At 50.6% G+C, this 57,671-nt stretch carries 48 protein-coding genes and 1 riboswitch (2 of these 49 only partly in view); of the genes, 39 read left to right on the top strand and 9 right to left on the bottom strand.

Going from position 1 to position 57,671, the window contains the following annotated elements; translation table 11 throughout:
- Nucleotides 1-98 carry the 5' end (the start) of a zinc dependent phospholipase C family protein gene (locus MYS68_RS11455; protein WP_248925968.1) on the bottom strand. Its footprint begins 1,717 nt before the window's first position, so 98 of the gene's 1,815 nt are visible here — the first part of the coding sequence; its start codon is at nt 96-98; the stop codon falls past the left edge of the window.
- A 290-nt stretch (nt 99-388) separates the two neighbouring features.
- Here MYS68_RS11455 and MYS68_RS11450 point away from each other — a divergent pair, with 290 nt between their 5' ends.
- The 11 genes from MYS68_RS11450 to ppsA all read left to right on the top strand — a co-directional run bounded on the left by MYS68_RS11450 (nt 389) and on the right by ppsA (nt 17,216).
- A complete protein-coding gene (locus MYS68_RS11450; protein ID WP_248925967.1) occupies nt 389-769 on the top strand; it encodes a hypothetical protein in 381 nt (126 codons plus the stop codon).
- A gap of 281 nt (nt 770-1,050) precedes the next feature.
- Nucleotides 1,051-2,658 carry an extracellular solute-binding protein gene (locus tag MYS68_RS11445; protein WP_248925966.1) on the top strand — a complete coding sequence of 536 codons (1,608 nt, stop codon included), beginning with the start codon at nt 1,051-1,053 and terminating at the stop codon, nt 2,656-2,658.
- A gap of 141 nt (nt 2,659-2,799) precedes the next feature.
- A complete protein-coding gene (locus tag MYS68_RS11440; RefSeq protein ID WP_275983459.1) occupies nt 2,800-3,642 on the top strand; it encodes an ABC transporter permease in 843 nt (280 codons plus the stop codon).
- A 24-nt stretch (nt 3,643-3,666) separates the two neighbouring features.
- On the top strand, nt 3,667-4,551 hold the full coding sequence (locus MYS68_RS11435) for a carbohydrate ABC transporter permease (protein WP_420852213.1): 885 nt from the start codon (nt 3,667-3,669) through the stop codon (nt 4,549-4,551).
- A gap of 25 nt (nt 4,552-4,576) precedes the next feature.
- Nucleotides 4,577-5,998: a sulfatase family protein gene (locus tag MYS68_RS11430; RefSeq protein ID WP_248925963.1), complete on the top strand. Its 1,422-nt coding sequence runs from the start codon at nt 4,577-4,579 to the stop codon at nt 5,996-5,998.
- Between the two features lie 40 nt (nt 5,999-6,038).
- Nucleotides 6,039-8,054, top strand: coding sequence for an alpha-L-arabinofuranosidase C-terminal domain-containing protein (locus tag MYS68_RS11425; protein ID WP_248925962.1), 2,016 nt, complete (start codon nt 6,039-6,041; stop codon nt 8,052-8,054).
- 76 nt (nt 8,055-8,130) lie between these two features.
- Nucleotides 8,131-9,567, top strand: a complete 1,437-nt coding sequence (locus MYS68_RS11420; RefSeq protein ID WP_248925961.1) for a family 43 glycosylhydrolase — start codon at nt 8,131-8,133, stop codon at nt 9,565-9,567.
- Nucleotides 9,568-9,697: 130 nt separating this feature from the next.
- Nucleotides 9,698-10,450, top strand: a complete 753-nt coding sequence (locus tag MYS68_RS11415; protein ID WP_248925960.1) for an SDR family NAD(P)-dependent oxidoreductase — start codon at nt 9,698-9,700, stop codon at nt 10,448-10,450.
- Between the two features lie 131 nt (nt 10,451-10,581).
- Entirely contained in the window at nt 10,582-12,303 is a 1,722-nt protein-coding gene (locus tag MYS68_RS11410) for a cache domain-containing sensor histidine kinase (protein WP_248925959.1), read from the top strand.
- Nucleotides 12,257-13,873 carry a response regulator transcription factor gene (locus MYS68_RS11405; protein ID WP_248925958.1) on the top strand — a complete coding sequence of 539 codons (1,617 nt, stop codon included), beginning with the start codon at nt 12,257-12,259 and terminating at the stop codon, nt 13,871-13,873. Before MYS68_RS11410 ends, MYS68_RS11405 begins: the two co-directional genes overlap by 47 nt.
- Before the next feature lie 727 nt (nt 13,874-14,600).
- Entirely contained in the window at nt 14,601-17,216 is a 2,616-nt protein-coding gene (gene ppsA, locus MYS68_RS11400; protein WP_248925957.1) for a phosphoenolpyruvate synthase, read from the top strand.
- A gap of 59 nt (nt 17,217-17,275) precedes the next feature.
- On the opposite strand, the gene MYS68_RS11395 is transcribed toward ppsA, so the two are convergent.
- Nucleotides 17,276-18,163 (bottom strand): LysR family transcriptional regulator, encoded by an 888-nt coding sequence (locus MYS68_RS11395; protein ID WP_248925956.1) that lies wholly within the window; start codon nt 18,161-18,163, stop codon nt 17,276-17,278.
- Between the two features lie 158 nt (nt 18,164-18,321).
- Here MYS68_RS11395 and MYS68_RS11390 point away from each other — a divergent pair, with 158 nt between their 5' ends.
- From MYS68_RS11390 to MYS68_RS11335, 12 genes are all read left to right on the top strand, one after another.
- Entirely contained in the window at nt 18,322-18,975 is a 654-nt protein-coding gene (locus tag MYS68_RS11390; RefSeq protein ID WP_248925955.1) for a pyridoxine/pyridoxamine 5'-phosphate oxidase, read from the top strand.
- A gap of 98 nt (nt 18,976-19,073) precedes the next feature.
- Nucleotides 19,074-20,846, top strand: a complete 1,773-nt coding sequence (locus tag MYS68_RS11385) for a serine/threonine-protein kinase (RefSeq protein WP_248925954.1) — start codon at nt 19,074-19,076, stop codon at nt 20,844-20,846.
- A gap of 203 nt (nt 20,847-21,049) precedes the next feature.
- On the top strand, nt 21,050-23,899 hold the full coding sequence (locus tag MYS68_RS11380; RefSeq protein WP_248925953.1) for a cyclic nucleotide-binding domain-containing protein: 2,850 nt from the start codon (nt 21,050-21,052) through the stop codon (nt 23,897-23,899).
- Nucleotides 23,896-24,762, top strand: a complete 867-nt coding sequence (locus MYS68_RS11375) for an HlyD family efflux transporter periplasmic adaptor subunit (RefSeq protein ID WP_248925952.1) — start codon at nt 23,896-23,898, stop codon at nt 24,760-24,762. Before MYS68_RS11380 ends, MYS68_RS11375 begins: the two co-directional genes overlap by 4 nt.
- 65 nt (nt 24,763-24,827) lie before the next feature.
- On the top strand, nt 24,828-27,038 hold the full coding sequence (locus MYS68_RS11370; RefSeq protein ID WP_248925951.1) for an NHLP family bacteriocin export ABC transporter peptidase/permease/ATPase subunit: 2,211 nt from the start codon (nt 24,828-24,830) through the stop codon (nt 27,036-27,038).
- The gene (locus MYS68_RS11365) at nt 27,035-29,932 is read left to right on the top strand and encodes an NHLP bacteriocin export ABC transporter permease/ATPase subunit (RefSeq protein ID WP_248925950.1); all 2,898 of its coding nucleotides are present in this window, start codon (nt 27,035-27,037) and stop codon (nt 29,930-29,932) included. Before MYS68_RS11370 ends, MYS68_RS11365 begins: the two co-directional genes overlap by 4 nt.
- Before the next feature lie 93 nt (nt 29,933-30,025).
- Nucleotides 30,026-30,355 (top strand): hypothetical protein, encoded by a 330-nt coding sequence (locus MYS68_RS11360; protein WP_248925949.1) that lies wholly within the window; start codon nt 30,026-30,028, stop codon nt 30,353-30,355.
- Nucleotides 30,356-30,401: 46 nt separating this feature from the next.
- Nucleotides 30,402-30,734: a hypothetical protein gene (locus MYS68_RS11355; RefSeq protein WP_248925948.1), complete on the top strand. Its 333-nt coding sequence runs from the start codon at nt 30,402-30,404 to the stop codon at nt 30,732-30,734.
- Nucleotides 30,735-30,799: 65 nt separating this feature from the next.
- Entirely contained in the window at nt 30,800-31,681 is an 882-nt protein-coding gene (locus tag MYS68_RS11350; protein ID WP_248925947.1) for a GNAT family N-acetyltransferase, read from the top strand.
- A 92-nt stretch (nt 31,682-31,773) separates the two neighbouring features.
- Nucleotides 31,774-32,124 (top strand): hypothetical protein, encoded by a 351-nt coding sequence (locus MYS68_RS11345; RefSeq protein WP_248925946.1) that lies wholly within the window; start codon nt 31,774-31,776, stop codon nt 32,122-32,124.
- Nucleotides 32,125-32,952: 828 nt separating this feature from the next.
- On the top strand, nt 32,953-33,144 hold the full coding sequence (locus tag MYS68_RS11340; protein ID WP_275983457.1) for a Mur ligase family protein: 192 nt from the start codon (nt 32,953-32,955) through the stop codon (nt 33,142-33,144).
- Nucleotides 33,145-33,462: 318 nt separating this feature from the next.
- A complete protein-coding gene (locus MYS68_RS11335) occupies nt 33,463-33,630 on the top strand; it encodes a hypothetical protein (RefSeq protein ID WP_248925945.1) in 168 nt (55 codons plus the stop codon).
- Nucleotides 33,631-34,137: 507 nt separating this feature from the next.
- On the opposite strand, the gene MYS68_RS11330 is transcribed toward MYS68_RS11335, so the two are convergent.
- Nucleotides 34,138-35,388, bottom strand: a complete 1,251-nt coding sequence (locus tag MYS68_RS11330) for an IS110 family RNA-guided transposase (protein ID WP_248925944.1) — start codon at nt 35,386-35,388, stop codon at nt 34,138-34,140.
- Between the two features lie 620 nt (nt 35,389-36,008).
- Between MYS68_RS11330 and MYS68_RS11325 the strand changes: the two genes are divergently transcribed.
- The 5 genes from MYS68_RS11325 (at nt 36,009) to MYS68_RS11305 (ending at nt 42,051) form a co-directional block, all read left to right on the top strand.
- Nucleotides 36,009-36,932 (top strand): ArsR/SmtB family transcription factor, encoded by a 924-nt coding sequence (locus MYS68_RS11325; protein ID WP_248925943.1) that lies wholly within the window; start codon nt 36,009-36,011, stop codon nt 36,930-36,932.
- Between the two features lie 266 nt (nt 36,933-37,198).
- Complete coding sequence (locus MYS68_RS11320) at nt 37,199-38,491, top strand: ABC transporter substrate-binding protein (protein WP_248925942.1); 1,293 nt, start codon at nt 37,199-37,201, stop codon at nt 38,489-38,491.
- 78 nt (nt 38,492-38,569) lie between these two features.
- Nucleotides 38,570-39,445, top strand: coding sequence for a carbohydrate ABC transporter permease (locus MYS68_RS11315; RefSeq protein ID WP_248925941.1), 876 nt, complete (start codon nt 38,570-38,572; stop codon nt 39,443-39,445).
- Nucleotides 39,446-40,270, top strand: a complete 825-nt coding sequence (locus MYS68_RS11310) for a carbohydrate ABC transporter permease (RefSeq protein ID WP_248925940.1) — start codon at nt 39,446-39,448, stop codon at nt 40,268-40,270. It abuts the gene before it with no gap.
- Nucleotides 40,271-40,287: 17 nt separating this feature from the next.
- The gene (locus MYS68_RS11305) at nt 40,288-42,051 is read left to right on the top strand and encodes a glycoside hydrolase family 2 protein (RefSeq protein ID WP_248925939.1); all 1,764 of its coding nucleotides are present in this window, start codon (nt 40,288-40,290) and stop codon (nt 42,049-42,051) included.
- 157 nt (nt 42,052-42,208) lie between these two features.
- Here MYS68_RS11305 and MYS68_RS11300 read toward each other — a convergent pair whose 3' ends face one another.
- From MYS68_RS11300 to MYS68_RS11280, 5 genes are all read right to left on the bottom strand, one after another.
- On the bottom strand, nt 42,209-42,826 hold the full coding sequence (locus tag MYS68_RS11300; RefSeq protein ID WP_248925938.1) for a TVP38/TMEM64 family protein: 618 nt from the start codon (nt 42,824-42,826) through the stop codon (nt 42,209-42,211).
- Between the two features lie 339 nt (nt 42,827-43,165).
- Nucleotides 43,166-43,999: an energy-coupling factor ABC transporter ATP-binding protein gene (locus MYS68_RS11295; protein WP_248925937.1), complete on the bottom strand. Its 834-nt coding sequence runs from the start codon at nt 43,997-43,999 to the stop codon at nt 43,166-43,168.
- The gene (gene cbiQ, locus MYS68_RS11290; RefSeq protein ID WP_248925936.1) at nt 43,996-44,799 is read right to left on the bottom strand and encodes a cobalt ECF transporter T component CbiQ; all 804 of its coding nucleotides are present in this window, start codon (nt 44,797-44,799) and stop codon (nt 43,996-43,998) included. The genes MYS68_RS11295 and cbiQ overlap by 4 nt, the downstream gene beginning before the upstream one ends.
- On the bottom strand, nt 44,796-45,071 hold the full coding sequence (locus tag MYS68_RS11285) for an energy-coupling factor ABC transporter substrate-binding protein (protein ID WP_248925935.1): 276 nt from the start codon (nt 45,069-45,071) through the stop codon (nt 44,796-44,798). Before MYS68_RS11285 ends, cbiQ begins: the two co-directional genes overlap by 4 nt.
- The gene (locus MYS68_RS11280) at nt 45,068-45,835 is read right to left on the bottom strand and encodes an energy-coupling factor ABC transporter permease (RefSeq protein ID WP_248925934.1); all 768 of its coding nucleotides are present in this window, start codon (nt 45,833-45,835) and stop codon (nt 45,068-45,070) included. Before MYS68_RS11280 ends, MYS68_RS11285 begins: the two co-directional genes overlap by 4 nt.
- A 146-nt stretch (nt 45,836-45,981) precedes the next feature.
- Nucleotides 45,982-46,170, bottom strand: a riboswitch (cobalamin riboswitch).
- Nucleotides 46,171-46,422: 252 nt separating this feature from the next.
- On the opposite strand from MYS68_RS11280, the gene cyoA reads away from it, so the two are divergent.
- From cyoA to cyoD, 4 genes are read left to right on the top strand one after another with little or no spacing between them, the layout of a single operon-like run.
- Nucleotides 46,423-47,457: a ubiquinol oxidase subunit II gene (gene cyoA, locus MYS68_RS11275; protein ID WP_248925933.1), complete on the top strand. Its 1,035-nt coding sequence runs from the start codon at nt 46,423-46,425 to the stop codon at nt 47,455-47,457.
- A 13-nt stretch (nt 47,458-47,470) separates the two neighbouring features.
- Nucleotides 47,471-49,441 (top strand): cbb3-type cytochrome c oxidase subunit I, encoded by a 1,971-nt coding sequence (locus tag MYS68_RS11270; protein WP_248925932.1) that lies wholly within the window; start codon nt 47,471-47,473, stop codon nt 49,439-49,441.
- Nucleotides 49,441-50,061 (top strand): cytochrome o ubiquinol oxidase subunit III, encoded by a 621-nt coding sequence (gene cyoC, locus MYS68_RS11265; RefSeq protein WP_248930880.1) that lies wholly within the window; start codon nt 49,441-49,443, stop codon nt 50,059-50,061. The genes MYS68_RS11270 and cyoC overlap by 1 nt, the downstream gene beginning before the upstream one ends.
- Nucleotide 50,062: 1 nt before the next feature.
- Entirely contained in the window at nt 50,063-50,386 is a 324-nt protein-coding gene (cyoD, locus tag MYS68_RS11260) for a cytochrome o ubiquinol oxidase subunit IV (protein WP_248925931.1), read from the top strand.
- Between the two features lie 66 nt (nt 50,387-50,452).
- Here the strand turns inward: cyoD and MYS68_RS11255 are convergent, their stop codons facing one another.
- Nucleotides 50,453-51,652 (bottom strand): methyl-accepting chemotaxis protein, encoded by a 1,200-nt coding sequence (locus MYS68_RS11255; RefSeq protein ID WP_248925930.1) that lies wholly within the window; start codon nt 51,650-51,652, stop codon nt 50,453-50,455.
- Nucleotides 51,653-52,144: 492 nt separating this feature from the next.
- On the opposite strand from MYS68_RS11255, the gene MYS68_RS11250 reads away from it, so the two are divergent.
- The 7 genes from MYS68_RS11250 to MYS68_RS11220 all read left to right on the top strand — a co-directional run.
- Nucleotides 52,145-52,684 carry a hemerythrin domain-containing protein gene (locus MYS68_RS11250; RefSeq protein WP_248925929.1) on the top strand — a complete coding sequence of 180 codons (540 nt, stop codon included), beginning with the start codon at nt 52,145-52,147 and terminating at the stop codon, nt 52,682-52,684.
- Nucleotides 52,685-52,917: 233 nt separating this feature from the next.
- Nucleotides 52,918-55,191, top strand: coding sequence for a formate C-acetyltransferase (pflB, locus tag MYS68_RS11245; RefSeq protein WP_248925928.1), 2,274 nt, complete (start codon nt 52,918-52,920; stop codon nt 55,189-55,191).
- Between the two features lie 39 nt (nt 55,192-55,230).
- Nucleotides 55,231-55,998: a pyruvate formate-lyase-activating protein gene (gene pflA, locus MYS68_RS11240; RefSeq protein WP_248925927.1), complete on the top strand. Its 768-nt coding sequence runs from the start codon at nt 55,231-55,233 to the stop codon at nt 55,996-55,998.
- Nucleotides 55,999-56,082: 84 nt separating this feature from the next.
- Nucleotides 56,083-56,358 (top strand): hypothetical protein, encoded by a 276-nt coding sequence (locus MYS68_RS11235; protein WP_248925926.1) that lies wholly within the window; start codon nt 56,083-56,085, stop codon nt 56,356-56,358.
- A gap of 80 nt (nt 56,359-56,438) precedes the next feature.
- Complete coding sequence (locus MYS68_RS11230; protein ID WP_248925925.1) at nt 56,439-56,816, top strand: DUF2249 domain-containing protein; 378 nt, start codon at nt 56,439-56,441, stop codon at nt 56,814-56,816.
- Nucleotides 56,792-57,076, top strand: a complete 285-nt coding sequence (locus MYS68_RS11225; RefSeq protein WP_248925924.1) for a hypothetical protein — start codon at nt 56,792-56,794, stop codon at nt 57,074-57,076. Before MYS68_RS11230 ends, MYS68_RS11225 begins: the two co-directional genes overlap by 25 nt.
- A gap of 492 nt (nt 57,077-57,568) precedes the next feature.
- On the top strand, nt 57,569-57,671 hold the start of the coding sequence (locus MYS68_RS11220; protein WP_248925923.1) for a sensor histidine kinase. 1,691 nt of this gene lie beyond the right edge of the window; only the first 103 of its 1,794 coding nucleotides appear in the window; it begins with the start codon at nt 57,569-57,571; its stop codon lies beyond the right edge, outside the window.

Genomic DNA, 57,671 nt, shown 5'->3' with positions numbered 1-57,671 from the left:
TCGTTACCCAACAACTTTGAGAACACCGTATCCCCTTGAGAGACCAGTGTCTGTTTTAAACGCTGTTGAACGATCAAATGAACGATGGATCCTGGCATTGTAACCCTCCTAGTCGCATTTGCCGCAAAGAAATTACTTTTCTTTACAGCCAAAATTGAATATATGAACCAAAGTGCATTTTATGACCAGTACTGGTTGAAAAAGGGAATTAATAAGTTTTAATGGAGCTAATTACAGGAAGTAACTAATAAAAGCAAAAAGGCGCAAATAACCTATATTTTGACATATTCAAATGTGATACCATAAAATTGCGTTTATATGATCGGGGAAAGGAGCAGAAACATTCGAGATTTTTTCAAAAAAATATAAATTTAAGAAGGGATGATGTATGATGAAAAAGCGCTGGCTTACTTCCTTGACAATTGCGGCTTCCATTTTTATGGCCGCATTGCCCGTTCATGCGAAAGGCTTCGATATCATTTTTATGGATCATAATAACGATTCACAACCCGTTTATTCGCAGCTGATTCCCGGCGACGAAGTTCGTGAGCTTTACGTGGAGGGCTATTCTTCGGCAGATACGATCAACTGGTACATATTGGATGAAAACGGAAACACGCTTGATTTCGGTTATGTGGGCGGTACATTTAATCCCAATAAATACGATTATTTGGAATATAAATATTTTTCAGGAGTTCAAGCCATTCAAGTCATGCTGGAGTGCAGCGGTGGCTCTTGTGAAGGCAGTGCATCTATTACGGTTCGATAATCCCGAGCTTTTTTACGTAAAATAATGTACCCATGAGTAATGAGAAATATTTTTACAGATTAATAGACCGGAATTCCTTGATATGCAAGGAGTCCCGGTCTTTTACTTTTTAATACGGAGCAGAAACAATCGTTTCGACGCAGAAAGCTTAAAAATATGTGTTAATTCCCCTTATGAAAGCGATAACAAAAACATGGAGTCTTTTAAAAAATATTGGAGTCCGTGATATTCCAGGCGAATGTTACAATAAAAGCACTTACAAAAAAAGGGAGGTTCACGAAATGAGCTTTCGAAAATTTGGTTCCGTATCGATAGGCACTATGCTGGCAATGGGCGTATTGACCGCTTGCAGCGGCGGGAACGAGGATGCTGCGGTTCCAGCGCCTTCGCCGAAGGGAGGGACGCCGGCCTCGGACCAAAACCAGCCAAGCACCGCTGTTTCCTTCCCGCTGAAGGATCCCATTACGATCAAGATGTTTGCCCAGCGTTCGGCGGCGAACGGTCCGTACAAGGATATGCTTGTGTTCAAGGAATACGAGAAAATGACCAATATTAAAATCGAATGGCAGGATGTCCCAAACGAGTCGTTCGCGGAAAAGAAAAATCTCGTGTTTGCTTCCAACGAGCTTCCGGATGCTTTTTACAAGGCGGGTATAGATCCGTCGGAATCGGTGAAATACGGCTCGAGCGGAATTCTGATTCCGCTTGAAGGGTTGATCGCCAAGCATGCCCCGAACATCAATAAATTGATGACGCAATACCCCGAGATCAAAAGCTCGATTACCGCTCCGGACGGACATATTTACTCGCTGCCGGCCATCATTACGCTGAAAGCGGCGTTAACGCAGAAAAACTGGATCAATCAAGCCTGGCTGAAAAAATTGAATCTGAAAGCACCGCAAACGACGGACGAATTGCTCACCGTCCTGCGGGTTTTTCGCGACAATGATCCGAACGGCAACGGGCAGAAGGACGAAATCCCGATGCTGGAAAGCGATTTGGCCGCATTGATCGGAAATTTTAGCGGATCGTTCGGTTTGGTCAGTCAAATGGGATATAACCTCAATATAGAGAATGGCAAAGTTCGTGCCTGGTTCACGGACCCCAAGTACAAAGAAGAATTGATGTTCCTGAATCAGATATATAAGGAAAAGCTGATCGATCCGAACACGTTGACTCAGACCTACGCGCAATTCCTCGGCAAGATCGCTTCGGGCAATGTCGGTTATTTCCATAACCAAGCGAATGATCCGTTTGCCAAATTCAAGGACGATTTTGTGGGAATTTCTCCATTAAAGGGGCCGCACGGCGATCAGCTCCAGAGTGCAAGCCCGATAGCGCGCGACTTCGGAGTGTTTGCGATCACATCGAAAAACAAGCATCCGGAAGAGACGATGAAGTGGATCGATTATTTTTATGGGGATAAGGGCTCGATCTTTTTCAGATACGGTATCGAAGGACAAACATTTGCTTATAAGCAGGACGGCAAACCGGAATATACGGACCAAATTCTCGGTGATCCGCGCGGCTCCGGCATTGCGATCGGACAGTTCACCGCATGGCCGGGCGGGGGCTCGCCCCAGTGGGTCAACGAGATCAATTCGTCCGCGATTAATCGGCCCGCCGTAGAAGAGGCGGAGAAGCAAATCGACCCTTATTTGCCGAAGCAAATTTACGGAGCGCCCCTTCTTGATGAAGCGACCTCCAAGAAGCTGGATACGCTGCGGCAGGATATCGATTCCTATGTGAACACGAATAGCGCCAAATTTATTACCGGAGCGTTAAGTTTCGACAAGTGGGATGAATTTGTCGCAACGCTGAAGAAGATGAACCTGGATCAAGTAGAGAAAATATATCAAGACGCGCTTGACCGAAACAATAAGAAGTAAGCGCGGGTCGGGTGCGGCTGAGGCACACCCGATCGTAAAATTCCAGGAAAGGGGCCGTAGAGCGTGGCTTCCGTCCCGCATAGGAAATATCTCAAGCGAATTGTCGTTCGTTATGACCTGTATCTGATGTTGTTGCTCCCTATGGCATGGTATATTCTTTTTCAATATGTTCCAATGTACGGAGTCCAAATCGCTTTTAAAGACTTTAATCCGGCCCGAGGTATTTTACACAGCCAGTGGATCGGCTTGGACAATTTCACTCGTTTCTTTTCTTCTTATTATTTTCTCGATTTATTATGGAACACGGCTTCTATCAGTTTGTTATCTTTGCTGGTTGCCTTTCCGGTTCCGATTATTTTGGCCATCCTGATCCATGAAATTCAAAGTGATCGCTTTAAAAAAATCGTGCAGAATGTGACGTATATCCCGCATTTCATCTCACTTGTGGTCATCGTCGGAATGCTCCAGCTGTTCCTGGACCCGAAAACCGGCATAATAAACATCTTCATTCAATCGGCAGGGGGAAAAGCGATCCCCTTTCTGACCGAGGGCGCCTGGTTCAAGCCTCTGTTGATCGGTTCGAATATATGGCAAAACATGGGTTTTCAATCCATCATCTACGTTGCCGCTCTAAGCGGCGTCAACCCGCAGCTGTATGAAGCGGCCAAGATGGACGGCGCCTCGCGTATGCGGCGAATTTTGCACGTATCGATCCCGGGCATCCTGCCAACCATCATCATCCTGATGATTCTGGATGTGGGGCACTTTATGAATGTCGGCTTCGAAAAAATACTGCTGATGCAGAACAGCTTGAACATGACGTCAAGCGATGTGATCTCAACCTTCGTCTACCGGAATGGCATACAAAAGGGGGATTACGGCTATAGTTCAGCCATAGGCCTGTTCAATTCGCTTATCAATTTTACGCTGCTGCTGCTGGTTAACCGGTATGCGCGAAAGAAGGCAGAGACCAGCCTATGGTAACGAGAGGAGCAAAACGGCGTGAAAATCGCTTCTGCTGGCAAAATTCGGGATGAGCGCGGGTTCGATATCGTCATCTACGCGGTATCGACATTGGTTGTACTGATCATTTTATATCCGTTGATCTTTATCGTAAGCGCCTCGTTCAGCGATCCTGCCCTGGTGATGAACGGTTCGATGTGGCTGTGGCCAAAGGGGTTTACGTTTCAGGCTTACCATGAGATATTGCAGTACAAAGATGTTTGGAGCGGCTATCGCAATACGATCTTGTATACGCTTCTCGGTACATGCATCAATATGCTGCTGACGTGTCTGGCCGCATATCCATTGTCGAGGAAAGATCTGCCCGGAAGAAATGTTTTCATGTTTATCATCACCTTCACTATGTTTTTTAATGGAGGGCTGATTCCAACTTATTTGCTCGTAAAAAGTTTGCACATGGTCCATACCGTATGGGCCTTGGTGATCCCGAACGCCATCGCGACGTATCATTTAATCGTCATGCGCACGTATTTTCAAACCGGCATTCCCTGGGAGCTGCAGGAGGCTGCCACCATCGACGGCTGTTCCAACTCCGGTATGCTCCTCCGCATCATTCTTCCATTATCGAAGCCGATGATCGCGGTGATAGTCCTGTTTTATACGGTCGGTCACTGGAACGCTTTCTTTAACGCACTGATCTATCTAGACAAACAAGAAATGTATCCTTTACAGCTCATCCTTCGGCAAATTCTTATCATGAACCAGACCGGCTTTATGGGCGATTCCTTCGGAATGACGGAGAAGCTGCTGCTTGCCGAGAGCATGAAGTATGCTTTGATTATCGTCGCCAGTGTCCCCGTTCTGCTGATTTACCCGTTTGTTCAACGCCATTTTGTCCAAGGCGTTATGATCGGCTCAATTAAAGGATAAGCGGATAAGGAGCTGAGCTAATCTTATGAACCGCCCCCATATTGTTCTCATTACGGCTGATGAATTGCGAAAGGACAGCTTGAGCTGCTACGGGAACGAAGCGATCCGCACGCCGAATCTCGATGAATTGGCAGGCGAGTCGCTGATGTTCGACAGAGCGTATACGAGCAGCCCATGGTGTCTGCCTTCCCGCTGCGCCATCGTTACCGGACGGCTGCCCCACAACAATGGAGCTTACAGCAATTTCCGCGAATGCCGGTTGGACGAGGGCGTCCCGACGTTGTTCTCGGAATTGAAGCGGGGAGGTTACCGCACGTCCGTCTTTGGAAAGTGCCACTTCATTCCCGTGAACTACGGAGAGACGAGAAAGGACCGAACATTGCCGTATGAGGAGCACCGCCGGTATTACCGGAGTCTCGGCATGGACGATTTATATTTGCAGGACGGAAAGCTTGTTTCCGCATGGCATTATGACGATTACAGCGTGGAGTTGGAAGATCAGGGACTGTTGGAGGCTTATAGGGCTGCCGCATGGGATAAAGCGACGCAAAAGGTTTATCCGTCTCCGCTGCCTAAAGAATGGCATCCCGACAGCTGGGTAGGACGGAAAGCGGAGGAATACATTTCCTCGTACGATAAAGAAGATCCGCTATTTGCATGGGTTTCGTTTAGCGGGCCGCATTATCCGTTTGACGCGCCGGCCGAGTACTATGGACATGTGAATATGGACCTCGCCCGAAAGCGGGAAGTGAAGCAAGGCGAATTTGACGATGCCTCCCGAATCCATCATACGAGCTATCACGGTCCGGGACGCATCGACGGGTCTGCCGCTGCTCCGGATCGGGCTTGCAAAAACTACACCGACGAATATTGGAGAAGGCTGACGCGGAATTATTACGCCAATATTGTGCAGATCGACGAATGGATAGGGCGCATTCTGGCCGCCGTCAAAAAAAAGCTTGGGGACAATACACTCCTTATTTTTACCGCGGATCACGGGGAAATGTTGGGTCATCACGGGATATGGGGGAAGTACAACTGCGCATATGAGGATGTTTGGAACGTACCTCTGCTGGCCCGATATCCCGGCGAGAGCGCAGGAGTCCGCGTAAACGAAAAGGTGATGCTCACCGACATTATGCCGACCTGCTTAAAAGCTGCGCAGCTTCCGCCAGTGCCTTCCGACGGGTTCGATTTGAAAGACATCGTCGCGCAAGGCGGGCATCCTTACGTGTTTTGCGAAGGGGAGGGCTTTGCGGCCATCAGCGACGGAGAGATGAAATACGTTCAGGTAAACAAGCCGGACGAGCGCTTCGCCGAGCTGCTCGATCTGCGGCAGGACCCACATGAGTTTGATAACGTCATTGACGATCCGGCTCATGCGGCTCATCTGTGCAGACTGCAGCGCGAATTGACGGAATTATTCATGCGGAAGTTATTAGCATAAATATACTGCTACTTTCGAGACATTAGGAGGCCTGTTAAATATGAATTCAAAAGCAACCGTTCAAATTGATGCCGCATCCATCCTTCCGGGCAGGATTAACCCTTATATCTTCGGCCATTTTGTGGAGGATATCCGCGACCATATGGATGCGATGCTGGCATTCGTGCTTAAGGACATGGATTTCGAGGATGAAGCGGTGAACGGCGTCTCCTCCGGCTGGTATCCGATTACAAACGGGAAAAACACCCAATTCGCCTTGGAGCCTGCGGCTCCCCGGCATTCCGGCCACAGCCAGAAGATCCGGCTGTTCAGCGCCGACCAGTGTATGGCGGGCATCGGTCAACGCATTTCCGTAAAGGGGAATGTCGAATACAAGGTGCGGATGGTGGCTCGGGCGGCACTTGAGATCCGCCGGCTTCGCTGCGAAATCGCCATTCCGCATACGGACAATATACTCTGTTATGCCGATGTGGAGCTCACGAGCCATAATTGGCGGGAGTATTCGTTTGCATTCACACCCGCCGCTTCGGCGGAGCAGGCGGAATTTCGGCTGAGTTTTTCCTCGGAAGGGGCTTCATGGAAAGATTCCACGGCTTCCGGCATCGTTTGGCTCGATCATGTTTCCATGCTTCCGACCGATAGCGTCGGTATCGTCAAGAAGGAAGTCGTGGACATGACTCGCGCGCTGAATCCGGGCATGATGCGGATTGCAGGTAACTATATCAGCGCCTATCATTTCGAGCATGCGATCGGTCCGGATTTGGAGCGGCCGAATATGATCAACGAAGCATGGGGAGGCTGGACGAACAAATATTTCGGAACCGATGAATTTTTGGCGTTCTGCCGCGCTACGTCCACGGAGCCGCTCATTTGCGTCAATGCAGGTTCCGGTACGCCGGAGGAAGCCGTGCAATGGTTGGAATACTGCAACGGCAATGAGCATACGGCATTCGGCGCTTTACGGATCAAGAACGGCTACGAGCTTCCTTACGGTGTAAAATATTGGGAGATCGGCAATGAAATTTACGGCCCATGGCAGGTTGGCCACTGCTCGGCGGAACAATATGCGCACCGCTATCTAAGCTTTGCTAAAGCGATGAAGGCGACCGATCCCAACATTATCCTGATGGCCTGCGGAGAAGTGAACAGCGAATGGATCAAGACAGTGCTGGATATTGCCGGAGAATATATGGACTATTTGACCCTCCATATTTATCACGGCTTCCCCACGGTCGGGATTGATCCGAATACGCCGAAGAAAGAACGGTATGAGGCGATGGTCTCCTTCCCTGAAATCACGCGGCACATCGTAAACGAAGCGTCCGAACTGATCCGCAGCCATGACAAGCACCGGCATGTGAAGCTGGCCATTACGGAATACAACACCATGTATTATCCGAACACGATCCGCAAAGGTCTCCCGATGGAGCATACGCTCGAATCGGCGGTAGCCAATGCAGCCAATCTCAACGAGTATATTCGTCAGGCATCGATGATTGAAATCGGCAGCTATTCCGATCTGGTCAACGGCTGGCTGGGCGGCTGCATCCGCGTAGGCGATCATTATGCCGATCAATACCGCGGAAAGCTGCCGGGCTGGAGCGGGAAAAGCCTGACCGTATACGGCACGCCGACGTATCACGTCATGAAGCTTTACGCGAACCGCGACATTGCCCGCACGGTAGCGAGCAATGTAATTTGCGGCACGTTCAGCGTTACGGCCAAGAACAATCCATTTGGCGCAAAACTTGACGAACTGCCCGTATTGGATGTCGTAACCTGCCTGAGCGAGTCGGGAGATACTTTGACGCTGTTTGCGGTCAACCGGGGGCTTGAGCCCGTTCAGGCGGAGATATCCGTCGATGCCTTTAACATGAGTCCCGATGTGACGATGTGGGAAATGAGCGGGGACGATTACGAAGCGATCAACTCGGTGTTCACGCCGGATCAAATGATCTGCCGCGAAACAAAGCTGAGGTCCGGGGAAGGCCGTATGTCCTGCCGCCTGAACGCGCATTCCGTTTATGTATTGGAAATGAAACGCCAGGGCCTGTAAGCGTATCTTCGCGATGAACGGGCGAAGCGCCATATTAGATGGCGGTAACCGATCTATATATATGGAGGTTCAACAAATGTTGAAAAGAGTATCGTTGGTACTTATCGCTTTGTTATGCCTTGCAAGTTTCGGGCCGGTTCAAGATCCGTCCCAGGTGCAAGCAAGCATTCAGCCCACATTTACGAACCCGATCAAATATCACAGATCCGCAGATCCCGATGTGTTTAGGGCAAGTGACGGCAATTATTATTTGATTCAGACCGAAGGAAGAAAGCAAATTGTCTTAAGAAGGGCCAAGTCCATGGTTAACATCATGTATGGCGATCAAAAAACCGTGTACCGTTTCCCCAGCAACGAACATGATATCTGGGCGCCTGAAATCAGGCAATTTGACGGAGTATGGTATATCTACTACTCCTCTTTGCTGGGAAGCAACGGATCGGGCACGAGAAGAAACTATGTTTTGAAGAATACTTCCCCGGACCCCTTTACGGGAACATGGACATATGTCGGAAAGGTCACGGATTCCACGGATGAGTTTGCGCTGGACAGCAATGTATTTCAGGTGAACGGGCAATATTACATTACATGGTCGGGGTGGAACGGCTCCAATCACGATCAGCATATTTATATTGCTTCCATGAGCAACCCGTATACGATCAACTCTGCCCGCACACTGATCGCTGCGCCAACCCAGTCATGGGAAAGAGCTACCGGTGTGGGGGTGTGTGAAGGTCCCAGCGCGCTCGTTAAGAACGGCAATGTTTATATCAGCTACTCGGGAAGTCAGAATTCAGCATACTCCATGGGGCTGCTTACAGCCAGCGCAAGCGGCAATTTGCTGGACGCCTCTTCATGGACAAAGACGGGACCTGTTTTCCAAGCGGCAAACGGCATAACGGCTCCCGGTCATAACGGTTGGTTCAAGTCAACCGATGGAACGGAAGATTGGTTTATATTCCATGGAAACAATTCCTCCGGTATTCGCAGCCTCCGAATACAAAAAGTCATCTGGAACGGCAATACTCCCAATTTTGGGGTTCCCGAAGGTCCAAATACGATTTTGGCCATTCCGTCCGGGGATAACCCGACTGATCGTTATCAAGCAGAGGATGCGACGGTTTCCGGGGCAGTGAAAACGACGTTTACTGCCGAAAGCGACTTTAATGGTTTTTCGGGTACCGGCTATGTGAAATTTGTTAACAATTCCGGAGACTCCATCCAGTTTACCGTCACCGCTGCAGCTGCAGGGACTTACAACCTGTTGTTCCGGTACACCAACGATACATCCACATCCACAACTTTGAAGCTTACCGTGAACGGAGTGGCGGTCAACAATGCCCTGGGTTTTATCTCGACAGGAAACGGAACGGATAACTGGGGAGACCATTATTGGAATTATACCCGCTCCACGCAGACTGTCACATTAAATGCCGGAACCAATACCATCAAGCTCGAGACAAACGGAAATGGCGGCCCCTGGATTGACAGCCTCATCATAGCAAAACCGTAATCTTGTATTGTGTAACCCCTGGGCAAGCGTTTACAATAATGGCAGGTGCCCATCGTGACGGCGGTGGGCTCTTCTTCAAAGAGGCTCGGATAGACAAGGGATATCCTTTGAAGGCTGGGAGGCGGGAGAAATGGGAGAAGAACTGAAGGGGAGGGCGGCCGTGATTACGGGAGCAGGGCGCGGCATTGGCCGGGCTATCGCTTTGGCTTACGCAGAAGCGGGGGCCTCCGTCTGCTGTGTTGCCCGCACCCGGTCGGAAATCGACGAAACGGCCGCGATGATTGCGGCACGCGGCGGGCAAGCTTTGGCGATCGCCGCCGATGTCTGCGAGCTTTCCGCGATGGAAAGCGTGTTTGCCGCCGCCACTGAAGCTTTCGGCGGGCTGGACATTGTCGTTGTCAACGCGGGAGCGAATTTGACCGGAGATCCGGTGGAAGAGAGCGACCCGGCCGCTTGGGAGCGGACGGTGCAGGTCAATTTGATCGGTTCCTATTATACCGTCAAATCCGCCATCCCTCATTTAAAAGCGCGGGGCGCCGGCAAAATCATTACGATCGGCTCCGGCTTGGGATACAGAGGCAACGTAGGGGATTCGGCCTACTCATGCTCGAAAGCGGGCCTTTGGATGCTGACCCGGGTGCTCGCCCAGGAGCTGAAGCCCTTTAACATCAGCGTCAACGAGCTGATACCCGGACCTGTCGTCACCGAGATGAGCGGTATCGTCAATCGTCCTGACGAAGGAACGCCCAAGGGAAGGTTTGCCGCCATCGGAGAATGGATCAAAGAGCCGCAGGATGTGGCGCCGCTGGCGTTGTTCCTCGCTTCGCAGCCGGATATCGGACCGACGGCACAAAGCTTCAGCCTGATGAGGCGAGACCGGTAACGTCAATGAACAAACAAAATCTATTGAATATGCTGTTCAGATGCTTCAATTTCAAGAGGAGCATACAAGCCAAAATCTTTCTTGCCTTCAACGGGGTTGTGCTGTTTTCACTGACTATGATCGGTACTTTGATGTATCAGAATTTTATCGATAATTTGAAGCAGAATACCAAGGGGTACGTTCTTGACAGCCTCAGACATGCGGATAAAAATTTAAACGTCTTTTTTGAAGATGTCGACCACATCGGTTCGGTTATCGTTACGAATAAACCGAATGTCATTGATGAGTTGTTAAGCCCGAATTATGAAGTGAGCTATGATTGGTTTTTGGAGAGAAAGCGGACGGAGGATTTTTTACAGTCCCTGATCGCCTACAAATCCTTCATTAAACGAATTGCTGTCGTAGGGGAAAACGGAAAAATCGTCTATACCGGCACTCCCTACATGGATAAATCGCTGTTAAACCGGCCGCTTATCGATAAAATCATCAATGCTGACGGCCAGAAGGTGCTGATCAAGCAAACAGCCGGCGAGACAGGTCAGGCGGATACCATCACTTTTGGAAGATCGATTCGTTACAATCGGCAGGTGATTGGGGTAGTAATGATCGATATCGATTATAACGTAATCGAACATGCCTATGATATTAAAACATCGCAAGGCGGCTTCGTTTATGTAATCGATTCGAACGGTCAATTCATCTATAACTCGTCTTCCAGTTTTCCATACGATAATGTAAATGGGACTTTTTTAGAATCTATTTATCAAAAAGCGCTTACGTCAAGTTATCTCGAAGAAAAAATACTGCAGAAGGAATTAAACTTGATTGTCAGCTACAACTCGATCACCACCGGCTGGACTACGATTGCGACGATTCCCGAACATAATTTGATACAAGGCGTGGCAAAGCTCCGTAATCAAATTATTGAAGGTGTGCTCCTCATTTTTATTATTGTTCTGTTAGTCTCCATTGCGTTATCTTCTCAAATCACAAAAAACTTGAAAAGACTTCGCAACACGATGTTATGGGTGAAGAAAGGAAATTTATTGATACCTTCCAAAATTACCTCACAGGACGAAGTCGGCGAGCTGAAGGAAGTATTTGAAAGCATGATCCTGCAGCTGAAGCAATTAATCGAAGACAACAAGCTTCAAGAGAAGCAAAAACGGGATGCGGAGCTTGCAGCCCTGCAAGCGCAAATTCGTCCGCATTTTCTTTATAATACGCTTAATACGATCAAATACATGGCCAACATTCGCCAAGCGGACAATATTTCCGAGGTAACGGCGTCGTTGATCGATTTGCTGCGCGGCGTTCTCGGCAACACGAAGGAATTTGTAACGCTTCGCGAAGAATTGGACTATGTGCGCAGCTATATGACGATACAAACTTATAAATATATGAATGAGTTCTCGTATAGTATTCAGGCAGAGCCCGAAATTTTGAATTGCAAAATTTTAAAGTTTATTTTGCAGCCGATCGTCGAAAATGCGCTGCTGCACGGAATCGGTCACATGCAGCAGGGAGGTATCGTATCTGTCCGCGTGTTTAGGGAAGGCTCTCTGATGAAGCTGGAGGTTAGGGATAACGGGAAGGGAATGCACGAAGAGCAAATCGAAAAGCTGCTTCAGAAAAAGGGAGGGCCGGCGAAAAGCGGAAGCTTCAGCGGCATAGGCATTCATAACGTACATGAACGGATACGAATGGTGTACGGAGAATCGTATGGAATTGAAATTTTTAGCCAGCCCGATTTATTTACCGTCATGGAATTGACGCTGCCGCTTTCGAAAGGGGACGAGGACGACCATGTACAACGTGATGATCGTCGACGACGAGCTGCTGGTCAGGAATGATTTACGAACTTTGCTCGACTGGGAGAGAAACGGATTCGCCATATGCGGGGAAGCTGCAAATGGCCTGGCCGCGTTGGAACTTATCCGCGAGCGGCAGCCTCATATCATCATTTTGGATATTCATATGCCCGGGATGGACGGCGTTCAATTATGTAAAGAGATCGCGCGCTCGCACCCGGAGATCAAAATCATCGTGCTGAGCAGTCATGACAATTACGACTATGTCCGGGAAACGCTTAAGAACGGTGCTGTCGATTATTTGCTCAAGCATCGGATGAATGCTGACCGCCTCATCGAAGTGCTGCTGCGGGTAGCCGGCGCCATTACGGAAGAGGAGTTGATCAAGAGCGAAGAATCCCGCCGTACGGCCAGTTGGAATGTGATCCGGCTCTCAGCTATTCGGAACGATCTGCGCGACTTGCTAATGGGGATTGACGAGAACAGGGAGACGACACTCCTTCACCTCAGCCATTATTTTTCAAGCAATGTAGGTGCGAATCCTCGGCTTGTCGTTGCCGCACTGCAAGTTGCGAATTATATGCTGATAGAAGAAATGGAAACGGATCTTGGAAAAAATCGCCTGCTGCGATCGGTGACCGATTTATGCCAGCAAAGCATCGGCGAATTTACAGCCGGAATCGTTGCTCCTCTGGAGCAAGGGGCCTTTATTTTGCTTCTGGCCTTTCCGGAAAAAGTGCGCAGTGAGCATCAGATCCTCAGCACGCTGAAGACGGTAACCCAAAGAATCGAGCATTCCGTGCGATTAGCGACAAATTTGCGAATATTGCCGGGCTTCAGTTCGGTATTTTCGGATTTGCAAGCCATTGCCGCCTCCTATCAAAAAGCGCGCCTCCCTTTGGAGAAGGATGTAGGGATACGGGCTTACTTGGCGGGGCACCGGGCAACCTCGGACATGTCGGAGTGCGCGTTATCGATTCAACAGGAGAAGGAGCTGCTGGGGGCCGTCGAACAGTGCAATGAGGCTTACGTGGAACAGCTGCTGCGCAGCATATTTTCAGGCGTGCGGAACAATTCGTCGAGGGGGTTCGTCGTCCGCGAGCTTATAGGCTTGGCAGGAAAAATCGGTCGCAAATTAGGGGTAACGCAGCTGCAGATCGCGGAAACGTCACGGCAACTCCTGCTCGAACCGGCACTGCAATACGATTGGGAGGAAATGACGGAAAGGGTGGTCAAATTATTCGCCCTATTGCTGGGCCAATTAAAGGAGGATCATCGAGACGGTCATTATTCGGTGCACGTTCGAGCCGCGATCCGATATGCTTCCGATCATTATCAGCGGCCCGTATCTTTGGAAGAGGTGGCGGACCATGCAGGAATTACCGCATCGTATTTGAGCAGAATTTTTCGGGAGGAGACGGGCATCCCGTTCATCGAATATTTGAACGGGGTTCGGATCAAGAGATCGCTGCAAATGATGGAAGCCGGGAATCGAAGGGTCACAGAGATTTATCAAAAGGTCGGGTTTTCCAACTATAATTACTTTTTTAAAGTCTTTAAGCAAAGTACGGGGTTTACACCCAAACAATTTTTAAATCGAATCAGCAAGTAATCCGGATCACCATGGCCGATACACTTCATTTCGTTGATGTGCTGGCTGAACAAAACCTGGATTACATTCATATTTCCTGGGGGGAGATGAGCAGTCCTGACATTCAATATAACTGTCCAGGATCGTAAATCTTCGGATATGTCTCGCTGAAAGCAATAAGCCCTGCGGGTAAATGAACCCGAAGGGCTTTTGATTTTTTATCTGGGGAACCATGTACCGTCCGGACGCAGACATACAGGTGTGCCATCCGGTAAGGTTTGGCCTGGAATATTCGGTGGTTTGCACGAAAGCAATGTTTCGAAAGAAATCTGTTCATGAGAGCAAACTAGAGGTTTGGAATAAACTTTTTTCTCCATATCACTCACTCCATTTAATAGGATAGTTACAGAGATAATATACATCAACCGGGAGGTCGATTGGTGTCAAATTATGGTTATGAAAAGTAATGAATTTATAGTTATGAAAAGTAATGGGAATTGAGATGGTAAAGGATAGGACTGCCGGGGAACTAGGCAGTAACGGAGTTCAGATGCGGAAAATGAAAAAAAGAACCTGGGTATTTTCGTCAGGTTCTTATAATTGCATATAAACAGACATGATGATATAATCAGATTACATCTTTGTTTATTACATGGACATAATTAGTGCATCTTACACTTTAAGTGTACCATGCCGGTAAGCTCTTGTCAAATGTTTTTTCTCAATTTAATGGTGAGGAGAGATTTGAATGAGTTCTTTGGTTCTCGGTTTTCAGGAAATGGAACAAACGCAGCTTTTGCTCGTTGGCGGAAAAGGGTTAAATTTAGGGGAATTATCGAAAATCGAAGGAATACAAGTACCGGAAGGTTTTTGTGTTACGACACTGGGATACCAAAAGGCCATCAAACAAAACGAAACGTATCATGCTTTGTTGGGTAGACTAAACATGCTGAAAGTGGAAGATCAAGTTCAAATTGGTGAAATCAGCAGGAAGATCCGACAACTCATTGCGGAAGCAGAAATTCCTTCCGATGTTGTGACAGCAGTGGCCCATTATCTCTCCCGGTTTGGCGAGGAACAGGCTTATGCCGTGCGTTCCAGTGCGACTGCTGAGGATTTGCCGCATGCTTCCTTTGCCGGTCAACAAGACACCTATTTAAACATCATTGGCAAAGAAGCGATCCTGCAGCATATCAGCAAATGCTGGGCTTCCCTGTTTACGGACCGCGCGATCATTTACCGTATGCAAAATGGATTTGACCACAGCCAAGTTTATTTGTCCGTGATCGTTCAAAAGATGGTTTTCCCGCAGGCTTCAGGGATTTTATTCACCGCTGATCCTGTGACCTCCAACCGAAAGCTGCTGTCCATCGATGCCGGTTTTGGACTAGGAGAAGCACTGGTCTCCGGCCTGGTATCTGCCGATTGTTATAAAGTTCGCGATGGGGAAATCGTCGAGAAAAGGATCGCAACCAAAAAATTGGCAATCTACGGACGAAAAGAAGGAGGAACAGAGACCCGGCAGCTCGATCCCGATCAGCAAAATATTCAAACGCTTGCTAACGAGCAAATTTTACAGCTGGCACGCATCGGAAGGCAGATCGAAGCTTATTTCGGCCAGCCGCAAGATATCGAGTGGTGCTTGGCTGATCATACATTTTATGTTGTCCAGAGCCGGCCGATCACGACTTTATACCCGATCCCGGAGGCTAACGATCAGGAAAATCACGTTTATTTATCCGTCGGTCACCAACAAATGATGACAGACCCCATGAAACCATTGGGATTGTCTTTTTGGCTGTTAACGACTCCTGCATCCATGCGTGTAGCCGGTGGAAGGTTGTTTGTTGATGTTGCACCGATGCTGGCTTCACCTGCCGGCAGAGAAACGATATTAAATACACTGGGACAATCCGATCCGCTCATAAAAGACGCACTCATGACCGTATTGGAGCGAGGAGATTTTATCAAAGAGTTACCGAATGATGAAAAAGAAGTAAGCCCGGTTAAAAGCAATAAAGGTAGGCCGCCAGCGGATTATCAAACATTAATCGACTACGATCCGACCATCGTTTCCGATTTGATTGAGCGTAGTCAAACATCGATAGAAGGGTTAAAACAAAACATCCAGACGAAATCAGGGGCGGATCTGTTTGATTTTATTCTGGAAGATATCCAGCAATTAAAGAAAAGCTTATCTGATCCGCAAAGCTTTGGTGTAATTATGACTGCGATGAATGCTTCAACATGGATCAATGAAAACATGAACAAATGGTTGGGTGAAAAAAACGCGGCAGACACGCTTTCTCAATCGGTACCAAACAATATTACTTCGGAAATGGGTCGGGCGCTGTTAGATGTCGCAGATGTGATTCGTCCATTTCCGGAAGTGATTGATTATTTGCAGCATGTAAAAGATGATCACTATTTGGATGAACTGGTTAAGCTGGATGGCGGACAGGAAGCTGCGGAAGCTATCTATGCCTTTCTGCGCAAATACGGAATGCGATGTGCCGGAGAAATCGATATTACCAGAACCCGCTGGAGTGAAAAGCCGATGACACTGGTCCCGACGATTCTGGGTAATATCAAAAACTTTGAGCCTAATGAAAGCAATCGGAAATTTGAGCAGGGGCGGCAGGAAGCTTTGAAAAAAGAACAAGAGTTATTGCATCGATTGAGGCAATTGCCGGATGGCGAGCAAAAAGCGAAAGAAACGAAACGAATGATCGATCTCATCCGGAATCTGGCCGGTTATCGGGAATATCCCAAATACGCGATGATTCATCGTTACTTCGTTTATAAGCAGGTTTTAATGAAAGAAGCCGAGCGACTCGTACAAGCGGGCGTTATTCATGATAAAGAAGATATCTACTATCTCACTTTTGAAGAACTTCACGAAGCCGTGTGCACAAATAAACTGGACTACCAAGTCATCGGCAGACGAAAAGACGAGTACAAATTATATGAAAAGCTAACGCCTCCGCGTGTTATCACGTCTGACGGTGAAATCATTGCAGGCAAGTACAAGCGGGAAAACCTCCCCGCCGAAGCTATTGTTGGTCTGCCTGTTTCTTCCGGAGTGATAGAAGGAAGAGCGCGAGTCATTTTAAACATGGAAAATGCCGATCTGGAAGATGGAGATATATTAGTCACCTCCTTTACTGACCCAGGCTGGACACCATTGTTTGTATCCATAAAAGGCCTTGTCACCGAAGTGGGCGGACTGATGACCCATGGAGCCGTAATCGCACGAGAATATGGCTTGCCGGCCGTTGTCGGAGTGGAGAATGCTACCAGGCTGATTAAAGACGGGCAACGAATTCGCGTGCATGGAACGGAAGGGTATATCGAATTATTGTAATGGCTGATTGGTAACAGCACCTGTAAAGGTGCTATTTTTTTTAAAACTGTTTGCAACACCTAGGCGCCCTCCTGAATCAACTTCAAGAAATTCGTGACGACCGCAGGTAATGGTTCATCTTTTCGTGTACATACGGCGATTGTATTTTGTAAGTGTACACCTTCGACATAAACGCGAGATAATTCGCCGCGCTCAACATATTCACGCACAACCAGGGAAGAAATGAAGTTTGCTCCATATCCGGCAATGACTGCTGTTATCGCTTCATGCAAACCGTTGAATTGCAGGGTAATTCTCGGGGAAGGTGCACTGTATGTTCGGCATAATGCCAGTAATCTTTCTCTCGTTGAACTTCCAACCTCGCGCATCACAAAAGGCACCTGCATCATCTCGGATAATGTAACTTGCCGATTCGCAAATCCGTGACTTGGTGCGACAACAAACCATAATTCGTCCCGAAACAATTCTTCCGCCAAAATCGAATTCGGATATTTTTCCGGCAAGCCGCCATAAATAGCTAAATCAACTTCCATATTCAAAAGCTGCTTCAAGGCATCGCTTGAATTGGTTGTCGTAATAGTCATTTCTACTTGCTCATATTGCCGTTTGAATTTTCCAATCCAGGTCGGGAGAAGAAAATGAGCGGGCAAATACGTCGCCGCGATTCGAATATGTCCATTCGTACCATCGCGGTACTCTTGACAGAATTGCTCGATTTGCCGTTCTGCCGCAAAAAGTCTGTCGGCGAGTAATGAAAGCTTTTCGCCCGCATCCGTTAGTGCAATCCCTCTTCCTCGAGGTTTAATAAGAGAAAGAGACAATTCTTTTTCAAACTTCTTCATCTGCGCAGTAATAGCAGGCTGACTAATATTCAATAATTCTGAAGCGCGGGTCACGCTTCCTGTGGAAGCTATCACGTGGAATAAGCGCAATGCATGCAGATTCATATGATCCTCCTTGATTCATATATTTAGTATATGATTTGGCCAGAAATATATATTATTATTATAAATTTATATCTACTACAATAAAATCAAAAAGTAAAATTCAAAAAGACCAGCACACCAGCGCTGAACGAACCAAAAATATCGAGAGGATGATCGATATGACCAGCCCAAAGCAACTGCTGAGAAATTTAAAATCGTTGTCCGGTCCTTTCCTTTCATTTGATGTAAAACAGCTGCCGGAAAATCCGGGGGAATTGTTCTTGCGGTGGTTGAACCTGGCAATCGAAAACGGTGTGAAAGAACCTCATGCGATGACCCTTTCTACCATTGATGCCGAAGGCTGCCCGGATGCCCGTGTATTGATATTGAAAAATGTGGTCGGCGATAAATTTTACTTCGCTTCAAGTTCCGAGAGCCGAAAGGGGCAGCAGCTGAAACGGAATCCGAAAGCGTCGTTAACATTCTATTGGCCTATTCTGGGCAGGCAGATCCGTTTGCGGGGGACGGTCGAGGATTTGGGAGATGAGGCCGGTGCTGCCGATTTCAAGGAGCGGTCGGTGGAAGCCCGAGCTGTTGCGCTAATGGGAAATCAGAGTCAGGAGCTTGAAAATGAGGAGGAGCTGGAGTATTCACTTGCTAGGCAGAGGGAAAGGATAAAACGAACTCCGGAAATAACAACCCTCAATTGGAGGCTGTATGCGATGAACGTTTGGGAGGCGGAATTTTGGCAAGGAGATATTCATAGAAAGCATACCCGGATTCAATATTACTGGGTTGATGGGCAGTGGAAACATCGTAGGCTATGGCCTTAATACGGTCACGGTTGCCAATCCAGGATCCAATTTTTAATTAAAGGGTCATGAAGCTTTTGCTATAATGAAGGAAACAATGGCATCAAAGGAGATTCTTCATGATTATAACCCCTGGTTACCGCTTCCTCCATCTGGTTTACGAAGATGATAATATATGGATTTGTTATGCGTATTCGGAAGAGTTATCCCGCGTCGTTTTGTGGAAAATGGTGAAGGAAGGGCCCCGCGCCATGATTGAGAACGCGAAGCTGATTCATGAGTACGAAACGCTTTCTCTACTGCAAATGGAGGGGGTGCTTAAACCGCATACCTTGCTCCGGCAGGGAGGTTCGATGGTGCTGCTGTTTGACATCATCAACGGGATTGTGCTGCGTCAATATATGGCTTCAGGTCCGATTGAACCGCTCTATTTCTTGAAGATTGCTGTAAGAACTGTCGAAATTGTGGAGGAGCTGCATCGGCAAGAGCTGCTGCACATGAACCTGCGGCCGGATACGATTCTGTTGGTGCCGGAGTCGATGCAGGTGTGTCTCACGGGTTTCAGCGATGCGGTGCCGATCCGGCAATCGCTCCATGCGACGAGGCTGGAAGGGTATCCTCCTTATATGGCACCCGAACGCGTCACTGGGGTTGGCCGGCAGTTGGACGGCCGAACGGATCTATATTCCCTCGGTGTTACGTTCTACGAGATGCTTGCGGGGCAACTGCCCTTTCAGGCTCGGGAGCCGCTTGAATGGGCCCATGCCCATATTGCCAAGCAGCCTCCGGCGCTGTCGGACACGTATGGCGTATCGAGGCCGATCGGTGCCATCGTTTCCAAGCTCCTCGCCAAAACCCCCGAAGACCGCTACCAGAGCGCAGCGGGGTTAAAGGCCGATTTGCAGCGGTGTTTGGACCAACTGGAGAAACAGGAGGAGCTGAAGGAATTCGAGCTCGGCCTTTGCGATAAGCCGGCCTGGAGTCCTGAAGATGAAGGAAACGGGAAGATCGTCACGTTATCCCAATCTTCAGACGTTGTTCCGGTACCGGCTCAATTGCTGGATTCGGTTGCAGCTATCAGCTCTACGCCGATCAGACAGAACGGGGTTACGCCGTTCTCCGACAGCGGTTGTTCACAGATGCTGGATCTTGCGGCCGTATTCAAGGCATCGCAAATTTTTGCGTCAGTGGGTGACCCTCATGAGCGGGTTCGCTTGCTGATGCTGCTCCTGCTGGAACAAGCCGGCGCGTCGAGAGGGTGTTGGGTTTCCCTTCGACAAGGCCGGTTCACCGTGGAGTTGGCCGCGGCATTGACGGCCGATCACAGCTGGTCCATTGAATCCGCCCCGGTCCCATTGGAGCATTACACAGGGGCCAGCGCTGAGATTATTCAGGAGACAGCGGCAAGCAGGTCGGTAACCTGCTTGGGGGAGGCGGCTGCGGCGGGAAGTTATGCGAATACGGATTATGTTAAACGGACCGGGCTGCGGGCGGTTATGTGTTGTCCGATCCCGACGAATGAAGAAGACACGATCTTGCTATATATGGAAAATCATCTGTTTATAAATGCCTTCTCCATAGAACGGATTGGTACGCTTAAAATGGTAGCCATGCAGTTGTTTTATGCCACTCGGCTTGTCCCTGCGCAAGAGCGAAAGCTGTCGGCGCCGCTTCTGCAAGACGGATTGCCCACTGATTCTTCACTGACCGCCCGCGAATTGGAAGTGCTGGAACTCATGGCTGCCGGTCTTTCCAACAAGGAGATCGCGGTCAGGCTTATTATTGCGGCGGAAACGGTGAAGGTTCATATTCGAAATATTTACGGCAAATTAGGCGTTAACAAAAGAATGCAGGCCGTAGAGACGGGACGCATGTACGGCCTGATCTTCTAGGTCTTGCACCGTAGAAATAATACCCCAAGCGATATACCCCAAATGGGGTATATACATGTTCTGAAGCAAGCTTATAATTATACATATGAGCACTAAAGTGAAAAAACAAAAAGGAAGAGCCGGAATGCGTGCTGGACATGCTTCGGCTTTTTCATTTGTTAGGGAATCATGCGTGCAGGCGGTGCATGGAAGGGGCTACGCAAATGAATAAACTAACATTTCTGGATATACCGCTGTTTGAAGGTTTGGATCGGGTACACAAGGCAACGCTGCTGCAAGAATTTACCCAACTCAGCTACAGCAAAGGGGATTTACTATTCGAGGAGGGCGAGTTCGGCGATTCCTTGTACATCATTATGCAAGGCAAGGCCCGAATATATTTGGGATCGGGTGCAAGCGAATCGACACTTGCGATCTTAGGGGAGAAAGAATACTTCGGTGAAATGGCTTTGCTCACGGGAGATCCGCGTTCGGCGTCCGCAATGGCCGAGAGCGACCTGGTCGTACTCAAGCTGTACAAGGAATCATTCGACCGGATTTTGTACGGGTACAACGCGCTTGCCGTTCAATTTGCCGGCATACTTGCCAAACGTCTCGCTCAGGTGAACCGGCAATCGAGATCAGATGAATTGTCGCACGATACTCCCGTGGTAACCGAAACGATGGTGTCCGAGGGTATAGGGGCAACAGGGACGATCTCGCGTCAAGCCGAGCAGTCGGGAGGTATTCATACCGCTCAGGAAAATCGGCGGTCGCCTCTTTACCGGGCGCTGAGTATGACGGTTTCTCTTCTTTCCGGCGCGCTTTGTTATTATGTGATGCAAGCAGGCAGCCAACCTGTAGCGGTATGCGTTATCGGGGCAATTTCCTTAACCTCCTTTCTGCTCGTGGCTTGCAGGCTGGCTTCACTGCCGCTAGCGTCCGCGTTCATCGCGGCCGCAGCCGTGTTGATGCCGGGTATCGAGTTCGATAGTGGAGCCGCCGCTTCCGTCGGTTCCCGGTTGATCACGGCATTGGCGCTAGCGATGTCCGCGCAAGCGGTTTACCGAACCGGAGTCGTGCAGCGTCTGCTGCTAAGGGCAGCTTTGTTTTTTCAGGGAAAAGGCATGCGGTTTGGAGCCATCATAGAGCTAATGTCCGTGTTATCGGTGCTGCTGCTTCCTTCCTCCAGGCTGCGAAACGAAGCATTCGCATGTTTGCAGCTAAAGGATAGGGAAAGTTGTCGTTCGGATGCGTATTCCATTTTGTTTATACAATCATCCATCTTGTGCTGGTTTGCATTGGCAATCCTTCCCGCCTCTCTTGCGAACGATAATGGCTTTATGCAGTGGATGGTGGCCGTATTGCCTGTTGCAGCGATAATGGTTTTGTCCAATGTGGTCATTATGTTCCTGAGGCGGGAGGAGAAACTCGCGGCGCCCGACCATTCCATCATGACAGCTCAACTATCGATTATGGGCAGTTGGTCGATCAAGGAAACGATCGCTTTGATCATTATGCTTGGCGGCAGTATGGCTATGGCATTGGCGCCTTGGCTTGGCGTCAGTCTGCTGGTCGTCAGCCTGCTTATGGTGCTAGCATTCGCCGCTTGCGGACTGCTCGGCAAAGAAACCGCCGGAGAAGTCAGATATGAGCCGTTTATCGTTTTTGCCTTGCTGGGGGGAGCGGCCGCCATGTATGAAGGCGTCGGTATACAGCGACTGACCGCCGCGTGGGTAAACGAGCATATGACGGCAGTAGTTGCCCTTCTTACGCTGTTTGCCGTCGTTTTGCTTCTTAGCCGGTTTATTCCCCCTATGATGGCCATCTTTGCAGGGTTAATTTGTATCGGCGCCGGCTCCGTCGAAGCAGGGGCGAGTCCGGCTCAAACGGCAGTGATAGCTGTGCTCGCTTCACAATGTCAGTTCGGCGGACTGTTCGCGAAAGGGGAGCGGAATCTGTCCGTTGTTCTTAAAATCATTCCCGCCTGCTTGGCGGTCCTGCTCACGGTTCCGTTATGGCACTGGGTCCCGCAAGGGTCCGAAATGTCGGCGTCATCGTCCATGCCGGCTATGAAGGTTGGCAGCGATGAGGTGCTTCAGGTGCCGTTTGCTGTAAACCTCCCAAAAGATGAAATCATAGCAGCCTCCATTAAGCAAGGAGTTGAGCTGGCAGTGGCGGACTCGAGGCTGCGCTCCGCTTCACCGTCTCTGGAGCTGATGCCGGATTACCGGGGCGGGAGGGAAACGGGGCCGGGAGATGCCCTGCCCCCTGTGTTCGCAATCTCCGCAGCAGATCAGGATTTCGGGGGTTCGCAAAGCATACCTGCCTTCATCCTGGATGGAGCCGAAGCGGCCTCGAAGAACACTATCGCGCTCACCCCAACGCCGGACGTTTATGCTAAGGAAGTGACGGAACTGCTTTCTCGACAAGGCTATGGCAAAATCGTTATTTATTACGAAGATAGCGATTGCGGCAAGCAGTTCGCGGCGTCGCTCGAGAAAGCGGCTGATCGGAAGGGGATCGCAGTGGTGGACAGGTTGATCCGAATTGCCGCTCAGTCGGCTCTGACCGCATCTTGGGACCGTTGGAAGCTTCTGGGGACGGAAGCTGTGGTTGTTTACGACGGCAGCGGGGCTATGACCGGCGCGATCGGCGCCGACATCCGCTTAGCAAATGCGAAATTTCCGCTTATCGTCGGACCGTCGGTCCGAGGCGTGGAATTTCTTTCGGCGTATGAAGGCGAAGTGTACGGTTTTACCGACTTCGACGTCAATGCGTCAAGGGTACAAACGGCGGCTTTTGTCGAGAGGTACCGCAATGCCTACGGCACTGCGCCTAGCCGTCAAGCCGCGGCTGCATATGATGCTGTCCGGCTGATGGCCTTATCCGCGGGTCTGGCCGGTTCGGCAGAACCCGCCCGTATGTATGAGACGCTTATTGGGAGCGGCATTTGGGAGGGAGCGATGCGCCGCTACGAATTCAACACAGGCAACGCGGCTGACAGCGGAAAGCTCGTACACATACTTTCATTAACACCGAAATCAGGACGAACGGAGGGAGTCACGCGATGAAACCGGCTATTTTCCGGCAGTCCTCCTTGGAGAAAATGTCCTCACCCGAGAAGCTGGATGTGCTGATGACCATCGCCCGCCCAAGGCATTGGATAGCACTTCTGTCCGTTTTCATGCTGCTTGCCGCATTTTTTACGTGGGCGGCGGTCGGAACGGTTACCGTGAAGATGAGCGGAAGCGGAGTATTCCGGCTGCACGACGGCTTAGTCACTGTTGTACATACCTCCGCGGGACAAGTCACGGATATAGGGGTCAAACCCGGCGACACCGTACTTCGAGGCGAAGCGGTTGCGCGGATCTTCGATCCTTCGTGGCCTGAAGCCAATACGCGGGAAGCTTCTCCCGACAGTGCACAGCGACTGCTTCTCAAATCGAAAGTCGTTAGCATGCAAAATGGCAGGGTGCTGAAAGTTCACGTGCAGCTTGGGCAATGGATCGAGCCCGGCCAGCCGCTATTTACGCTGGAAGCGGAGGGCGCCACAGACAAGTTCGAGGCTATCGTTTACGTTCCCGTAGAGCAGGGCAAGAGTCTGAAGGCAGGCGTACCTGCAAGGGTATGGCCGAACCGCGACCACGCCAATGCGAACGGAGCCATATTCGGCGAGGTCGCAGCCATATCGCAGGTCCCCGCCGGGCTGGACGATATGGAGCAGACGATTGGGAATCGCGAGCTTGCCGCGAAATTTATGGAATCCGGTCCCCTGTTGGAGGTCCGGGTTGTTTTACAAAAGGATCGCACGCACCCGACCGGCTTGCGCTGGACCGCCCAGCGTGCGGAGCCGAGATTAACACTGCGGACGGGAATGCTGATCTCTGTTGATTTTATCGTTGGCAAAGCTCATCCGATCGACTGGATTTTCTAGAAGCATCATTGTTCATCGTCAGAGCTTCGGCGAGAAGCTTAATTGCGCAAAGAGGTGATCTCGAAGTGAAGGCGTCGTTATTATCCAAGATTCGATTCGGTACCCGTGCGTTTACTCCGACGCTTCTCCAGATGGAAGCGGTCGAATGCGGTGCGGTTTCGCTCGCGATCATTCTCGCTTATTACGGGCGCCATATCCCGATAGAGACGCTCCGGTATGACTGTGGGGTGTCCAGAGACGGCAGCAAAGCGAGCAATATATTAAAAGCGGCTCGAAAATACGGCATGGAAGCCAAAGGATACAAGAAGGAGCCTGAAAGCCTCAAGTCTTTGAAACCTCCGTTTATCATTCACTGGAACTTCAATCATTTTCTGGTGGTGGAGGGCTTCTCCGGCAGCAAAGTGTTTCTGAATGACCCTGCTCATGGACCATACTCGGCAAGCCTTGAGGAGTTCGAAAGCTCATTTACGGGAGTCGTGCTAACCATGGTACCGGGCGATTCGTTCGTTCGGGAAGGGCGCCCATTTTCGGTGAACTCGTCCTTGATTCAACGGATGAAGGGGTACGAAATGGAAATGGTCTACCTCTTTATCGCCGGTCTCGCGTTGGCGGGTACGGGCGTGATCATCCCGCTGTTCCTGAAATTGTTCGTAGACCGGATGCTGCTGGCCGGACAGATGGAATGGATGGGTGCACTGCTTCTGGGCATGCTCGTTACCTTGATTCTCCGTTTGCTATTGACCTATCTAAGACAGTATACGCTGCTGAGACTGGAAACGAAATTTTCCCTCAGCCTTTCGGCTGCTTTCGTCTGGCACATCCTGAAATTGCCCGTCGGTTTCTTTGCGCAGCGGTTTGTAGGGGAAATCGCGGGAAGAGCGCAAGCGAACGACAGGATCGCACATTTTATGACGGAGAAGCTTGCCGGTGCCGTTATCGATACACTATTGATAGGATTTTATTTCACCTTCATGGTGCTTTACGATGACAGATTAGCGCTGGCCGCCTTGCTGGTCGCCGGACTTAACGTGGCTTATTTGCTTTATGTATCGCGCAAACAGGCGGATCGGAATCAGAAGCTGCAGATGGATCAGGGGAAGCTCTGGGGGGCTTCCATAGCCGGACTTATCAATATGGAATCCCTTAAGGCCAGCGGCCGGGAGTCGGACTTTTTCGCGCGCTGGGCTGGACATCAAGCCAACATGACGAGGACGGAGCAAATGCTGGGCGTATCCAATCAGTACTTGTCGGCGATTCCTGTACTTCTTGAGCAGTTGAATCATGTTGTCATTCTCGTGATCGGCGGATTTCTCGTACTGAACGGTTCGTTTACGGTCGGGATGCTGCTCGCTTTCCTTGGCTTTACCGCCGGGTTCCTTACACCGGTTAACAATCTGGTGTCGATGGGCGGGGAGGTGCAGGAGATGCGGGGGCATTTATCCCGGCTTGACGATGTGCTTAAGCATCCTGCCGATGCGGCTCATTCCGCTGCAGCGGAATCCGGCGGGGAGAAGGAGCTTCAAAAGCTGCCGCCCAAGCTGTCCGGGACACTTGCGGTTCGGGATGTTACGTTCGGTTATAGCCCGCTCGATCCTCCGCTTATTGAACAGGTTACCTTAGAAATCCTTCCCGGCACTACAGTTGCTATCGTCGGCGGATCCGGCAGCGGCAAGTCGACGTTGTCGAAGCTCATCTCGGGATTATACCAGCCATGGAACGGAACCGTTGAATTCGACGGTCGGCTGAGATCCGAGTTGCCCCGTCATGTTTTGGTCAATTCCGTATCGCTGGTCGATCAGGATATAAGGCTTTTCGAAGGAAGCATACGTGACAACCTCACGTTGTGGGATCAAACGATACCTGATAAGGTCGTCGTTCAAGCGGCTAAGGACAGCTGCATTCATGAGGTTATTGCAGCAAGGCCCGGCGGATATGACCATCTGCTTGAGGAAGGCGGCCGAAATTTCAGCGGAGGACAGGCTCAGCGGCTGGAAATTGCCAGAGCGCTCGCGCAGCAGCCGTCCATTCTCATACTGGATGAGGCGACCAGCGCTTTGGATCCGGAAATAGAGGCCGCTATCTATTCGAATATTCGCAAAAGAGGCTGCACCTGTATCATCATTGCCCATCGGTTAAGCGCGATTCGGGATTGCGACCGCATCGTCGTGCTGGATCGGGGGAAGCTCGTTGAGTCGGGTACCCACGAGGAATTAATTCAACGCGACGGATCTTATCGGGAGCTGTTCCATGCGTCGGAGAGGAGTGAGGCTTCATGAACCCAGGCGGGATTAATGACGCCGGAGAACGGCGACATTACCGATTAAGGACCTCGTTTATGCTGCCGGAGTCTTCTTCATTATTCATGCATTACATCGAGCAAGGATCGGTGGACCTTTATACGGTCAAAATCGACGAAGGCAAAGCAGCAGGCACGAAATCGTATGTTCTGACGGTGGAGTCGGGGCAAATTTGGTTTGATCTTCCGCAGACCGAGGAAGGCGAGTTTGGCTGGATTGCCGAAGTGATGCCGGATACCGTGTTGGCGAGCCGCCGTTTCGAGAACCTTACCGATGCTATGGGATATGACGGGGGGCTCGACCAGCTTCAGGCGGCGGATTTGCTGAACGAATGGCTTCTTCGCCTGAGCTCAGCTGCCGCAGCCGAAGCGGCGCCTGTGAAAGCCCAGCAGGTGGAGCCCCTGTCCGATATTGTCGTCTGGGAGCCGGCGGTATTCACCTCGGAAGCTCAGGTGGTCTGGGTTAGCGCCCAAGACGGTCTACCCGGTTTGTGGCAGGATAGCGGCTTGCCTTCGGTGCCGCCAGGGGTATACGTGCCGCTCATGCGCTCCGTATGGGCGTATTCCCCCAAAGGCAATCGCCTGCACACCGTGAATACCCAAACGCTGCTGATGCAAAACGGCTTGTCCGAATCGCTGCATTTCTTTCACCGGCTCACGGTACGGAAACTGCTTCACCAACTGCATAACGAGGAGAAGGAAGAAAAGATCAGGATCGCGAAGCGGCTGAAGCAGGATGAACTCAACATGGAGGAAGCGGTAAGCCGTTTTTCGGCGGTTGCCGATAAGAATGGCATCCGGTCGATGGAAGATGAAACGGATCATCGCGATCCGCTGCTCTTCTGCGTTCGCTCGGTTTGCGAATACATTGGCATTGAGCTAATAATACCGAAACGGTGGGAGAAGGGCCGCAGTGCGGAGGACTTGTTCCGTGAGGCCGGCATTCGCACTCGTAAGGTCGCGCTCCGCTCAGGGTGGTGGCGCGAAGACAACGGACCGCTGCTCGCCTTCCGCGAGGACGGCATGCCGGCGGCGCTGCTGCCGGTCGCCGGGAACTCCTATGAGATGAGGAGCGAGGCAGGGGAGAAGCCGGTCAACGTCACGGAGAGCCTTGCATTGCAATTGCGTCCGTTCGCCTATGAGCTGTACCGCCCGTTGCCTTATCGTTCCTTGATGCCCAAAGACATCGCAAGTTTTCTGCTTACACCCAGAGCGAAGAAGGATATGTCGTGGGGGTTGGCATCAGGGTTAAGCCTCGGTTTGATAGGCCTCATCTTACCTGCTGCAACCGGAATGATCATTGACCGCATTCTCCCATCGGCAGAGCCCGGCCAGCTGTTTCAGGTCATGGTGCTGCTGATGTGCATAGCCTTTGCCGGATTCGGTTTCCGGGTTACGCAATCCATGGCTTGGCTTCGGTTGTTAGGGACGTGGGAAACATCGCTTCACAGTGCGACCTGGGATCGGCTGCTGAATATGCCCGTAGGTTTTTTTCGCCGATACAATGCCGGGGACTTGGCCAGCCGCATCGGGGGAGTGAGCGCCATCTTTCATTTACTATCCGGCTGGCTCATATCCGGGATGACGATTGCGCTTTTTTCCACGCTGCAATTCGGATTGCTGTTCTGGTATCAGCCTAGACTGGCTTGGCTGGCGGTGCTGCTGACGGCTGTCTATACGGTTTTTTTCGTTATGATTAGCATTCGGCTGCTGAAGCATACCGAGCGTAAAACCGAGCAGGAAGGAAAGGTAGGCGGATTGCTGGTTCAGTTGCTTGCCAATCTGCCCAAGCTGCGCGTGGCCGCAGCCGAGCAGCGAGCTTTCAATCGGTGGAGCAGAGCATTCAGCGCACAGCGCGCCCATGGTTACCGGCTGCGCGAGTCTGCCAACCGGCTTATCGTCGTTAACAGCGCATATCCGCTTTTATCGAGCCTTGTGCTGTTTTGGATGATTTCATCCACGGACATACGGATGAATCCGGGCTCTTTCGCCGCCTTTCATGCCGCATACGCGACCTTGATCGGTTCGGTCATCGCCTTCTGTGCTTCGTCGATTCCGCTGTTTGAGCTGAAGCCGCTGTACGAGCGGGTCAAGCCGCTCATGAAGGAACAGCCGGAGACGGAAGCGAAACGGGAGGATCCTGGGGATTTGAAAGGGGCCATTGAGCTGAGCGAGGTTACATTTCGTTATGACGTGAACGGCCCGCCGATACTCGACAATGTATCGCTGCACATCAAGCCTGGGGAATATGTTGCTGTTGTCGGCGCTTCCGGCAGCGGTAAATCCACACTGCTGCGTCTGATCATCGGGTTCGAAAAGCCGGAGCAGGGTGCGGTGTATTTCGATGGTAAGGATTTGAGCGGGTTGGACCTTCGGGCCGTACGGCGACGATGCGGCGTCGTGCTGCAGAACGGCCGCTTGTGGGCCGGCGATATCGCGCAAAATATTATCGGCCAAAACAGCGAGTATACGGTAGAGGACGCCTGGAACGCAGCGGAATTGGTTGGGATGGCCGAGGAAATTGGCCAGCTTCCCATGGGGATGCACACCGTCCTTTCGGAAGGCGCAGGAAGCTTATCCGGGGGGCAGAAACAGCGGATTCTGATCGCCCGTTCCATTGTTCATAACCCGCGGATCGTGCTTCTCGACGAAGCTACCAGTGCACTGGACCAAAAGTCTCAAGAGAAAATAACGGAGATGCTGCGCGGCATGAACAGTACGAGAATCGTCATTGCCCATAGGCTCAGTACGATTGTTCACGCGGACCGAATCGTCGTGATGGATAGGGGGCGGATCGTGCAGCAGGGCAGCTACGAGGAACTCATGCGGCAGGAAGGGCTGTTTGCCCGGCTCGCTTTGCGCCAGGTTGTCTGATTTTGTCAAAAGATACCCCGAATGGGGTACGATTTTAGCTTAACTTGCAGCTATAATGTGTCATAGCGGTTGATCTAATAAGGAGGCATACACATGAGTTGGACTGTTGAGAAAGCTAATGCGCAATTCGAGGTATTTAAGCAGCGCGCCGCGGAGGATGCCGAGTTTCGGGCGTTGGCGCTGGCGAACCCGACTCAGGCTGTTCGGGAGCTGACCGGGCTTGATTTGCCTGAGGGGATTGAGATTGTTATATCGGAGGATGAGAACGGAGAGATTCAGGCGAAGACGCTGATCAACTCCCCATCCGGCGATGTGGAGCGCGAGCTCGATGACGCGGAATTGGAGCAAGTCGCAGGAGGCACGTCGTTTTCGGCGTTTATTCTTTACGGTCCACCGTATCCGGAAGGAAGGAAGAAGAAATAAGTTCTGTATGAAATGATGAAATCAAGGCCGATGAGGAGGTATGTGCATGAGTTGGACGATCGAAAAAGCCGATGAGCAATTTGAATTAATAAGTAAGAGGGCAGCGGAGGATGCACAATTTCTGGCATTGCTGCTGGCCGAGCCAAAGCGGGCCATCCGGGAGTTTACCGGCATGGACTTGCCCGAGGGCATGGACATCGTATTTTCGATGGAAGAGAACGGTGAGCTTCGGGCGCAGACGAAGGTCGCAAAGCCTTCAACCGCTGCCGAGCGCGAGCTCGACGAAGCTGAATTGGAGCATGTAGCGGGCGGCACGACGTTCGCGTCATTTATCCAATATGAACCGGGTTTCCCACGGTATACGGATAAGAAAAGATAATACTTTTATGAATCGGAGCCGAGATCTACGTCTCGGCTTCTTTTTATTCGGAAAGGGAGAATGTCGTGTCCTTGCTTGAAATCATTACGCTCGCGCCGGAAACGGCGGATCCATATCTACCTTTTACGTTTCGTACCTATAGGGACTTGCTGATAAAGCCGAAAACGGAAGAGCAAGCAAACTTGATCGCGCTTGGAGCTTGCTTCTTAGGCAGGCCCGCCGGTCTGCTTCTTGTCCATCCCCCTGTGCTGGATGAACCCGCAAGGGTGCTCTCGGTATTTGTGGACGAACGATTCCGGAAGCTCGGCATCGCCTCCGCACTTATGCAGGAGCTTAAGGCGTGTCTGAGGAGGAAAAACTTGAAGCAAGCATGTGTGGAGTACTACGCATTGAATAAATTTGAAGGCTTGGAGCCGTTGCTTCTGAAATCAGGATGGAAAGCGCCCACGGTGTACAGCCGGTTCTACCGCTGTGACATCCTTACCGGCCGGGAAAGTCCATGGATCCACCGGTTCAAGCTGCCCGCCCGCTACCGGGTGATTCCATGGAGTGAGCTGAAACGGGACGAATTGACTGAAATGAATCAATTGCAGGAAGCGGGCTTCGACGCTTACTACATGCCGCTTCACAAAGAAGGTATCATCGAGCGCAGCTGCAGTTTGGTGCTGAAACTTGACGAAGAGATCGTAGGTTGGTCGATCATCGACCGGGAGCTGGCGGACACGCTGTTATACAGGGTGTTGTATATTCGTGAGAAATTTCGCGACCATGGACTGGGGCTTGCGCTAGCTGCCCAATCGGCACAAAGGGTGAGCAAAACGGATGCCTCGCATCTCGTAATTCAAATATTGGAAAACAATGTGCGGATGAGGAAGGTGGCTGACAGGCTGCTAGCCCCAATGCGCCCTGTCGTAACGGAGTATAAAACGGCGGTCATTGAACTTTGAAGCAAACTTTGTTCATGCCCCCCGATTGTCCACGATTCTCCTGCCATTATCCACGGGAATGAACATTTCTTTTTTTTCATATTATGAAACCTTTGCCAAAATCTATCGGTCTGCTGCTGGCGGCCGGTTTGCTGGCCGTGGCCGTCGTGCTGCACGCTTTGTGGGACTATCACGGAGCGCAGGGATTCTTGCGCTTCGCGTCGATGATTGTGGTCGGCGCAGCCGGCCTGCTGCTCCTGTACTCCCTCGTCCGCTCCGGAGCGAAGGAGGAGCGTCACGCCTTAGCGGCGCTGAACCCGCAGCGGCCCGGAGAGCCCGAGGCGGAGCCGTCCGCCGGTGAAAGGCGGCAGCTCGTATGCGCTGCTTGCGGCACGGAGTCGCCGCCGCACGCCCGCTACTGTGCCCGCTGCGGGCATGCTCTGCGGATCCGCTCCGAAGCATAGCGGCCCCAGGCCCCGGCCCTGTTGGTCCTGCCGGTTCGTATGATACGCATGAAATCAACTTGGAAAAATATGCCGAGCTCGTTGTGTCATTAAGTTCTTGTTGTCATGTCAATGGAAATTGTCGGGTGACAAGAACATCACCTCGTTATATTGCCGCGTAAATCGCGGCTTTCTTAATTTATAGGATAAAGTTCTTGTCAAATTTGAATGACAAGAACTTAATGACACTCCCGATGGATCGCTGCTACCGGATAAGGACGGCTGCTGTAATATTGGATATGTCAGCTGCTGATTGAGCTAACGGGCAGGTTAGTTCCAAAATGTGGTGTATTGGATTAAATGACATTTTCCAAGCGGAGGTGCCTATGAATCCTGCTTTTTACACCTATGTCCGATCGCTGGCCGGTCGGGACGTGACCGTTATCGGCGCCGGCGTCAGCAATTCGCCGCTGATCCGCATGCTGTGCTCGGCAGGGGCGCGTGTTATCCGTACGCGACCGCAATCCGGCCCTGCCCCGGAGGAGTGGGACAATCTACGCGTTGAGTTACGACTGGGGGAGAATTATCTGGATCGCATTGGGGGCGACGTGGGTTACGCACTCCGGGCATGCGTCGGACCATCCGGCGCTGGACTCGGCCCACGCTGGCGGCAGCCGTGACCGGTGAGTTGGAGGAGTTCTTTGCGCTATGTCCTTGTCCTATTTTCGGAGTGACCGGTTCGGACGGTAAGACCACCAACACGTCGTTGATTGCAGACATGCTGGCTGACGGGTGGCGTACGGTTCATTTGGGCGGCAACATTGGAACGCCACTTCGCGCGCGTGGGAGATGTCGCCACTGGATGTGTGCGCGATCGAGCTGTCTAGTTTCCAACTGATGGATATGACGCGCTCTCCCGATGTGGCGGTGATTACCAACCTTTCGCCCAATCACCTTGACTGGCACCGCGACATGGACGAATATACCGCCGCCAAGCGCCGCTTGCTGGATTTTAGAGTGAAAACGACTTTGCCGTCCTAAATGGCGACAATCCGGTGACCGCCGCACTGCGCGGGTGGGGGCGGACCCAGTATTTCGGCGGGCACACTGTCCGTGATGGCGTGATCGACGGTCTATTACCCATCAGTGACATTCGTTTGCCGGGTTGGTATAACGTAGAGAACGTTATGGCTGCCATAACCGCTGTGCGGGGAACCGTGCCAGATGAGGCAATCCTGGAGACGGTACGCAACTTCGTCGGAGTGGAGCACCGAAACCAGTGGGTGGCAACTGTGGGCGGCGTACATTATTACAACAATTCAATTGGGCGGGCGAGATAAGAAAGTACCGTTTGACGAGATGGCTAGGCTACTGCCTGATCGTGTCAAGGTACTGCTGTTGATCGGAGAAGCGGCCAGTCAAATCGAGGCAGCGGCGCGCAGATTGCCGAATTGCCCGCCTATTGTCCGCTGCGAAGGCCTGGCCGAGGCAGTGGCGCAGGTGCACAAGCTGGCCCGCACCGGGTGACACTGTGCTGCTGAGTCCTGCATGTACTGCGTTTGACCAATATCATAACTTTGAAGAGCGCGGTGTCACTTTGTTGAACTGGCCGGGGCGCTGCACCAGTCGGAGGAAAGTATTGAACAAGACATGGGCGTTTGCCGGGAAAAGCCGATTGCCCTGATGTATTTTCATATATAGATAGATTTTAAGAGGAACTGTTTGAAGTATGACTGAACCTGATTAAATTAGATGAATTTGAAACGAAAGCTGCTAAAGGGCAACGATTAACCGAGCGACGGGAAGGATAATTCAATTAATTGGGGAATTACCATAATTGTGGATTAAATAATATTAGAGCAGCGGTACGATGTCAAGCCCCTTTGTTAACATAACATTTTTCGCTCCGAACCTTTTTAGGAGGTGACCCGAAAAAAGGCAACACCAAATCAGACCCACCCTACCACTATATCAAATGGTAAATAATACCATGTCTAATAATGGAAATAGGTGGATTTTTCTAGGGATCTATGTCTAAGCTTCTTGTCGGATCACCTCCTGGGGTTCGTAGAGTCGGTTGGTTCGCAGCAGATGATCGACCAACCGCACCAACTTACGAGCTGTAAGCGCAAGGGCACGTTTTTCGGCGTATTTAGCCGGCTCCGCTTTCTTGTGGCTGTAATATTGCGCAAATATAGTGTCGTGCACCTGGACACTCTTTGCTGCTTCTGTGAAGTAATACTTCAAGTAGCGGTTGCCGGACTTAATAAGCCGAGATTCAACGCCTTTAAAGTTACCCGATTGGTTTTCTGTCCATGCAAGTCCGGCGTATTTGGCCAGTTTCATATGGCTAGGAAAGCGCCCAATGTCTCCGATCTCGGAGAGGATGCCCGCCGCGAAGATGGGGCCCATTCCGGGGACCGAAGTGAGGGTCTGCGGAATGGACGCCAAATGATCTTCAATCGCTTTTTGCAGTGATTTGGCTTGTTCCTGTAAAGATCGGATGATGCGAATGTTGGAAGCCATCGCAAAGTTGACAGCATCCGCCATGGCCTTTGGCAGGCGGTAGGAGGAGCGCGCCGCTTTTTGCAGCGCCAAAGCCACTTCCTCCGGGTTCTCAAACTGATTCCGGCCGCGCTCCATCACAAAGGCCATCAAGTCTTCGACGGACATGTGAATAATGTCTTCGACACTGGCAAATTCCTCGATGACAGCCAAGCTGGTCGCCGACGTCTTGTGCCGGAAAGGTCCGCTGGCATAACTGCTGAACTTTAAAAATAAGTTGGTCAGCAGGAAATTGGTCTCCCGTGTCAAAGTATGTACAACGTGGAAACGGGTTCTCGTCAGGCGCTGTAGGGCGGCCATGGACTCGCTCCACGTGTAGGCACGGGGTAGATGACCGGATCGGAGCTTCGCGGCGATGAACCAGGCGTCTACCCTGTCGTTTTTTGGGGCGTACAGAAAGTGAGCTTTCTTGAACTCCTTAATCAGACTCGGGTTGAAGACGTAGACGGCATGCTCATAAGGTTCGAAGGTCAGAACGCTTTGCAAGTAACGGGCCAGATGACTGGAAAAAGGGCCTGTAGCTTCGAGTCCGAAACGAATATGCGTCAACCCGTGCTTGCTCATCAGCGCCTTGATCCTCTCCTGAAAGATCATCACGCCGGGTTCATCATTGGTGACGGTAAACCGGCTCAGAGGTTTGTGGACATCACCTTCCGGCAGGCAACAGACTACGTTGTTCTTGCTGCTTACATCGATCCCGACAAATAAGATGCTGGGCATAGGGTACACCTCCTTTCGTAAGGGACTCGGTGTTTACGGTCCTGGGATGTCCTTGGGAAACTCTCCGCTAACAGCCTTGCGAGCTATAGGAATACACCGGGGCCCGTCGGTGCACTTTCCTTCCTCTGCTATGCGGAAGGGACGGGAACGCCCGGGAAACAGTCAGCGTGTAGGAAAATACGGAAGAGGCCAAGGGAACACTCTAAATTGGAAGAACCCGCATGAAAGCAAGGTCAACAGGGGGGCAAGGAACATTCCCGTCGGTAACACCTATTGGCTATTTTCCCAAAGACACCCCAGGATCGTAAAGCACCCAGTCGAATAAATTTGCTACGTTGGCTGTGAAAACATAAGCCTCCCGCGCCTTCGCTTGGGCTACGTCCACATCCACCATAGTAAAGTGATGCATTATTCAATTTTCAAGGAGCAGCATTTAAAAAAAGCACCTCAAGATCGGATATTATGTAAACCGATCATTGAGCTGCTCTTAGTATACAAGGGAGGGGTTAGTTTGCGCACAGATCAAGCCGTTTTTGTGGATCATGATGGAACCAAAGGTAGGACAGGTCACTTCATTCATCCTCGCTATTTTGAGTTATTCCCTGCAACCTTAGGTATCTATGCTTAATTTGGACATAAGTAAGCCGGATGAGCTGGCGAAAGTCGCTCACGCTTTGTCTTCCGAGGTTCGGATCAGCATCCTTCAATTACTGAATACGAGAAACATGAACATTATTGAGATCGCGGAATCGATCCAAATCCCGGTATCGACGGCCGCCTCTCATATTCGCATCTTGGAAAAGGCCGGTCTGATTTTGACCGAATTACAGCCCGGCATCCGGGGGGTTATGAAAGTATGCAGCAGAAGCTTTCATGACGTCCATATTAACTTGAATCCCGGCACTTTTTTGCAAAGCGGTAGGATGACCTACGAAATTGACATGCCAGTAGGGCAGTTTGTCGATTGCGAGGTGTACCCGACATGCGGGATGGCCAATGCCTTGCAAATGATTATTCCTGAGGATAGCCCCTCCAGTTTCTTTCATCCCAACCGGGCAACGGCACAGCTGATCTGGTTCCGCAAAGGATATGTTCAGTACAAATTTCCGCTTGGAGTATCCAACAAGTCCGGGATCGAATCGCTGCAATTCAGCCTGGAGCTTTGCTCGGAAGCTCCAAGCTATGATAACGACTGGCCGTCGGATATTACGGTATGGGTCAATGACTTGGAAATCGGAACGTGGACGTGTCCCGGGGATTTCGGAGACCGGAGAGGACAATTGAATCCGGCCTGGTGGTCCGAACACAACACGCAGTACGGAATGCTAAAAACGTGGAAAATCGATAAATCCAAGTCTTCTATTGACGATGTCCCTATTTCGACTGTTAACGTCGCGGATTTGAAGCTTTCGCAAGGCGATTTTATTACGTTCAAGATAGGGGTAAAATCGAATGCAGTCCATAAGGGCGGCATTAACTTGTTTGGCAAACAGTTCGGAGACTTTGATCAGGATATCAAAATGAAAGTATCCTACATAGAGTGAATACGGATGTTTTCAAGAGATTACCGCTGGTAGTCTCTTTTTTGCGCGGCGATACAAGTTGTCCATTCATTACAAAAATGTCGTATCAAATGATCCAACGACAGATGAAAATAAGCGGATAGCATCCGCATGGTTTCCCCGATACTCAGCTGATCGAAATGAGAATAGATGGCATTCTCTGACCTATCGTTACATAAATATTGTAATGAAACAAAGAACATGTTTCGGAAGCGAATGGAACACTATGATGAAGGGGAGTGTGTTCATTGAAGAAAGGGCTTTCATTGTTATTGTCGCTGATTCTTGTCATTAGTTTGCTTGCAGCTTGTACATCCGGCACAAAAACCGCGGAAGGGGACAATAAGCCGCCTTCCTCGAACGAAAAGGTTGAGCTGGTGTTCTGGTCTTTATTCAGTGGGGGCGACGGAGATTTTATGCAGCAGATGATCGATTCCTTTAACAAAGAAAATCCGAATATCCAGATCAAAAATGTGAAGCTGGAATGGGGAGAATATTACACCAAGCTAATTACCGGCGTATCATCCGGCAATGGGCCGGATATCGGCGTTTCCCATACGTCCAAACTTCCGGAGCTGATTAAACAAGGCGTCGTTAGCGAGCTGGATCCGATAGTCAAGGTAACGAACCAGGATTGGAGTACGTTTAATCAAAACATTTTGAGCGCTACCATGCTGAACGGCAAGCATTATGCCATTCCTATCGATACGCACCCCTTCGTCTTTTTTTATAACAAAACGATGCTGAAGCAAGCAGGCTTGCTGGATGACAAAGGTAAACCGATCATGACCCAATCTGCGCAAGGTTTTGTCGATTTCGCTGTGAAGCTGAAGTCCAGTTTGCAAAGCAACCAGATGGCATTCGCCTTCCCAAGCAAAGGAGACGATCCATATCGCCTTTGGTGGGCGCTTTATCATCAGCTCGGCGGGAAGGACGTGATAGCCGATGATTTGAAAACGCCTTCGATCGACATGGCAAAGGCGGTTCAAGCAGCCGATTATATTAAAGATTTGTACCACAAGCAGCAAGTCATCCCGCTGAATCTTGAAAATTTCACTAAATCGTTCCAGGCGGGCAATGCGGGATTTTTCATGTCGGGAGTATGGAACACCGGCACGATGGAGCAGACGAATGGACTGGAATTCGGCGTCATGCCGATCCCTAAATTTTTCGACAAGCAGGCTACGTGGGGAGATTCCCATACGCTGATCCTCCCGATTCAGAAGAAACCGGATCAAAATAGACAAAAAGCGGCACTCGCCTTTATGAACTATATTGCCGATCACGGTCATGTATGGGCTAAGGCCGGACATATCCCGGCGAAAGCCAAAATCGTCGACGATGCGGAGTTCAAGAAGCTGCCTTATCGAAGTGATTATGTTTCCGTGGCAGATACCGTTGCTTTCAACAAACCGTCGGCCTATAACTGGGCGCTCAAAACCGTTATCATCCGCAACTTGGATACGATCTGGAATAACAGCGTTCCGACTGAAGACGCCTTTAAGAAAATGCTGGAGGAAATGAAGGTGGTCATTAAGTAATCGACTGACGAAATCTTACGTCCGGAAGCTCGAAGGCTTCCTTCGGGCTTCTTTTGGATCTTGTGAGAGAGGTGCGCAATGAAGAGCAAGAAACTGATAGGGGATGTAAAGGCTGTTCCGTTTCTTCTTCCTTTTTTTGTCGTCTATGCATGGTTTACGGTCTATCCTATGTTGAAAGGCTTGCAGATGAGCCTCTATCAATGGACGCTGATTAGACAGATGGATTATATAGGATTTGCCAACTATTCGGCTATGTTCAAAGACCGGCAGTTTTGGGAGGCATTATGGAACACTACCCTGTTCGTGTTGTTATCGACTCCAGGGATGGTTGTACTGGCTTTAGTTTTGGCGCTTTTCGCCAACATGAGAACGAGGTTCCGGACATTTCTCCGCAGCAGCTTCTTTTTGCCTAGCATTTTATCGGTCTCCGTTATCTCTTTCTTGGCCATCTTTATGCTGCAGCCTTACACGGGTTTTGTGAATTCTCTGCTTCATCTGATGGGGAGTAAGGCGGAGCCGTTTTGGCTGGCAGACAGAAATCTCGCGTGGGTATCCATTATAGGCGTAACGTTATGGTGGACGGTCGGCTTCAATATGATTCTGTACCTGGCTTCCTTGCAGGAAATCCCGGATTATTTGTACGAGGCGGGAACAATTGACGGAGCGACGGACGGTCAGTTGTTCTGGAATGTGACGCTGCCTCTCCTTGCGCCGATCACCCGGGTCATTTTACTTCTGCAAATCATTGCCTCCTACAAGGTGTTCTCGCAAATTTGGCTTATTACCAGAGGGGGGCCCGGGACGAAAACAAGGCCTATCATCCAATACATATATGAAACCGGCTTTAAAAATAACGATTTGGGCTATGCAGCTACGATGTCTTACGCGTTGTTTGTCATATTGCTCGTGCTCTCCTTTATCCAACTCAAGCTAAGGCCAAAGGAGGAGGTTTAGGTGAAATCGGTCTCTTTGCTGCAGCGAATATTGCTAGTGGTTGCCTTGAGCCTTGCCGTATGCTTTCTAATCCCGGTGATTTGGATGCTGTTCGTCTCCGTTAAGACGGAGGGTACGCCGATCAAAACATTAATAGATTGGTTTCTTCCTCCTTATACCTTCGACAATTACGCCAACGTGCTTGCCAAAACGCCGATACTCCGGTGGATGGGCAATAGCTTGTTTATCGCGCTTATCAAAACGGTACTGACCGTTCTATTCACTTCTTTGGCCGCTTTCGCGATCTCGAAATTGGATTTTCGTTACAAACATGCAATCTTTCTGTTTTTTATCGCCGGCTTGATGATCCCCGGAGAAGCGACGATCATTCCGTTATATGCCGTGGTGAAAGAAATGGACTTGCTGGACAGCTACCTTGGCATTATTTTACCGGGAATCGCTGCGCCGCTCGGGGTTATTATTCTAAAAAGCTTCTTCGACGGCGTCCCCAAGGAGCTTGTGGAAAGCGCAAAAATGGACGGGGGCGGATCCTTCAAAATTTACAGTCATATCGCCCTTCCTCTGGCCAAGCCGGCGCTGTCTTCCATTGCCATCTTCACCTTCATCGGTTCGTGGAACAATTTCCTGTGGCCTTATTTATCCATCACAAGCGAGGAGCTATATACGCTGCCAGTCGGTATTCCTACGCTGCTATCGAATTATACAGTGGATTATGTAACCCCCATGACGGTTAACGCTATCGCTTCCATCCCCGTCATCATTGCGTTCTTGCTGTTTGAGAAACAAATTGTCAAAGGGATCAGCTTCAGCGGAATTAAAGGATAAGAGGAGGCGTTATTGACATGAGTAAAGAGAACAAGGCTGTACGGCAGGAATACCCGAGACCGCAGTTTGTCCGAGCGGATTGGATGAATTTGAACGGGGAGTGGGATTTCCGTTTTGACGACGGCAACCTGGGCGAGCAACAGCAATGGTTTAACGGGGCTGCGATGGATCGTACGATTATCGTTCCTTTCAGCTATGAGAGCAAAGCAAGCGGTATCGGGGAAGAGGCGCATCATAGCAACATATGGTATCAGAAGAAAGTAACGCTTTCTGAGAGGTATAAGGACAAGAGAACGGTCCTCCATTTCCAGGCGGCGGATTACCGGACTAAAGTATGGGTTAACGGCAGGTTTATCGGCCTGCATGAAGGAGGGTATGCCGCCTTTTCGTTCGACATTACGCAGGCGCTGGGTGATTATGCGAACGAACAGACGATCGTGGTAAAAATCGAAGACAGCCTGAGCTGCTTCCAGCCGAGGGGCAAGCAACGATGGAGGGATGAAAACTACGGCTGCTGGTATACTCAAACGACAGGCATTTGGCAGACCGCATGGCTGGAATTCGTTAACGACACGAGCATTAGGGATGTGAAAATAACGCCGGACATCGATACCCTCTCGGTCCACTTCCAATATCGAATTAACGGTTCGGCAGGACCTCGTCTTCGCGTCGAAACCGCTATTTCGTTCCAGGGGAAGCCCGTGAAGCATGTATCCGCCGTCGCCGACCGAGAAACGATCAGCTTGAGCCTCGACATAACAAGCGACATTCACGAGTGGAGGGTCATGCTGTGGCAGCCGGGTCAGCCGAACCTGTATGACGTGGAGTTTGTTTTGTACGACGGCGACAAGCCGGTCGATCGGGTTACCTCGTATTTCGGCATGCGGAAAATATCGATCGAGAACGGGTTCATCTATTTGAACAACCGGCCGTTGTATCAGCGATTGCTGCTTGATCAAGGTTATTGGCCTGAAAGCCTTCTGACGCCTCCGTCCGAAGAAGCGATCATCGAGGACATCGACAAGACCCTCGAGATGGGCTTCAATGGCGTGAGGAAGCATCAGAAAATCGAAGACCCGAGATTTCTGTATTGGTGCGATCGGAAAGGACTGCTCGTCTGGTCAGAGATGGCGGCTACCTATGAGTATTCCGATGAAGCGGTGCGCAGCTTTACACAGGAATGGGCGGATATCGTCCGCCAGCACTACAATCATCCGTGCATAATCACGTGGGTCCCTTTCAATGAGTCGTGGGGAATTCCTCAAGTATTTACGGACCGTAAACAGCAGGCATTTACGGAGGCGATTTATCATTTGACGAAGTCGCTCGATGCGACAAGGCCGGTCGTCGTGAACGACGGATGGGAGCACACGGTTTCGGACATTCTTACTCTACACGATTACGAGGAGTTTGGAGAGAAGTTCGCTTCCCGTTACCGGGACAAGGAGCCGATCGTACGTAACGAGCGCTCCTTCAGCAAGCATAGACTGGCTTTTGCCGGGGGGTATGAATACAAGGGACAGCCGATTATCATCAGTGAGTACGGGGGTATTGCCTTCAAGGGCGGAAAAGGCTGGGGTTACGGCAGTATGGTGCAGTCGGAGGAAGAATTTTTGCGGCGGTATCGAGAAATTACGCAAGCGATCAAAGACGTGCCTTATGTTTGCGGTTACTGCTACACGCAGACGACCGATGTGCAGCAGGAAATTAACGGTTTGCTCACGGAATACCGGCAGCCGAAGATAGATTTGAAAAAAATCAGGGATATCAATTTGGCGTAAAATTCGTGGGGAGAAAGACTTGGTGCATGGCTCCGGGTCTTTTTTTTGTCGTTTTTCTTGGAGCAAATTAACAACTGACAAGAACTTTATATCATTCCCGACGGACACTGCCGGGTTACGACAGTTCAACACCAAAAATTGGCCCGAAGCAAAGCTGCTAAAGCAGCCGCTTCTTGAGCCAGACGCGGTAGACGACGTAGACGGACGCCAAAAAAAGAACATACACGCCGACGGACAAAACGAGCTTGCTGGTGCCGGCAAACAGATTGCTGCCGATGAACGCAAACAGGAGCATGGCAGGAATTTTGCCCAGTGCGGACGCGACGGCGAATGTAACGACCGGAATGGAAGTAATGGCAGGAATGACATTAACGACAGCCTGAGGGATAACCGGGATCAATCGAGCCAATAAAATAGTCAGGAACGGATTTTTTTCAATAGCGGCTTGGAGCTTTTCCAGCTTCTCGTACTTGGACAAGTAAGCACGGCCTTGCTTTTGAAACAAGTAACGTGCCAGCCAAAAAACAATGACAGACGCGACAGAAGCAGCGGTCCAACTGATCAAAGCGCCCAGCAAAGGACCGTACATAAACCCGAGCATGCCGATAACTATTTTGTAAGGAATGACCGGTACGATAATAAAACCGAGAGCAGCCGCAAAAATAAGCAGAACGGGCGCATCCCCATACTGCATCCAATGCAAAATTTCATCCTTGAATATATAGACAATGAGTAGGAGCACGATATACATGCCGATGGTGTACCATTTCTTCATTTGGAAGGGTGTCTCCTTGGTCCGAGTCTTTCTTCTGGCCGTGTTGATCATACTTAGTGTAACATAAAAACATTCTACATTGGTGTACATTGTCCGCTTGAAGAGTTATCGGCCAACTGGCCGGAAGCGGCAGCCTTCAGCGAGGAAACGGGGTCGACGTCCCAATCGCTCGCTCAGCTGGCCTTGGATTTGAACAGAGCCATAGCCGCATTCAAATTGCAATAAACAAGAGGTTCGCAGATAAAAAAACGGAGCGTTTAACGGAAGAAATAAATCCGTCGACGCTCCGTTTTGTACTGTACAGTGATTTGATTGATGACGCAGAATTTATGTTGAGTCTTATTGCATTTTTTCCATGAGCAGCTTAAACTCGGCTAAGCTTCGCGGAGGCAATGCCTCCATACGTACTGTTTTGGGCAGAGCCTTCCATAATTCAAGCAGTAAGGGAAGCTCCATACCGAGAGAAAGAATCTGTTCCTCCCTGGCAAACACCTCAGACGGAGGTCCTTCCGCCAAACATTTCCCTTGATCCATGACGAAGACCCAATCAGCCCACGAATAGGCCAAATTCATATCATGCGTAGCCATCACGATTGTAATGCCATTTGCATGAATGCGGTTCAATTCTTCCACCAATTTATGCTCGGAAACACGATCCAGGTAAGCTGTGGGCTCGTCCAGCAAGAGAAGCTCAGGTTCCAGAGCCAGAACTCCTGCGAGGGCGACACGCTTTTTTTGACCCAGACTTAAGTGATGGATAGGCGTGCCCGCCAAATGCCCGAGGTTCATGCTTGCAAGCATATTTTGCGTACGTACGCTTATTTCTTGTTCCGGCATTCCGGCATTGCGGAGACCGTACGAAACATCTTCAAAAGGCGTATTCAAAATGAGCTGGTGTTCAGGGTCCTGAAATACCAATCCGATTTGTTGTCTGAGCTGTTTCAGACCTGCGGGATGATAAACGATAGGGGAGCCGTTCCACAATAGCTCCCCGCTGACAGGTCTGTGAATGCCGACAGCGTGGAGGAAAAAGGTGGATTTTCCGCAGCCGTTGTGTCCGCAAATGGCGATCTTCTTTCCAGCCGGTATGCACATGGTCAGGCCGCAGAGAGCTTCATGTTCACTGCCCGGATAGCTAAAGCTTACGCTACGCGCTTCCAGAATCGATTTCATACCGTTTCCCTCCATCGGAACCATATTTCAATAAGCACCAGGATCACGATACCTATGCGGCCTTCCCAGTTATAGCGGGGCGGCATCGGCTTCGCGGCATACGGTGCCATCTGAATTTCCTCCGTAAATCCCCTTGCGGTGAGTCCGTATGATAGTCCCTTGTAACGGTGCATCGTTTTATCGAACAGTCTTACGATCAAGACGGACATGTCAGTAAGCTTGCTTCGAAAGTTTGCATGCCCTCCGCGCGTTAATTGAGCTTTGTACATGGTAGAGGCGGTATCCAGAAGCAAAAAGAGGAACCGGTACATGATCAGCATCAATTCCAGGACTAAAGAGGGCATGCGCAGCTTTTTCAAAACTTGAAACAGCTCCGTAGTCGGGATCGTAAGCGTTACGAAAGTGAGACAGGATAAACAAGCCGCAACACGAGCGAAAAGATGGCCCGCCTTCCAAATTCCAGTTTCGGTGACACTGACCGCCCAATGGGCAATGACGAATAGAATCGACTTCGAAGCCATGGGAAGAGCTTCACCGAGCGGCTCAATCTCGAGGATGATGGCCGGCAGACTAGCCGCATAAAACAAACATGGTACACCTATCAATACGAAATAATATTTGACAGGGATACGGGCGTATATGACCGTCCATATACACATCCAGCTCATAATGGCGAATTGTACGAAAGGATGCGATAGGTAGGAGAGGATAAACAACAAAGCTGCGAATGTACACTTCCACAAGGGAGACACATTTCTTAGCTTATTCTTGTATGAAAGTGTGTCAATTATCTTGATCATTGGGCTTTGGATTTGCCTTTAAACCATCCAATCACATAACCGATAAAGCCGGCTCCAATAGCTGCCTGCAGCGCGAACAACATGCTTTCGGTTTCGGAAGGAAGCTCAAACAGCGATGAAAACCATGGCCGGTAGGAGGGGCTAAGCTCGGCGATCGCTTGCTCCGCGGCATCGTCTGCTCCGCCAAAGTCACCATTGACGAAGAGCAGGGGGAGAACAGCGAGCAGGATCACAGCCAGTAACATCAATATATTTTTGCTTCGATTTGTCATGATTGATTTGCTCCTTTCATTTTACGCTGCAGTACGGACAGCTCCTCCGAGCTGTAGGTTTGCAGCCAGTTCCAAATCAATACGGTCAGAATACCTTCACTTATCGCTAAAGGGATTTGAGTTAGTGCAAATATGCCGCCGAACTTAACAAAAGAGACCAGGATCCCGCCGCTCTCCGCCGGAAACGCTAATGCCATTTGGATGGAAGTGACGACATAGGTGGATAAATCGGCCGATGCGGCAGCCGTAAAAATAGCCAGCTTCTGCTTCCCCGTCGACTTCATCATTCCTTTATAAACGGTATAGCCAATGATCGGTCCAATGACAGCCATCGAGAAAGCGTTGGCCCCCAATGTGGTTAAGCCACCGTGCGCGAGCAGCAAAGCCTGGAATAACAAGACGATGGAGCCAAGCACGCTCATAGGCAGCGCCCCAAACATAACCGCTCCGAGACCGGTCCCGGTCGGATGCGAGCTGCTGCCTGTAACCGACGGGATCTTAAGCGCCGAAAGGACGAATGTAAACGCGCCGGCTAAGCCCAGCATAATTTTCAACTCGGGTGTTTCCTTTGTTATTCTGATCAACGCCCGCAGCCCCAATATAAAGAACGGCAAGAACAAAACCCACCAAAAAATTGCCCAACCCAAGGGAAGAAAACCCTCCATAATATGCATGGCATAAGCGGACTGAGGTTCATTTACGGCAAAGTACAGGGTAAACCCTAGAATTAATAATAAGGTGCTCGCTGTTTTTTGGACTTTCATTTGCATTTCCTCCTGTAACTAAAATGGATCGAACAACAAAAAAACCAACCCAAGATTGGATTGGTTACGGAGTACGCTTCAATAGACGGCTATGAAGAAAAATAGTCGGCACATGGTTTCGTACACCTCTCCTTTCCGCGAAGGCTTGTGGGTGTTTAAATTAGGTAGGTCTCCTGGCTCTCGGTTCTTCGTTTTCTCTCGTCTTCCCCGTATGATTACGAGTGACTTCGCCTGAGAGTAACTCCCCGATTACAGTGGCGGGACCGCTCGGGATTTGCACCCGATTCCCTGTTACCCCTTGTCTTCACAAGGGCACCTAATTTAGCAGTGTATGCAATTCATAAGTTTCAAATAACAACTATTCGATATGAATCGGTTATTTCCTTCTTAGTAGCATAAATTCTTTTAAAGATAACACCGGATTCGATAAACTGGCTTCGAGGCAGACAATAGCGTATACAAACTATTTTAGAAATAAAGTTGAAATATGTTATATTTTTCAAATTATTACGGACACTATACATGTTAATGACATCCCTGAGGCTAAATAAGTGAATGCTCAGTACTGCTTAGGAGATGAGGGACTTATGAAAATTGCGAATATGCTGCGAGGCTTTACCGCGCTTGGCGTCGTCGCGGGCATTTTCACGCTAACCACGGGCTGCGAGTCGATGATCGTCTTCGATCCGAAGGGGCCAATTGGCGCCCAGCAGCGTGATTTGATCAATTTCACGATACTGCTCTGTCTTATTATATTGGTCCCGGTTCTGCTTCTTACGGCCTGGATTGTATGGCGCTTCCGCGACAAGAAGAACAACAATGCGCCCTACCAGCCCATATGGTCTCACAGTACTAAACTGGAGATTATTTGGTGGGGTATCCCGATTCTCGTCATTTTGGTCCTGGCCATTGCGACGGCGCGTTATACGTACGCGCTTGATCCGGCTAAACCGCTCGAATCTGAGAAGAAACCCGTCACGATCCAGGTGACGTCTTTAAACTGGAAATGGCTGTTTCAGTATCCGGAGCAAGGTATCGCAACCGTCAACTACCTGGTCATTCCGGAACGTACACCGATTAAGTTCGAGCTCACCTCGGATGGTCCGATGAACTCGTTTTGGGTGCCGCAGCTTGGCGGGATGATTTACACGATGTCCGGCATGTCGACGACGCTTTATCTTCAAGCGGACGAGCCGGGTAATTATATGGGCACCGGAGCCAATTTTACAGGCCGCGAATTCGCGAAAATGGGTTTTACCGCGAAGGCCGTTACCCAGGCGGATTTCGATAAATGGGTAACGGAAGCCAAGGGGAGCGGAAACGCGCTGACGGACGAAGGCTATCAAAAGCTTGCGCTGCCCGGAATCTCGGACCGCATTACATACGCTTCGATTCCGTCCGGCTTGTTCGAGAAAATTGTCCACGAGTACTCCATGAGCCGCGGAGCGCCTCCGGGGATTACCCGGAAGGCGCAAACTCTCAGCGGCGAGAAGGCGGCGGAGCATACCGAGGGCGGACAGCTTCCACCCGGCAATAATGCGCAGAAGGATGTCCATGACATGGGCAATTCCGGCCAATCCAATCATCACATGGACGGCATGCATATGAATCATGGCAAATGAGAGGATGACTTCCGTGATTGACCAAATAAAAGATTTTGCTTCGTGGTTTTTCGTCACCGGCGACCCGCTGATTTACGGAGCGGACGTCGCCATCGTTCTGACGATGGCAGCCATCGTCATAGTGCTGACATATTTCAAGAAATGGGGCTGGCTTTGGCGCGAGTGGTTGACGACCGTCGATCATAAACGAGTCGGAATTATGTACATTATCGCTTCGCTCCTCATGCTGTTCCGCGGCGGCGTCGACGCGCTGATGATGCGGACGCAGCTCGCTTTTCCCGATATGAAGTTTTTGTCGCCGGAACACTATAACGAGGTGTTCACGACTCACGGTGTCATCATGATCTTGTTCATGGCAATGCCGCTCATGTTCGGCTTATTCAACATCGCGGTACCGCTGCAAATCGGCGCGCGTGACGTCGCTTTTCCGTTCCTGAATTCGCTCAGCTTCTGGCTGTTTTTCTTCGGTGCGATGCTGTTCAATATGTCGTTCGTTATCGGTGGATCGGCGAATGCCGGCTGGCTGTCGTATCCGCCGCTCTCGGAATTGACGGGCAGCCCCGGCGTAGGGGAGGATTTCTACATCTGGGGTGTGCAGATTTCCGGGATCGGATCGTTGATGACGGGAATCAACTTCATAGTGACCATCGTCAAAATGCGTGCGCCCGGAATGACTTGGTCGAAAGTGCCGATGTTTACATGGTCGGTGCTCTCAAGCTGCATTGCGATCATCGTCGCGTTCCCCGTGCTGACCGTCACGCTGGCGCTTCTGTTTCTGGACCGTTTTTTGGGAGCGCATTTCTTCACGATGGACGGCGGCGGCAACGCCATGATGTACGTTAACCTGATCTGGATGTGGGGGCACCCGGAAGTTTACATCGTCGTGCTGCCCGCTTTCGGGATTTTCTCGGAGATCGTGGCGACCTTCTCGAAGAAACGTTTGTTCGGCTACGGTTCCATGGTGTTTGCGATGATAAGCATCAGCCTCATGGCGTACTTTACATGGCTCCATCATTTTTTTACGATGGGATCCGGTGCGGATGTCAATCTCTTCTTCGCGATTACAACCATGATCATTGCGATTCCGACGGGAGTCAAAATTTTCAACTGGCTGTTCACGATGTATCGCGGCCGGATTACGATTACAACACCGATGCTTTGGACGATCGGATTCATTCCCTGCTTTGTCATCGGCGGTATGACCGGTGTCATGCTCTCTGTCGCGCCTGCGGATTTTCAGTTCCATAACAGCTATTTCCTGATCGCCCACTTTCACCAGGTGCTGATCGGCGGCGTTGCCTTCGGCTACTTCGCGGGCTTGAGTTACTGGTGGCCGAAAATGTTTGGCTTCAAGCTAAATGAAACGATCGGAAAATGGGCGTTCTGGACTTGGAACATCGGTTTTTATGTGTGCTTTATGCCTCAATATGTAGTTGGTCTTGACGGCATGACCCGCCGCGTGAGCTCCTACGGCTGGGATACCGGCTGGTGGGCGCTGAACTTTATATCGACGATCGGCGGCTTCCTGATGGGACTCGGCTTCCTGTTCCAGGTTTGGCAAATCGCTCACAGCATCAAGTTTATGGAAAAGGACACCACCGGAGATCCATGGGGCGCACGCACGCTGGAATGGTCAATTCCGTCGCCTGCGCCGATGTACAATTTTGCGATGACGCCGATCGTCACAGACCGCGACGACTGGTGGGAAGAGAAGGAGCGTATCGCCGCAGGTAAGGCACCGAAGGCGAAGCCGGAGCTCGAACCGATTCATATGCCGAAAAATTCGCCGCTCCCGTTTATACAATCCATCTGCTGGTTTATTGTTGGCTTCGGTCTCGTGTTTCACTGGCTCTGGATTGCGATTCCCGGTTTCATCGGCGTCGCTGCGACGATGCTGGCGCACTCGTTCAACTACGACACCGATTATTATATTCCTGTGGATGAAATCAAACGCATGGAAGCTGAAGCAAGGGGGGGCGTATGATGGCGCAAACCCACAATCGTTCGCAGGCACTCGCCCATGCGGGGGGCCATGAAGGCCATCACGATCTGGAAGAGCTTCGCAAGTTCGGATTTTGGATTTTTCTGATTACCGACTGTATTTTGTTCTCCGCTCTGTTCGCAACATATCTCGTTCTTCATGAGAATACGGCAGGGGGGCCGGGGGCGAAAGAGCTCTTCGAAATGCCCGGCGTCATTGCCGAAACGTTCATCCTGCTGACCAGCAGTTTCACAAGCGGTCTGGCAGTTCTCGCCATGAATGCGGGCAATCGAAAAGGGTTGATCTTCTGGCTTATCGTTACAGTTCTGCTCGGTGCCTGCTTTATCGGAATGGAAGTGACCGAATTTTCGAAGCTCGTAAGTGAAGGACATACGATTTATTCCAGTGCATTTTTATCCGGTTTCTTTACGCTTGTCGGTACTCACGGCCTGCATGTATCACTGGGTATCTGCTGGATAACCGCGCTCATCATCCAGCTTACCCGGCGCGGCATTACGCCGGTCACTCGGCGCAAGGTGCATATTACAAGCTTGTACTGGCACTTTTTGGACGCCGTCTGGATTTTCGTTTTCACGTTCGTCTACTTGATGGGGGTGATGTGACATGGCGCACAATGGCTCTGGCTCTGTTGACCACGGTGGGCACGGCTCGCTCAAGGAATATGTTCTCGGATTCACGCTTTCCATCGTCCTGACCATTATTCCGATTCTCGCGGTTTTGAACGGATGGTTCGGGAAAACGGCGACGATCATCGTCCTGCTCGGCACAGCGGTTCTGCAGTTTGCAGTGCAGCTGCTGTTCTTCATGCACTTGCGGGAAGAGAAGGGGCCTCGCTATAATCTGATGACGCTGATTCTCGGCCTGGTCATCGTTGTCGTGGTCGTGTACGGCTCCATCTGGATTATGGAAAATAATCCGATGTACTGAAATAGAGATGATAAAAAGACCGTCATGAGGAGGCTTTCGGTTTCCCATGACGGTCGAATTTTTTTTTTACTTCACTCTAAAAAATTCAATTTGTCTCATCAAAGAGGTGGATTGTTCTCTCAATACATCCGTAGAGGCGGAGATTTCCTCCATTACATCGGTCTGTTCTTGCGTCGAGATCACTACTCCTTTGGCTCCCGAACAAATTTTCGATGCGATGTCAGCGACTTCCCGGGCTTCGCGGAAGGCCGTTTGTACTTGTTCGGTCTGGTTCGCAGCTGTGAAGGCGATATGGTCCACGGATTGCGCTACTTGCCCGGCTTCCCCGATAATCGTTCGAAGAGCGACAACAGCTGCTTGGCCATGGGCCGATTCCCGATCGGCGGCTTCAAATTGCTCGGTAATTTTATTCACCGTCTTCTTTACTTCCGTCTGAATTTCTTCTATAAGCCGATTGATGTTGTGAACCGCTTGCGAACTTTGTCCGGCAAGCTTCTTCACTTCTCCAGCCACGACCGCAAAGCCTTGTCCGTGATCGCCGGCTCTCGCGGCTTCAACGGAAGCGTTTAATGCCAATAGATGAGTCTGATCGGCAAGTTCGCCGACAACCCCTGAAATTTCACCGATTTCCTTCGCTTTGCCTTCCAAACTTCGAACGACGTAAAGGGAGTCCCGACCGAAGCCAGCAAGCTTCTGTATGCCATCGACTAAAGATTCAATCTCTTTTGCGTTGTGATCGATCGTTGCGGCCATTTGTATTGATAACTGCCGGGCAGTATCGGCTTTTTCATTGATATTCTCCGTCGCTTTCACGATTTGTTCGACGGAGGCGAACATCGTTTCCGAGAATTCGGATTGCCGTTCGGCTCCTTTGGATATTTCTTCTATTGTGGATGTAATCCGTTTTGCGTGAGATGCGGCGCGTGCGATCGCAATTCTCAATTCTTCCACGTGCGTATCCGTCGTTTTGAAGTTTGTAGATATTCCGACAATGATCGTTCTTAGATTGTCAATCATCTTGGAGAACGAGAGGCCGAGCGCTCTCATTTCATCATCGGGCTTCGGCGGGACGATCTTAACTTGCAAATTTCCGGCTGAAGCGTCGTTGGCTGCTCTCGTAAGGTACAGCAACGGTTCGACGAACCATTTTGCCGCGAACCATCCTAAAAATCCAGTCCAGAATACGCCAAGGGAAAGGATCGCCCCTATGAATAGCCACTCGGGGATGTAATTTTTGAATACATCCTGCAAAGCAAAAATAAACAAAGCGCTTGTTCCGTACGTTACAGCGGAAACCCCCGTGATTCCCAGCACCATTTTCTTTACAATACCGAATTTTGTTTTTGTCAACTTTGTCGTCTCCATTCCGACCGAACGATCTGATAATTAAGATAGCAAAAAGGATCGGGCACGGATGTGATATTTCTCACACCGAAGCCTTTGGAGATCCCTATGGTGAGCAGGATCACACCCGAAGCCGTTTCCCTCGATTACAATATGATTAACGAAATTCATCGGAGGTGTATGACCATGACTTATTCAAAACGAAGTTATTCCGAAAATCGCGCGGCCGGTGCTACGGCGGCCTTATACGAACAAATCGGTGGAGCGGACACGATCAACCGGCTTGATAGTTACCCCGGTTACCTTATTCAAGTTGGGGCAGCACCCTCTGCGTATTGCTCCTTATCGTCCCAGCGGTGGTCGGAAGGGATTCAGGGGAAAGACATATACTTTACCCAATGGGAGTGACGAAAAATGAGAATAACTTATCAATCGCTGCCCGAATCCGGTGCTGCGCATTTGACGGAGTTATCCCTATCGCTGGATCGTTTGAAGCAGGAGCATGACGAATTGATGCAAGTGCTGGTTGAATTGGAAAACAAGGCGAAGCAGGTTGAGCAGGAAGATGATACCGATACGGCGATCCGTTTGCTTTTGCATTTGAGGCTTTGGACACACGCGTTTAAGGAAGAATTGGAACGGCATTCAAACTGGGAGGAGAAGGAACTGTTTCCTTTCCTGAACCGTTATTTTAGACGACAGTCGGCTCCTTCTATAATTGCATCGTTTTGGACGATGGAAAAGGATCATGAACTAGCAGCCGACTATTTGCAGTCTTTTTTAAGAGCGGTTCACATGGCCCGCAGGGATACGGAGATTGAGCGGCTCCATCAAACCGCGTTGTACTTGATCCATGCGTGCCGGATTTTGAAAGAGCATCTCGAAAAAGAAGAGCGGCTTATTTTTCCGATGACGGAAGAAGTTCTGACCGATATGGATTATTTATTTTCCTAGAGCAGTACAACAGTAAACAGAGGAACGATAAGCTACAGAGCTGCCCGGTGCGGTTTCACGACGGGTGTGAGGAGGATCACAGCAGATACTTTGTGAAAAAAGTAACATAACATTAGAAAAGAAAAAGGGAGGCGGTAGGAGTCTTTGAGGAAAATTCGTACGAAAACTATCGCAAGGTCGCCGAGCCGGTTGGCGTGTAAGCAGGATTGAATACAAATGGAGGTGCCCGGGTCATGGTGATGAAAGAAGCGGATGCAATGCATAAAGCTGAGAATCGTGCTCACGCTTGGCGTCATTTTAAGAAAGGAAATTGGCAAAAACACATTGACGTTAATTCGTTTATTGAGACGAATATAACTCCTTACACCGGCAGCGAGGATTTTCTCGCCGGTCCGACGGAGGCTACAAGCGCCTTATGGCTGCGGGTTCGGGAGCTGCTCCGGCAAGAACGGGAGAAGGGCGGTGTGCTGGATATTGACGTAAATACCGTATCTACGATTACGTCGCATGCCCCTGGATATATCGACCGGCCCAAGGAGCAAATCGTCGGTTTGCAAACCGACGCTCCGCTGAAGCGCGCCGTGCAGCCGTTCGGCGGCATCCGCATGGCCGCGGACGCTTGCGAAGCATACGGCTTCAAGCTGCCGGAGGATATGATGCGCCTCTTCACGGAGATACGCAAGACGCATAATCAAGGCGTTTTCGATGCGTACACGTCGGAAATGCGGACCGCCCGCAAAGCCGGCATTATTACCGGCCTGCCGGATGCCTACGGACGTGGAAGGATCATCGGAGATTACCGGCGGGCGGCGCTGTACGGAATCGATCGTTTGATCGCGGAGAAAAAGCAGGATTTGCTCCATCTCGAAGTGGACGCGATGACGGAGGAAGTAATCCGCGCCCGCGAGGAGCTGTCGGAGCAGATCAGAAGCCTGGACGAATTAAAGCGGATGGCGCTGTCTTACGGCTTTGATATTTCACAGCCTGCCGCAAGTGCCAAGGAAGCTGTGCAGTGGCTTTACTTCGCATATCTTGCGGCGATCAAGGAGCAGAACGGAGCGGCGATGAGCTTGGGGCGCGTCTCCAGCTTTTTGGACATTTATATCGAGCGGGATTTGGCGGAAGGGACGCTGACCGAAGCGGAGGCGCAAGAGCTGATCGATCATTTTGTGATGAAGCTGCGCATCGTGAAATTTTTGCGGACACCGGATTATAACGAGTTGTTCAGCGGCGACCCGACCTGGGTGACGGAATCGATCGGGGGAATGGGCTTAAACGGACAAACCCGCGTAACCCGCAGCTCGTTCCGTTTTCTCCACACGCTGTATAATCTGGGTCCGGCCCCGGAGCCGAATTTGACCGTGCTGTGGTCCGACCGGCTTCCGGAGGGCTTCAAAAACTATTGCGCGAAAGTATCGATTGAAACAAGCTCCATCCAATATGAAAACGACGATTTGATGCGGCCGTTTTATGGAGACGACTACGGCATCGCCTGTTGTGTTTCGGCCATGCGGATCGGCAAGCAGATGCAGTTTTTCGGCGCACGCGCCAATTTGGCCAAAGCGCTTTTGTACGCAATCAACGGCGGCATTGACGAAAAGCTTGGCATTCAGGTCGGACCGGTTATAGCGCCTGTGACTTCCGACGTGCTCGATTACGGCGAAGTCAAAGCCAAATACGACCGGGTGCTCGATTGGCTTGCGCGGTTGTACATGAATACGCTCAACGTCATTCACTACATGCATGATAAATATTGCAATGAACGGCTTGAAATGGCGCTTCATGACCGGGAGGTTTTGCGTACGATGGCTTGCGGCATTGCAGGGTTGTCCGTCGTCGCCGACAGCCTCAGTGCGATCCGGTACGCCAAGGTGAAGCCGATCCGGGACGAACGGGGAATTGCTATCGACTTCGAGATCGAAGGCGAATATCCGCAGTACGGCAACAACGACGATCGGGTGGACAGCATCGCCGTCGAGCTCGTGGAGTCGTTCATGAACCGGATTCGCAAACACAAGGCGTACCGCGGCGCGGTGCCGACGATGTCGGTGTTGACGATCACATCCAACGTGGTTTACGGCAAGAAGACCGGCAGCACTCCGGACGGCCGCCAGGCCGGCCAGCCGTTTGCTCCGGGCGCGAACCCGATGCATGGACGGGATCGCAAGGGGGCGCTCGCGTCCCTGGCCTCGGTGGCTAAAATTCCGTATGAGCAAAGTCTGGACGGTATTTCCAATACGTTCTCGATCGTTCCGAAAGCGCTCGGGAAGGAACCGCACACCCGCATCCGCAACCTCGTGTCTTTGCTGGACGGTTATACCGCCAATCGGGGGCATCACTTGAACGTGAATGTCTTCGAAAGAGAGCAGCTGCTGGATGCGATGGAGCATCCGGAAAATTATCCGCAGCTGACCATTCGCGTCTCCGGGTATGCGGTGAATTTTATCAAACTGACCCGCGAGCAGCAGCTGGATGTCATTAACCGGACGTTCCATGGCGCTTTCTGATTCAACATTGATTGCAGCATAGAGAGGGGCGTGGCCCGCATGAAAGGCCGAATTCATTCGATAGACACTTTTGGCACCGTTGACGGCCCCGGCATCCGATTTGTGCTGTTCATGCAGGGCTGCGCGCTGCAGTGCATGTATTGCCATAACCCTGACACATGGAATAATGACGGAGGCAAGCGGATGTCCGTTCAAGAAGTCATTGCCGAGCTGGAGCCTTATTTGGAGTATTACCGGCGGTCCCGCGGGGGCATCACGGTCACAGGCGGCGAACCGACGTTGCAGGCTCCTTTTGTCGCAGAGCTGTTCAGGGAGGTCAAACGGCGTTTTGATCTTTCTACGGCCCTGGATTCCTCGGGATTTTGCGATCCGGGGCATGCGGCGGAATTAATCCAAGCTACGGATCTTGTCCTGCTGGATTTAAAACAAATTCACAGCGCAGAGCACAAAATGCTGACCGGCATGCCGAACGAACGGATTCTGCGGTTCGCTCAGTGGCTGTCGGAGCAAGGGAAAAGGATGTGGATCCGCCATGTGCTGGTCCCGGGAATTACCGACAGTCCCGAGCATTTGACGGCATTGGGGAAATATATTGTAACTTTGCAGGGGGTGGAAAAAATCGAACTGCTGCCGTATCACCGAATGGGCGTCTATAAATGGCAGCATCTCGGCAAAGCTTATCCGCTCGAAGGAGTGCCGGTTCCATCCGATGACGAGGTCGAACGGGCACGTGCCATTCTGTTGGCGGGGATGCAATCGGCGAAAGAAACATCGGGCGCACCCGATTCCATCGTCCGGATTCGATAACTTGCTGGCTGCAGGATTATCGGCTCCAGCTCATTCCCAAGGAATATGCAGGCGCTTGCGCCAAAACGAAAAGAGGTTGAGAACGTGAAGTGGAAAAATCGCCTTTCTGATTGGCATGGCCGGACCGTTGAAATTCGGATCGAAGACAAGGCGGGGCAGGATCCGATTGCAGAGCCGAGGACGTGTTTGCTGCACCGAATAGAGGTCACACCGGACGACCGATATGTTCAGTTTTACATCAGTGATCACCAGTTTATGGCTGTCCCCGTGTTTGATCAAGAGCATACCGTGCTGGAGTCTGACGTTTTCGAATCGCACGATACACAAGCCAAGCTGGTTTACCATATTCGAATCGTGTAGCGGCAGACCGCCTTTTGCCGGGCATGTTTATCCGCGGATTTACGACATTCGCCTGTATACGAATGAGAGGAGAGGTCGGGATGAACCGACATGGCCGCATAGTTGAATTGGATGTTCGCCTGAACCTAAGAAAGAAGCTGGACCCGTTTCAGCGTATAATGGAGGCGGTAGCGACACCGGAGCAGGAACATATTTTCTTGCTGCATGTGATCTTTAAGCCTACTCCATTGCTTGGTGTGATGAAGGTTAAAGGTTATACAAACAGAGTGGAGGAAATCGAGGCGGATCATTGGATCGCCGCTTTTGCCAAAGGAAGTCAGGCTAAGGAACGGCTTGCTGCTATAGATTTTAAACAATTCGCCAAACCGGAAGAGCAAGAAGAGGGGAACGCCGATGCAAACTGGATAATCGCGGTTTGGAGCCTCCCGAGCCGATGGTACGCACGCTCCATGCGTTAGCGGACTGCCAGGCGGGCGATCAAGTGAAAATTCACAACGACCGGGTGCCGATGTTTTTGATCGAAGAGCTCAAGCAGTTGAGATACTTGTATACGGTTGAGCTTCAATCGGACGGCTCGGCCATCATCCTGATACGATCGTGGGGTGGGTTCACAGGTGCCCGCGCGAGGTTCCGGGGATTGAAAGCGCAGCGGTTGACGTCGTTTGGGAACCGAGATGGACGCCTGATCAAATGTCAGATGCGGCCAAAGAACGGTTGAATTTCATATAATATTGGCACCCATTTCGACGAGGAGATAAGCCGAACCTCGATGTTGGACAATGTGAAGGAAATCGAACTTACTGAATTTTATCGTTCTTTCTTGACGAAACAAGTAAGAGTAACTATTAATAAAACAAGGATCTAAACTCGATAGCCGCGGCGGCGCAACCGGTTCCGTTAACTCGTCTCGTCATTGTGGAGAGTATTTGGCAGTATGGAGAAGCCCATAACGACCCATTAGTCAGTCTCATACCATCGGGGTTGGTTTTGACCCTTTCGCTTCCCACAAGGAAGTCGGAAGGGATTTTTGTGTTCCGGGACATTTCATGTCAGGTTTTAATCATCGATTTGTCAGCGGTTTCATGACAACCAAAGACCATAAATCGCAATTCATTCCATATCGCTGCGCGGAAGCCTACCGTATAATAATGGATGCAAGCGCTTTACTGACTCTCTCTGATGTTCATCCAGCAAAGGGGATCGATGTTCCATGAAATCAATTACAAGGATTACTAACAATATTCAAATCAAGCAGAAGCTGATTTTATCTTATTTGCTTGTCGTTTTTGTACCGGTGCTGACGGTGGGGCTGC

It is taken from the genome of Paenibacillus hamazuiensis (assembly GCF_023276405.1).
Lineage (GTDB): Bacteria > Bacillota > Bacilli > Paenibacillales > NBRC-103111 > Paenibacillus_AF > Paenibacillus_AF hamazuiensis.
This window is presented reverse-complemented; position numbering and strand designations above follow the sequence as displayed.

Bases quoted from the DNA above. Each gene is read 5' to 3' on its own strand.
- MYS68_RS11450 (WP_248925967.1), top strand. From the start codon at position 389: ATGATGAAAAAGCGCTGGCTTACTTCCTTGACAATTGCGGCTTCCATT.
- MYS68_RS11445 (WP_248925966.1), top strand. From the start codon at position 1,051: ATGAGCTTTCGAAAATTTGGTTCCGTATCGATAGGCACTATGCTGGCA.
- MYS68_RS11440 (WP_275983459.1), top strand. From the start codon at position 2,800: ATGGCATGGTATATTCTTTTTCAATATGTTCCAATGTACGGAGTCCAA.
- MYS68_RS11430 (WP_248925963.1), top strand. From the start codon at position 4,577: ATGAACCGCCCCCATATTGTTCTCATTACGGCTGATGAATTGCGAAAG.
- MYS68_RS11425 (WP_248925962.1), top strand. From the start codon at position 6,039: ATGAATTCAAAAGCAACCGTTCAAATTGATGCCGCATCCATCCTTCCG.
- MYS68_RS11420 (WP_248925961.1), top strand. From the start codon at position 8,131: ATGTTGAAAAGAGTATCGTTGGTACTTATCGCTTTGTTATGCCTTGCA.
- MYS68_RS11415 (WP_248925960.1), top strand. From the start codon at position 9,698: ATGGGAGAAGAACTGAAGGGGAGGGCGGCCGTGATTACGGGAGCAGGG.
- MYS68_RS11410 (WP_248925959.1), top strand. From the start codon at position 10,582: ATGTATCAGAATTTTATCGATAATTTGAAGCAGAATACCAAGGGGTAC.
- MYS68_RS11405 (WP_248925958.1), top strand. From the start codon at position 12,257: ATGTACAACGTGATGATCGTCGACGACGAGCTGCTGGTCAGGAATGAT.
- ppsA (WP_248925957.1), top strand. From the start codon at position 14,601: ATGAGTTCTTTGGTTCTCGGTTTTCAGGAAATGGAACAAACGCAGCTT.
- MYS68_RS11395 (WP_248925956.1), bottom strand. From the start codon at position 18,163: ATGAATCTGCATGCATTGCGCTTATTCCACGTGATAGCTTCCACAGGA.
- MYS68_RS11390 (WP_248925955.1), top strand. From the start codon at position 18,322: ATGACCAGCCCAAAGCAACTGCTGAGAAATTTAAAATCGTTGTCCGGT.
- MYS68_RS11385 (WP_248925954.1), top strand. From the start codon at position 19,074: ATGATTATAACCCCTGGTTACCGCTTCCTCCATCTGGTTTACGAAGAT.
- MYS68_RS11380 (WP_248925953.1), top strand. From the start codon at position 21,050: ATGAATAAACTAACATTTCTGGATATACCGCTGTTTGAAGGTTTGGAT.
- MYS68_RS11375 (WP_248925952.1), top strand. From the start codon at position 23,896: ATGAAACCGGCTATTTTCCGGCAGTCCTCCTTGGAGAAAATGTCCTCA.
- MYS68_RS11365 (WP_248925950.1), top strand. From the start codon at position 27,035: ATGAACCCAGGCGGGATTAATGACGCCGGAGAACGGCGACATTACCGA.
- MYS68_RS11360 (WP_248925949.1), top strand. From the start codon at position 30,026: ATGAGTTGGACTGTTGAGAAAGCTAATGCGCAATTCGAGGTATTTAAG.
- MYS68_RS11355 (WP_248925948.1), top strand. From the start codon at position 30,402: ATGAGTTGGACGATCGAAAAAGCCGATGAGCAATTTGAATTAATAAGT.
- MYS68_RS11340 (WP_275983457.1), top strand. From the start codon at position 32,953: ATGTCGCCACTGGATGTGTGCGCGATCGAGCTGTCTAGTTTCCAACTG.
- MYS68_RS11335 (WP_248925945.1), top strand. From the start codon at position 33,463: ATGGCTAGGCTACTGCCTGATCGTGTCAAGGTACTGCTGTTGATCGGA.
- MYS68_RS11330 (WP_248925944.1), bottom strand. From the start codon at position 35,388: ATGCCCAGCATCTTATTTGTCGGGATCGATGTAAGCAGCAAGAACAAC.
- MYS68_RS11325 (WP_248925943.1), top strand. From the start codon at position 36,009: ATGCTTAATTTGGACATAAGTAAGCCGGATGAGCTGGCGAAAGTCGCT.
- MYS68_RS11315 (WP_248925941.1), top strand. From the start codon at position 38,570: ATGAAGAGCAAGAAACTGATAGGGGATGTAAAGGCTGTTCCGTTTCTT.
- MYS68_RS11305 (WP_248925939.1), top strand. From the start codon at position 40,288: ATGAGTAAAGAGAACAAGGCTGTACGGCAGGAATACCCGAGACCGCAG.
- MYS68_RS11300 (WP_248925938.1), bottom strand. From the start codon at position 42,826: ATGAAGAAATGGTACACCATCGGCATGTATATCGTGCTCCTACTCATT.
- MYS68_RS11295 (WP_248925937.1), bottom strand. From the start codon at position 43,999: ATGAAATCGATTCTGGAAGCGCGTAGCGTAAGCTTTAGCTATCCGGGC.
- cbiQ (WP_248925936.1), bottom strand. From the start codon at position 44,799: ATGATCAAGATAATTGACACACTTTCATACAAGAATAAGCTAAGAAAT.
- MYS68_RS11285 (WP_248925935.1), bottom strand. From the start codon at position 45,071: ATGACAAATCGAAGCAAAAATATATTGATGTTACTGGCTGTGATCCTG.
- MYS68_RS11280 (WP_248925934.1), bottom strand. From the start codon at position 45,835: ATGAAAGTCCAAAAAACAGCGAGCACCTTATTATTAATTCTAGGGTTT.
- cyoA (WP_248925933.1), top strand. From the start codon at position 46,423: ATGAAAATTGCGAATATGCTGCGAGGCTTTACCGCGCTTGGCGTCGTC.
- cyoC (WP_248930880.1), top strand. From the start codon at position 49,441: ATGGCGCAAACCCACAATCGTTCGCAGGCACTCGCCCATGCGGGGGGC.
- cyoD (WP_248925931.1), top strand. From the start codon at position 50,063: ATGGCGCACAATGGCTCTGGCTCTGTTGACCACGGTGGGCACGGCTCG.
- MYS68_RS11250 (WP_248925929.1), top strand. From the start codon at position 52,145: ATGAGAATAACTTATCAATCGCTGCCCGAATCCGGTGCTGCGCATTTG.
- pflB (WP_248925928.1), top strand. From the start codon at position 52,918: ATGGTGATGAAAGAAGCGGATGCAATGCATAAAGCTGAGAATCGTGCT.
- pflA (WP_248925927.1), top strand. From the start codon at position 55,231: ATGAAAGGCCGAATTCATTCGATAGACACTTTTGGCACCGTTGACGGC.
- MYS68_RS11230 (WP_248925925.1), top strand. From the start codon at position 56,439: ATGAACCGACATGGCCGCATAGTTGAATTGGATGTTCGCCTGAACCTA.
- MYS68_RS11225 (WP_248925924.1), top strand. From the start codon at position 56,792: ATGGTACGCACGCTCCATGCGTTAGCGGACTGCCAGGCGGGCGATCAA.